General features: G+C 59.6%; 46 protein-coding genes, 1 tRNA gene and 2 pseudogenes (2 of these 49 only partly in view). 12 read left to right on the top strand and 37 right to left on the bottom strand.

Annotation, left to right across the window (positions count from 1 at the left end; translation table 11 throughout):
* Together U873_RS0119505 and U873_RS0119500 are read right to left on the bottom strand one after the other, a co-directional pair.
* Window positions 1-522, bottom strand: the 5' portion of a protein-coding gene (locus U873_RS0119505) for a hypothetical protein (protein ID WP_025129840.1). It extends 507 nt beyond the left edge of the window; the window shows 522 of its 1029 coding nt (coding positions 1-522); it begins with the start codon at window positions 520-522; its stop codon lies off the left edge, out of view.
* Window positions 523-574: 52 nt separating this feature from the next.
* Entirely contained in the window at window positions 575-1636 is a 1062-nt protein-coding gene (locus U873_RS0119500) for a glycosyltransferase family 2 protein (RefSeq protein ID WP_025129839.1), read from the bottom strand.
* A gap of 340 nt (window positions 1637-1976) precedes the next feature.
* Between U873_RS0119500 and U873_RS0119495 the strand changes: the two genes are divergently transcribed.
* The gene (locus tag U873_RS0119495; protein WP_025129838.1) at window positions 1977-2501 is read left to right on the top strand and encodes a DUF4265 domain-containing protein; all 525 of its coding nucleotides are present in this window, start codon (window positions 1977-1979) and stop codon (window positions 2499-2501) included.
* 141 nt (window positions 2502-2642) lie between these two features.
* Window positions 2643-3128, top strand: coding sequence for a hypothetical protein (locus U873_RS0119490; protein WP_025129837.1), 486 nt, complete (start codon window positions 2643-2645; stop codon window positions 3126-3128).
* 334 nt (window positions 3129-3462) lie between these two features.
* Here U873_RS0119490 and U873_RS0119485 read toward each other — a convergent pair whose 3' ends face one another.
* The 23 genes and pseudogenes from U873_RS0119485 to tssA form a co-directional block, all read right to left on the bottom strand.
* Window positions 3463-3723, bottom strand: a complete 261-nt coding sequence (locus tag U873_RS0119485) for a PAAR domain-containing protein (protein WP_025129836.1) — start codon at window positions 3721-3723, stop codon at window positions 3463-3465.
* A gap of 17 nt (window positions 3724-3740) precedes the next feature.
* Complete coding sequence (locus tag U873_RS35320; RefSeq protein WP_371261321.1) at window positions 3741-5330, bottom strand: DUF2875 family protein; 1590 nt, start codon at window positions 5328-5330, stop codon at window positions 3741-3743.
* 35 nt (window positions 5331-5365) lie between these two features.
* The gene (locus U873_RS35315) at window positions 5366-6952 is read right to left on the bottom strand and encodes a DUF2875 family protein (RefSeq protein ID WP_115658628.1); all 1587 of its coding nucleotides are present in this window, start codon (window positions 6950-6952) and stop codon (window positions 5366-5368) included.
* Window positions 6952-9117 (bottom strand): DUF3274 domain-containing protein, encoded by a 2166-nt coding sequence (locus U873_RS0119470; protein ID WP_025129833.1) that lies wholly within the window; start codon window positions 9115-9117, stop codon window positions 6952-6954. The genes U873_RS35315 and U873_RS0119470 overlap by 1 nt, the downstream gene beginning before the upstream one ends.
* 170 nt (window positions 9118-9287) lie before the next feature.
* The gene (locus tag U873_RS35310) at window positions 9288-9773 is read right to left on the bottom strand and encodes a hypothetical protein (RefSeq protein WP_081818684.1); all 486 of its coding nucleotides are present in this window, start codon (window positions 9771-9773) and stop codon (window positions 9288-9290) included.
* A gap of 3 nt (window positions 9774-9776) precedes the next feature.
* Window positions 9777-12824, bottom strand: a complete 3048-nt coding sequence (locus tag U873_RS0119460; RefSeq protein ID WP_025129831.1) for a type VI secretion system Vgr family protein — start codon at window positions 12822-12824, stop codon at window positions 9777-9779.
* Between the two features lie 156 nt (window positions 12825-12980).
* A complete protein-coding gene (locus U873_RS0119455) occupies window positions 12981-13499 on the bottom strand; it encodes an Hcp family type VI secretion system effector (RefSeq protein ID WP_025129830.1) in 519 nt (172 codons plus the stop codon).
* Window positions 13500-13868: 369 nt separating this feature from the next.
* A pseudogene (locus U873_RS34440) lies at window positions 13869-14806 on the bottom strand (serine/threonine-protein kinase).
* Window positions 14803-15531, bottom strand: a complete 729-nt coding sequence (locus tag U873_RS0119445) for a PP2C family serine/threonine-protein phosphatase (RefSeq protein WP_025129827.1) — start codon at window positions 15529-15531, stop codon at window positions 14803-14805. The pseudogene U873_RS34440 and the gene U873_RS0119445 overlap by 4 nt, the downstream one beginning before the upstream one ends.
* A complete protein-coding gene (tssM, locus tag U873_RS0119440) occupies window positions 15531-19058 on the bottom strand; it encodes a type VI secretion system membrane subunit TssM (RefSeq protein WP_025129826.1) in 3528 nt (1175 codons plus the stop codon). The genes U873_RS0119445 and tssM overlap by 1 nt, the downstream gene beginning before the upstream one ends.
* Before the next feature lie 14 nt (window positions 19059-19072).
* Complete coding sequence (gene icmH, locus U873_RS0119435) at window positions 19073-19942, bottom strand: type IVB secretion system protein IcmH/DotU (protein ID WP_025129825.1); 870 nt, start codon at window positions 19940-19942, stop codon at window positions 19073-19075.
* Between the two features lie 5 nt (window positions 19943-19947).
* A complete protein-coding gene (gene tssK, locus U873_RS0119430) occupies window positions 19948-21279 on the bottom strand; it encodes a type VI secretion system baseplate subunit TssK (RefSeq protein WP_025129824.1) in 1332 nt (443 codons plus the stop codon).
* Complete coding sequence (gene tssJ / locus U873_RS0119425) at window positions 21276-21782, bottom strand: type VI secretion system lipoprotein TssJ (RefSeq protein ID WP_025129823.1); 507 nt, start codon at window positions 21780-21782, stop codon at window positions 21276-21278. Before tssJ ends, tssK begins: the two co-directional genes overlap by 4 nt.
* 5 nt (window positions 21783-21787) lie before the next feature.
* Window positions 21788-22984 (bottom strand): type VI secretion system-associated FHA domain protein TagH, encoded by a 1197-nt coding sequence (gene tagH, locus U873_RS0119420; protein ID WP_025129822.1) that lies wholly within the window; start codon window positions 22982-22984, stop codon window positions 21788-21790.
* Between the two features lie 17 nt (window positions 22985-23001).
* A complete protein-coding gene (locus U873_RS0119415; protein WP_025129821.1) occupies window positions 23002-23142 on the bottom strand; it encodes a hypothetical protein in 141 nt (46 codons plus the stop codon).
* A 92-nt stretch (window positions 23143-23234) separates the two neighbouring features.
* Window positions 23235-24752, bottom strand: coding sequence for a sigma-54-dependent Fis family transcriptional regulator (locus tag U873_RS0119410; protein ID WP_025129820.1), 1518 nt, complete (start codon window positions 24750-24752; stop codon window positions 23235-23237).
* A 10-nt stretch (window positions 24753-24762) separates the two neighbouring features.
* Window positions 24763-27411, bottom strand: a complete 2649-nt coding sequence (gene tssH / locus U873_RS0119405) for a type VI secretion system ATPase TssH (RefSeq protein ID WP_177330292.1) — start codon at window positions 27409-27411, stop codon at window positions 24763-24765.
* A gap of 6 nt (window positions 27412-27417) precedes the next feature.
* Window positions 27418-28425 (bottom strand): type VI secretion system baseplate subunit TssG, encoded by a 1008-nt coding sequence (tssG, locus tag U873_RS0119400; RefSeq protein ID WP_025129818.1) that lies wholly within the window; start codon window positions 28423-28425, stop codon window positions 27418-27420.
* A complete protein-coding gene (tssF, locus tag U873_RS0119395) occupies window positions 28389-30176 on the bottom strand; it encodes a type VI secretion system baseplate subunit TssF (RefSeq protein ID WP_025129817.1) in 1788 nt (595 codons plus the stop codon). The genes tssG and tssF overlap by 37 nt, the downstream gene beginning before the upstream one ends.
* A gap of 197 nt (window positions 30177-30373) precedes the next feature.
* The gene (tssE, locus tag U873_RS0119390) at window positions 30374-30781 is read right to left on the bottom strand and encodes a type VI secretion system baseplate subunit TssE (RefSeq protein ID WP_025129816.1); all 408 of its coding nucleotides are present in this window, start codon (window positions 30779-30781) and stop codon (window positions 30374-30376) included.
* 14 nt (window positions 30782-30795) lie between these two features.
* On the bottom strand, window positions 30796-32271 hold the full coding sequence (gene tssC / locus U873_RS0119385) for a type VI secretion system contractile sheath large subunit (protein ID WP_025129815.1): 1476 nt from the start codon (window positions 32269-32271) through the stop codon (window positions 30796-30798).
* Between the two features lie 27 nt (window positions 32272-32298).
* On the bottom strand, window positions 32299-32802 hold the full coding sequence (gene tssB / locus U873_RS0119380; RefSeq protein ID WP_025129814.1) for a type VI secretion system contractile sheath small subunit: 504 nt from the start codon (window positions 32800-32802) through the stop codon (window positions 32299-32301).
* Between the two features lie 32 nt (window positions 32803-32834).
* The gene (gene tssA / locus U873_RS0119375; protein WP_025129813.1) at window positions 32835-34391 is read right to left on the bottom strand and encodes a type VI secretion system protein TssA; all 1557 of its coding nucleotides are present in this window, start codon (window positions 34389-34391) and stop codon (window positions 32835-32837) included.
* A 985-nt stretch (window positions 34392-35376) separates the two neighbouring features.
* Here tssA and U873_RS0119370 point away from each other — a divergent pair.
* The 4 genes from U873_RS0119370 (at window position 35377) to U873_RS0119355 (ending at window position 41500) form a co-directional block, all read left to right on the top strand.
* The gene (locus U873_RS0119370; RefSeq protein ID WP_025129812.1) at window positions 35377-35658 is read left to right on the top strand and encodes a hypothetical protein; all 282 of its coding nucleotides are present in this window, start codon (window positions 35377-35379) and stop codon (window positions 35656-35658) included.
* Window positions 35659-35793: 135 nt separating this feature from the next.
* Window positions 35794-36870: a YafY family protein gene (locus U873_RS0119365; protein WP_025129811.1), complete on the top strand. Its 1077-nt coding sequence runs from the start codon at window positions 35794-35796 to the stop codon at window positions 36868-36870.
* 129 nt (window positions 36871-36999) lie between these two features.
* Complete coding sequence (locus U873_RS0119360) at window positions 37000-38295, top strand: hypothetical protein (protein WP_256244571.1); 1296 nt, start codon at window positions 37000-37002, stop codon at window positions 38293-38295.
* 10 nt (window positions 38296-38305) lie between these two features.
* Window positions 38306-41500, top strand: a complete 3195-nt coding sequence (locus U873_RS0119355; RefSeq protein ID WP_025129809.1) for a hypothetical protein — start codon at window positions 38306-38308, stop codon at window positions 41498-41500.
* 443 nt (window positions 41501-41943) lie between these two features.
* Here the strand turns inward: U873_RS0119355 and U873_RS0119345 are convergent, their stop codons facing one another.
* From U873_RS0119345 to U873_RS0119325, 5 genes are all read right to left on the bottom strand, one after another.
* A complete protein-coding gene (locus U873_RS0119345) occupies window positions 41944-43074 on the bottom strand; it encodes a hypothetical protein (protein ID WP_025129808.1) in 1131 nt (376 codons plus the stop codon).
* A gap of 11 nt (window positions 43075-43085) precedes the next feature.
* On the bottom strand, window positions 43086-44237 hold the full coding sequence (locus tag U873_RS0119340; RefSeq protein WP_025129807.1) for a Xaa-Pro peptidase family protein: 1152 nt from the start codon (window positions 44235-44237) through the stop codon (window positions 43086-43088).
* An 81-nt stretch (window positions 44238-44318) separates the two neighbouring features.
* The gene (locus tag U873_RS0119335; protein WP_081818683.1) at window positions 44319-45158 is read right to left on the bottom strand and encodes an ABC transporter permease; all 840 of its coding nucleotides are present in this window, start codon (window positions 45156-45158) and stop codon (window positions 44319-44321) included.
* The gene (locus U873_RS0119330; RefSeq protein ID WP_025129805.1) at window positions 45155-46006 is read right to left on the bottom strand and encodes an ABC transporter permease; all 852 of its coding nucleotides are present in this window, start codon (window positions 46004-46006) and stop codon (window positions 45155-45157) included. The genes U873_RS0119335 and U873_RS0119330 overlap by 4 nt, the downstream gene beginning before the upstream one ends.
* A 1-nt stretch (window position 46007) precedes the next feature.
* On the bottom strand, window positions 46008-47123 hold the full coding sequence (locus U873_RS0119325) for an ABC transporter substrate-binding protein (protein WP_029978511.1): 1116 nt from the start codon (window positions 47121-47123) through the stop codon (window positions 46008-46010).
* Window positions 47124-47411: 288 nt separating this feature from the next.
* Between U873_RS0119325 and U873_RS0119320 the strand changes: the two genes are divergently transcribed.
* A complete protein-coding gene (locus U873_RS0119320; protein WP_025129803.1) occupies window positions 47412-48296 on the top strand; it encodes a LysR family transcriptional regulator in 885 nt (294 codons plus the stop codon).
* A 351-nt stretch (window positions 48297-48647) separates the two neighbouring features.
* On the top strand, window positions 48648-49289 hold the full coding sequence (locus U873_RS36735) for a hypothetical protein (protein ID WP_157838108.1): 642 nt from the start codon (window positions 48648-48650) through the stop codon (window positions 49287-49289).
* Between the two features lie 321 nt (window positions 49290-49610).
* On the opposite strand, the pseudogene U873_RS34435 reads toward U873_RS36735, so the two are convergent.
* The 5 genes and pseudogenes from U873_RS34435 to uvrY all read right to left on the bottom strand — a co-directional run.
* A pseudogene (locus U873_RS34435) lies at window positions 49611-50138 on the bottom strand (IS66 family transposase); the annotation flags it as partial.
* A 360-nt stretch (window positions 50139-50498) separates the two neighbouring features.
* A tRNA-Gly gene (locus U873_RS0119310) sits at window positions 50499-50574 on the bottom strand.
* A gap of 65 nt (window positions 50575-50639) precedes the next feature.
* Complete coding sequence (gene pgsA, locus U873_RS0119305; protein ID WP_025129801.1) at window positions 50640-51200, bottom strand: CDP-diacylglycerol--glycerol-3-phosphate 3-phosphatidyltransferase; 561 nt, start codon at window positions 51198-51200, stop codon at window positions 50640-50642.
* A 32-nt stretch (window positions 51201-51232) separates the two neighbouring features.
* A complete protein-coding gene (uvrC, locus tag U873_RS0119300; protein WP_025129800.1) occupies window positions 51233-53056 on the bottom strand; it encodes an excinuclease ABC subunit UvrC in 1824 nt (607 codons plus the stop codon).
* A gap of 1 nt (window position 53057) precedes the next feature.
* The gene (gene uvrY / locus U873_RS0119295) at window positions 53058-53699 is read right to left on the bottom strand and encodes a UvrY/SirA/GacA family response regulator transcription factor (protein ID WP_025129799.1); all 642 of its coding nucleotides are present in this window, start codon (window positions 53697-53699) and stop codon (window positions 53058-53060) included.
* A gap of 307 nt (window positions 53700-54006) precedes the next feature.
* On the opposite strand from uvrY, the gene U873_RS0119290 reads away from it, so the two are divergent.
* Window positions 54007-54243: a DNA-binding protein gene (locus U873_RS0119290; protein ID WP_025129798.1), complete on the top strand. Its 237-nt coding sequence runs from the start codon at window positions 54007-54009 to the stop codon at window positions 54241-54243.
* On the opposite strand, the gene U873_RS0119285 is transcribed toward U873_RS0119290, so the two are convergent.
* On the bottom strand, window positions 54240-54716 hold the full coding sequence (locus tag U873_RS0119285) for an N-acetyltransferase (RefSeq protein WP_025129797.1): 477 nt from the start codon (window positions 54714-54716) through the stop codon (window positions 54240-54242). The two genes, U873_RS0119290 and U873_RS0119285, sit on opposite strands and share 4 nt — an antisense overlap.
* A complete protein-coding gene (locus U873_RS0119280; protein ID WP_025129796.1) occupies window positions 54713-55471 on the bottom strand; it encodes a carbon-nitrogen hydrolase family protein in 759 nt (252 codons plus the stop codon). Before U873_RS0119280 ends, U873_RS0119285 begins: the two co-directional genes overlap by 4 nt.
* A gap of 161 nt (window positions 55472-55632) precedes the next feature.
* Between U873_RS0119280 and U873_RS37265 the strand changes: the two genes are divergently transcribed.
* The 3 genes from U873_RS37265 to U873_RS0119260 form a co-directional block, all read left to right on the top strand.
* Complete coding sequence (locus tag U873_RS37265) at window positions 55633-55767, top strand: hypothetical protein (protein WP_256244548.1); 135 nt, start codon at window positions 55633-55635, stop codon at window positions 55765-55767.
* 348 nt (window positions 55768-56115) lie between these two features.
* Window positions 56116-57207, top strand: a complete 1092-nt coding sequence (locus U873_RS0119270) for a 3-deoxy-7-phosphoheptulonate synthase (protein WP_025129795.1) — start codon at window positions 56116-56118, stop codon at window positions 57205-57207.
* Window positions 57208-57421: 214 nt separating this feature from the next.
* A protein-coding gene (locus U873_RS0119260) for a peptidylprolyl isomerase (protein WP_025129793.1) crosses the window boundary here: on the top strand, window positions 57422-57671 show its 5' portion. Its footprint extends 32 nt past the window's final position; the window shows 250 of its 282 coding nt (coding positions 1-250); the start codon lies at window positions 57422-57424; the stop codon falls past the right edge of the window.

The following is a 57671-nucleotide window of genomic DNA, read 5'->3' as shown; positions in this document are numbered from 1 at the left end:
AGCGATGGACGGCTGCGCCAGGACCTTGCGGGCCTGCTCGGCGCTGAACAGCACCCGCTCGCCACTGCCCTCGCGGACGCTGATGCGATACGGGTCGAGGACGATGTCACTGAAACTGCCACGCACCGGCGCGTGCACATAGGTATCGGACTTCCACACCTTGCCCGAGCGCCGCAGCAGCACCAGCAGATTCAGGGGCACGCGCTGGCCATTCTTGGCGACGCCGCTGCCATGCAGCAGCACGTCGCCGATCACCGTCTTGCTGTCATGGCCGGTATCGGCGCCGATCACGATGGAATGGGCTTGCGGGTCGACACTGGCCTGGGCATCCACCACGTCCAGGGCGATGCGGTTGCAGTTGCGATCGTTGCTGGTGGAGGTTGCACAGCCGCTGTCCGAGGCGAAGTGATACACCCCGCGACCGTTGAATTCGGCAGGTGCGGCACTGGCCTGGCCACCCAGGGCCAGCAATGCCAGGCACGCCATGGAGTAACCAAGAGAGGCAAGCGAAGGTATTTTCATCGGAACTTCCTGTAGGCACGCAGCCTGCGTGCAACGGTACGCGCGAGGCGGATCAATCCAGGTGACGGTGATAGGACAGGGCTTCACTGTGCCGGGCGCTGGCGCGACCGACGCTGATTCCCAGGCCACGGACCACGGCGCCGGCCGTGTCGAGCAGCGACATGCCGATGACCACCGCCATCGCCCCCAGGCGCCGGCCCCCGCGTACGGGCGGCAAGTCCTGATGGTTGAGGGCGCGCAGACTGTAGCCCAGGCGACCAGCCATCACGCACAAGGGGCCGATCGGCCCGCTGCGTGCCAGCCATTGCAGCCAGCCCGGCATATAGGCGCGGACCAGATAGGGCGTCAGGTCGACACTGTCGCCGCCCCTGAGCCAGCGCAGCTTGACCACCTCGCCATGGCTGTCGGGCAGGCGATGTTCGGTGTGGGCGCCCGACGCATAGGCAACCGCCACGCCTGCGGCTTGCAGACGCAGCCCCATGACCTGGCAATGGGCGCGGTAGACGCCGTCGAGCGGTTCGTAGCGGTACTGCTCGAAGGTGTCACAGCGAAAGGCCACGTTGTTCGCATAGAAGTTGCGCGTGGCGCCGGGGCACAAGGGGCTGGGGAAATACATGAAGTCGATGGCGGTCAGGGCACTGCCGGTGACGCTTGGCGCATAACTGGTGCGGCCGGCGACAGCGAGCGGCGCATCGGCCTGGGCAAAGGGCTGCAGCAGCTGCTCCAGCCATTGGTCGCAGGGAATGCAATCGGCATCGGCAAAGACCACGTACGCACAGCGTGCCTGATCGACCGCGTCGAAGCCGACATTCTTGGCATCGTAGTAACCGGTCCGGCCATCGATCTCGATAAAGTCCAAGGGCCGTCCGGCCAGTGCGCACAACGCCTGGCGTGCCGGCAGATCGAGGCCGTCGTGGGTGATGATCCACTGGCCAAGCGACTGGGGCGAGACGCTCTGTCGGGCCAATCGGGCAAGCAGCCGTTCGAGGCTGTCCAGGGCTTTGGCCCCATCCTTGCCGCCACGCAGATTGTTGGTCTCCAACACCAGCGCAGTGGCGGCGGCGATATCCTCCAGGCACTGGCCCGCGTCGTCGCGGCAAGGCAACGGCGACATCCGGTTTGTCGTTTCTTGGCTATCCATTTCGCTGTGTCTCTGAATAAAGCGGGGATGCTCAGCCACCTGCAGAACAGGCCTGGCGAACCGCTCGGGGCGCGGCACGGGCGCAATCACAGCATTATTTCCGGGATTATTCAAACGCCAAGTGCCCCCGGAGTGATGCTCCACGCAGCCGGCTCACCCAGCAGCGCTTCCAGGCTCGGGATCATTCACAAGCCCAACGAGACGCACGCCAGGTAGCCGCCGCTATCTGTGCGGAAGAAGCGATTGGATAAGGTATTCTTCGGCGCGAAACGCGCTATCACCATTGTCGGACCAGTTCGAGCGGGCAAACACCATGGACATCAAGCAACATCACCAGGACGTCTTTCACAAGATCACCATCATCCTGCAACAGGATGCAGACGGTTACCCGCCCGTCTGCGCCGAGTCTCTGTGGGGCATAAAGCAAGGCGAAACAACCTATATCGTCGACAACACGCCCTATTACATCTATGGACTCAGCAAAGGCGACCTGATTGATACGCGGCAGGAGAACAGTGAGCTGATCGCTACCGTCGTGGTTCAACAAGGAGGCCACTCTACCCTCCGAGTCTTCGCTGAAAACTCACAAGACAAAGCCAACATCATCAAGAAATTGCGGCATCTGGGTGCCCACTGTTCAGTGACTCATAGCCTGTCACTCTTCTCGGTTGACATACCGCCAGCGTGCAATTTCGAAGCTATAGATTGCTACCTGTCCTCGATAGCTGACGATGACCAGATCGCCTATGAAGACGCCTGCCTGCAACATCACGGGATCGACTTCGCCCGACAGTCGGAATGCTCATCCCTGGCATCGTTACGACGCATGACCCATTGATCATTGAACAGCGCCTGGAGAGAGCCGGCGTTGCCTGCCAGAGTTCTGGACGGCTCCAGAAAGACCCGATGACGGAATGGATCGACTCGATGGCGGAACAGACCGCAACACAAGGGTTCAGCTCAATAAAAGGCGAGCGCCATGGCACTCTATAACTTGCTCTCCGGAGAAGCCGTCACCGGCGCCGAGCATGACCTGATTGAGATCAGCTCAAGCTTGCAAGGTGTCTTTGCAAACCTTGAAAGAAATGTCGATCGCTTTGGAAACAGCAGAGGGAACGTCGTTAAATACGCGGAGAAAAATCTCCATAGAAGCCTTCTGCATCCTGAGAACGCAGGCGTTGAACTCTTCTCACAGCCTGTCCTTGCGAAGGATGAATGCGACGAAGTGTTCAACTGCGAACTGACCGCCCTATTCTCTCTGGATCGTGGCTTATCGATCAGCGCCAGCAGCAACATCTTCTCTAGTGCAGACCTGCTCACTGCATCATCGGCATGCAGTGGATTTCTGGATCGCTTTGACTACCTGTACGGCTACCGCGAAACACAAGCATTCGGAACGGGGTTTGCCCGCGGCTACCACCTGGTGGATCAAGAGCACCCGTTCCTCTGGCCCGGCAAAAAATAGATCGGCAATTGGGCAAGAATGGTCCGGGCCTCTCGACACCTCGATTTCATTCGAGATGTCTTCGATGCAAACCTGTTCTCTCCATCCAGGCTCGGGACCCTGCCCCGGGAAAAAAGAATGGCGTTATCGACCGCCACCGAACACTTTGGAAAATGCGCACCTTTCCATTCCTTCATCAGGTGGGACCTGGACAACGAAGAAAAGCCCCGTGCCAGATCCTTTCTCATCGAACACAAAGTTGGGGCCTATGTGGATGATTGACCCTGTCGCAGAAAAAGCCGGGTTGCCCGCCAACGTGATGGGCTCCAGGGCGATGGAAAATGTCGCTACCTGACTAACACTGCGCCCCTGCTTCGGGGCCGCTAGCGATCAGGTTGGCGCCACAAGCGGTCTTCATGCCGTCAAGGGCCACCGCAATACCACCGACATCCAACAGCGCACTGCCTTCTGAAATGGGAAACACCCCTTTGCACAAAGGGCACACGACCTTGTGCCCGACACCCGCCATAGGTTTACCGTTCAAGTCGGTTTGGCTGAATGCTTCAATGACCGTACCGCCATGGCTGGTACTGTCACCCAGTCGAATAATGTCCATGTCCACTCCTTGGCGACCTACAAGTCGTCCATCCAGTTTTTCTTCGGCTTCAGCTCAGCCAGAAACGCTTCCAGGCTGTAGTCCTCTTCCACAACCGGCCTCCGCGATGCTGCACGCACAGCAGTTGCGGGTTTTGCAGAGGCGCCGTCATCGCTGCTGGCGGTTTGGGGCATGAGGTTGATGCCAAATTTGTTGCCTACGGGCTTTTGCCCAGGTGTCGGTGAGGTGATGGTGATGAAGGTCGCCTGGTCCTTACGGCGCAGAGGCATGACCACGCTGGTGTCGGCATTCTGGTAACTGGCCATGGTCGCCAGCGCGATACCCAAGAACGGCGAGGCAGCGCCGGTATCGCCCAAACGCTGGGTCAAGTCGTAACCCTCGCGGGAGTCAAGCAGGTCCAGGGAACTGTGCACAGCAGTCAGAGCAGGAAGCAACTCGGCCAGCGGCGTGTTCTTCAGGCCACCGTCGTAGAACACCCGGGCCGGTGCTGGTGTAACGGCATCAGTGGCTTTTTTCCAGCCAGCGGCCAGTTGTGCGGTCAAGGCCTCGCGCTTGAGGCGCTCGCCGTTGTCCGGGCGCTGCAGGGAAATGCTGACCGGACGATGGATCTTCGCCAGCACTGGCAAGGCGTCCCATTGTTCAAAGGCCCGCTCGGTCCAGGGTTGCGGGATGAACTCCGATGGTTGGAATTCGACAGCGGGTTTACGCCAGCCCCAACCGGTGAATTCGGGATCGATCTTGTTCTGGTTGACCTTGGTGAAGGGGGCGTAATAGCGCAGCCATTCGACGCGTTCGGGGCGGCCGACGACTAGGGCGACCATGGCGTCAGTTAATTTGTCCGGCTGACGCGGCCCCGCTACAGCCCCAAGCGACTTTAATGAGACATCTCTGCTCGATAGAGCGCCAGCCATGCTTATTCCCTCATTGGCATACACCAATAGTGCAGGAAGATCGGGGTTACTCTCGAATATATGGAACAGCGACTCCATCACCCCCTCAGGCGTGTCATTACAGATAATGCCATCCTGAAAACTACGAATACGGTGCCAGTGCAACCCTGCAGGTGATCGCATGTTATTGACCATGACAGACAAGCTGCGTCGAGTTCTTTCGGGCGTGAAGCGAAGGTTCGGGGTTCTAGGATTCCAACCTTGGACCACAGTGATGGTGGGAATCGGCCACTTCTCCAGAAAATCCCTTAACCCCAGCTCCAATGCATCCGTTTCCCGTTTGTCATAGGCCATATTCTTGTCATCAGCAGTCTGGGGATACTTTTTCGGATCCATCGGCAAGATGCTGCCGACGTGCAGTGCTTCAGACTGTTGGGCGCTTTGCTCTTGCAACGCCCGCCAAACCTGCCCCTGACGAAAAACATCCAGACTCACACCGATGCTGAGCACATCCAGAGTTTCCAGCCGAGGCGACGTAGTGGGTGCACGGTAACGAGGTTCAACAGTCATGGAGGGAGCCTTCCTGGCTGAGGTATAGGCCGTCACAGGCGTAGCCGGACTGGCAAAGCAACGCTCAGAACTCAGGGGCAGCTCTGCAGCTTGGGCCCAGTGACTGAGTAACGACAGACAGCCAATAAACAACCCTATGCGATGCACCAGAACAGCCCTCTCCCTTTCCTTATCAGCAAGCGCTAGAGATCATCCATCCAATTGTCTTTAGGCTTCAGCTCAGCCAGAAACTCTTCCAGCGTGTAGTCCCCTTCCATAACTGGCATCCGCGATGCTGCAGGAGCAACCGTTGCAGGTTTTACTGAAGCACCGTCGTCACTGCTGGCGGTTTGGGGCATGAGGTTGATGCCAAATTTGTTGCCAACGGGCTTTTGCCCGGGTGTCGGTGAGGTGATGGTGATGAAGGTCGTTTGATCCTTGCGGCGCAGAGGCATGACCACGCTGGTGTCGGCATTCTGGTAACTGGCCATGGTCGCCAGCGCGATACCCACGAACGGCGAGGCAGCGCCGGTATCGCCCAAACGCTGGGTCAGGTCGTAGCCCTCGCGCGAATCGAGCAGGTCCAGTGAGCTGTGGGCAGCAGTCAGAGCAGGAAGCAACTCGGCCAGTGGCGTGCTCTTCAGGCCACCGTCGTAGAACACCCGGGTCGGTGCTGGTGTAACGGCATCAGTGGCTTTTTTCCAGCCAGCGGCCAGTTGTGCGGTCAAGGCCTCGCGCTTGAGGCGCTCGCCGTTGTCCGGGCGCTGCAGGGAAATGCTGACCGGACGATGGATCTTCGCCAGCACTGGCAAGGCGTCCCATTGTTCAAAGGCCCGCTCGGTCCAGGGTTGCGGGATGAACTCCGAAGGTTGGAATTCGACAGCGGGTTTACGCCAGCCCCAACCGGTGAATTCGGGATCGATGGGGTTCTTGTTGACCTTGGTGAAGGGGGCGTAATAACGCAGCCATTCGACGCGTTCGGGACGGCCGATGATCAGGGCGACCATTGAGTCGGTGGGTTCACCGGGTTTACGTGGCCCAGGCCCACCAATCAATGGAGCCTTTCTGGCGGAAAGCGCATATGACATGTTGAATCCTTCATTGGCGTAAACCAGTACTGCAGGAAGATCAGGATAAAACTCGAAGAGTTGAAATATATTTTCGACTAAACCTTCGGGCGAGTCATTGCAGATAACACCGTCCTGAAGATTACGAATTCGGTGCCAATGCAAGCCTGCAGGTATCCGCATGTTATTGACCATTACAGACAAACTGCGCCTAGTTCTTTCAGGCGCATAACGCAGATTCGGTGTTTCAGCGCTCCAGCCGCGAACCACCGTGATAGTAGGAATCGGCCACTTTTCCAAAAAAAACTTCAGTCCCAACTCCAATGCATCAGCTTTTCGTTTGGCATAAGCCATGTCTTTGTCATCGGCAATTACCGGATACTTTTTTGGATCCATGGGCAAGATACTGCCGACGTGTAAAGCCTCGAGCTGTTTAGCATTTTGCTCTTGCAAAGCCTGCCAGGCCTGTCCTTGCCGAAATACATCCAGGCTCATGCCAATGCTGAGCACATCCAGAGTTTCCAAACGAGGCGAAGCAGTGGGTGCACGGTAGCGAGTTTCAACTGTCATGGTGGAAGCCTTCTTGGCCGAGGAATAGGCAATCACGGGCGTGGCCGAACTGGCAAAGCAGCGAATAGACGTCAATGAGGATTCGGCGGCCTGAATCAGTTGGCTGGTCAGGAGCAAGCCGGAGAGGGCCCCATACGCAAGCATGCGGCGCATCAGACGGGCCCTCCAGGACGGACGGGATGGCCCGCTTTGCGTTCCGTCAGAGACTGGGTGAATACCAGGGAAGGCATTTGGTCCTTCACGGCATCAGGAAGCTCACCAGTTACGCGATACGTGGCTGTCGAGTTAATCAGGTCAAAATCCCTAGGCTCCTCTTGACGATAAAGTGCCTCCACTGCTTCGTCTGGCTGGTCTTGTTCTACCTCAATATCTTTATTGGCAGACTCATCAATAATTTCCCAATCCAACCGCCAATCCGCCACTCGACACAAATACGCATAGAACGTCACATCATCCACGCTCTCCCCCGCCCCTATCGCCACGTCATACGCCAGCACTCGTCGGCTATGCTCCGGGTTGTTTGGAATGGCCGAGTGAAAAGACAGCGCTTCCTCGTGCTCCTTGTTCTTGCCTCCACTTTGCAGGCGCAGACGTGCCTCGTAGGGGGTCTCTGAACGAGTCACCAGCACCTTGCCGCTGTCTGTCGCTCGAGCGGCAAACACATGGGTGGTTTCAGATATTTCCTTGCCTTCATTGAGGGCCTCCTGAACGCTGCCAATATCACGCCCGTGCTTGAAGGCGACGGTTTCGTCAATAGACTCCAGCCGGGTGTGCTTGGCACTTTCGGGAGACCAGGCCTTGTTGCTTACTGCGATAGCTGCATCGATGGGCGCCAGTTTGTCTTTGACCTGATAAACGCCACTGTTTGAGTCCGCCCCCGGCATGACCACCGTGCCATCGGCGTCAAAGTTGGTTTCAACGGGCACCGGCAACAACGGCGCGGTCAGCATCACCGACTTCCCTTGCTCAAGAGAGGCGCGGGCCACGGACATCCGCTGCTTGTACGGCAGACCGGCGTCTTCCCAAGTGTCCTCCCCCTTGAGCAGCAATGGGTAGACATAGGGTGGCGTGTGCAAACCGATCAGTTCCTTTTCACCGCCGCGCTTGCGCAGGGTAAAGATTCGTTGATGAAAGCTCATCGGCAAGGTTCGGCGCAGTGGCTTGCCATACAGGTGCTCGTCAACGCCCTGCCAGCCGATCCCCTGGACGTTGGCCAGGCCTACGGTCTGGTCCTGAGGGGTGAAATACAGGTAGACGCTGCCTCGGTTGTCACGCTCGTTGAAGGCAATGCTCTTGGCGTCAATCGTGGTTTCGCAGGCTTTGCCACCGGTCCAGCCAGGCCCTCCAATGGCGCCATAACCCTGGCAGTTCTTGAGGGCGATACTCGACAAGGCCGGGTACGGATTGGGCGCTCCGGTCATGAACTTCAGGATGGCATCAAGGGTCGCAAGGCGCGCCTGCGCAGTCTGCTGCCCCCCAAAGGCCTGAAGCTTCTCCATGTTGGGTTCACGCAGGCTATAGGGCGAGTTGATCATCACCACGCCGTCGGCCGGCCGCACCTTGTCCTCATTGAGAAATGCATGGGCCAGTAGCGTGATGAGCGTGCCTTGGCTGTGGCCCACCACATTCACTGTGTCGTTGGGGTAGCGCTTGCGGATGATCCTGATCAGCATCGCCAGGCGCATCGCCGCCAGCACCATGTAGCGCCGTCCAGGCGCGGAGAACAATGGGTGAGTCAGCTCTCCGGCAAACAGATCCAGGGAAATGAAGCCAAACAGCTTGCCGTTGAAGCCCTTGCCCCACATGTCCGGAAGGTTGGTGGTGGCATTGACGAAGTGCCCCCCCTCCAGCGTACCCGCCTTGTCCAGGCGGTTTTTATTGCGATCCATCCACTCGCCGTGGGGCGCATCCTTGATGATGTGCTGCTCCTCCTCGCGAAAGCCCCAATAGAACGGAATGACCACGCTTCGGGTGTCGGCGCCATTGGCCGAGGCACTGAATTTGCGCCGGTAGTACACCGCGTCGGGGTTGCTGGCCTTGCCCTCATCGTCCTCGGGCAGGCTGTAGCCGGCCGGGCGCAACAAGCCTGGATTACTCATGCCATTGGCCAGGGTCGGCGACATGTCCAGGCGTTCGTTGAGCCCCTCGCACAGGCCGCGCTCGATGCGCTCGTAGCAACCGGCAAGGTCGTTGACGCCATGCACCACGATGGTCACGCAGGGTTTGGGCGGTGGCGCGATCAGGTGGACGTCACCACCGCCCGGCAGGGTGATCGCTTCACCTGTGCAAATGGTCCTCATCCGTACGGCGTCATTCATCGTGCATGTCTTCCTTGATGTTGCTCTGCGATCCTTCGAACCCGGCAATCTGCGCGAGCCAGGACTTGCAAGGCGTCAGGTTTATCTTCCAGACAAAACTCGGTAACGGTGTTGTCGACAGTCTGCTGGTGCTGTCGGCTCCGCTCGTTGAAGTTGTGGATTCAGGGCGGTCATTGCCGCTCTTCGGCATTTCTTCGAGCCAGGCAAAGCGCCGGATCCTGGATTTGCCACACGCCGTCGTCTTCTATCACGCAAAACTCCAAGAAGGTGCTAGAGACCGTCTGTTTGTGCCAGCGACTGCGCTCATTGAAGTAAATACCAAGGTTGTAACTGCCTCCTGGCTGCAACGCTTCGGGGTTCATCGTTCTGACAACCGCACCTGGGTAGTCCCCTAACAACACTATTCGGGGTTGAATCCAACCGTCGGGAAGGTCAATGTCCCATAGGGTTTCGTAGCATTGGGCTCCAGTCCGACGACAAAGAAATACTTGATTGATTTCAAGGTTGTTGGTATCGGCCAGCAGAAGTCGAAGATCAGCTACCGGATGACCAGACTCCATCGTCACGGGAACATTCGGAGGGCGCTTGGACACGGCCCATGCTGGAGACTGCACCAACAACACAGCACACAACACAGTACGAATCAGACTTTTCATGATTCAGTACCCCGCCGGAAAATTGCCCAATACAGGCTTGAGCTTCGTCAGTACCTGAGTGTTTCCAGAGTCCAGGCCTTGGTAGTAATCACGCACAATGTCTCCTTGCTGCTCGATGTTGTAGTCCTTGAGCGTCTTCCCAGGCTCCACCTGATACTGGTACTGGTCTCCTATCAGGAACTGCTTTGCCTGCTGGTAGGCGCCCACCAACAGCACATTTACGCCGTGCTGGTGTTGCCATACGTGGGTCATTTCGTGAATGAACAAGCCCCGGTCATTGGCCGGCAGCAGGCTCCAGTCGGCCACACCTCGCAAGTCCTGCCCGAAGTAGATGTGCCCGTTGGGCGCCATTACGTAGTTCTTGCCCTGCCACGGCACATAGTCCTCATCACGCAAGCGCACCTTGTCGTAATCGATAGAGTCGCCAAACACACGTTTCGCCAGAGTGATCTCTCCCTCCGTCAGGGCCCGCCCTTTTTCACTATCAGGTTCGGAGAAAGCCTTGGCCACAAGAGCGGCCACTCCCGCTGCCGCAGCGGCCGCAACCAATGGCGTGCTCGAACGCTTCATGCTCACATTGGCAATACTCATGGCATCTTTCTGCAACAGCTGCGTCGCGCCTTGTGCATCGGTCACGCCTTCGACAATTTCACCATTGGCCAGGGTGATCTTGTAAGGCACGTTGGGCATGGCCGACTGGCCATCGATCTGCTTGAGCATGAAGCGCCGCTGGGTATCGCCCACGTTGAAGTTCGGCAACTGCGCCGCAAGGCTGGCCCCGCCGACGAGGCTGTGTTTAGCCGCCTTGACCGTAAAATTCCCCGGCATGCCCAGCTCGATGTTGCCGCCCTTGAGCGTCAGGTAGGCGCCGCCGCACATCAGGGTGATGTGCTCCTTGGCGGAGACCAGCACGTGCTGCTTGCCCGCACTGACTTCCACGCTCTGATCCGCCTCCAGGCGAATGCTGTTCTGTTGCGCCTGCAGCAACATCAGCCCCTGGTGGGTGATGTGGCGCATCTCGCCGCTCTGGGCGAACAGGCCAAGGTCGGTACCAGCATTGACCACGAATTTCTGCCCCGAGGTGAGCTGCTGGTTCTGCTGGGCGACGCTGTCAATATGCTCGCCCGCCGCCAGGGTGACGCTCCTGGGAGACACCGCGGCGATACCCGCCTGGCCACTCAGGGCAATGGCCGGGTTGCCGCCGTTGCTCTGCTGCGACTCGTCGTTGGCGCCATGCCCCAGGTCGCGTACCGCCTCGCTGAGGGTTTTCTGTGACTCGGTGTCGTGCCCGACACCTTGATGGTCTTGCGCATAGTCACCCAGCCCCTTGGCCAGTTGCAGCGCGGCCTCCAGCACTTGAATCGCCGCGCCACGCTGCAGTTGCCCGGCACTGGCCTGCAGTTGCGCCTCGGTGCTGAGCAGCAGCCCCTTGGCCGCGCGCAGGGCGCCGCGCTCGTCGGTGCGCAGCTCAAAACCCTCGCCACGCGGCGCGCCACCTTCGGGCCGGGGATGGGTCAGGTACCCCAGGTGCAAGGCGCTGCTGCCGTGGTCGCTCATCAAGGCCGCACTGATCTGCTGTGTAGTGTCATCGATGCGCAGTTCGCTGGCCCGGCTGCCCTTGTGTTCCTTGCTCTTGATGGTGCTGAGGATCTTGTGATCCGGCAGGCGGTAGGGCGGCATATGGCTGGCCCGGTAGGTACGGCCCGTGATGATCGGCTGGTCACAGTCGCCATCCAGATAATCGACTATGACTTCCTGGCCAATGCGCGGGATCGCCATATGGCCCCACTCAGCCCCCGCCCAGTTCTGTGAAACCCGAATCCAGCAGGAACTGAAGCCGTTGTTTTGTCCCTCCCGGTCCCAGGGGAACTGAATCTTCACCCGGCCATATTCATCGGTATGGATTTCCTCGCCTTCCGGACCCACCACCGTGGCCACCTGCGGCCCGTCGATGACTGGCTTGGGCAGTGGCATCGGCCGCCATTCGCAGTCCTCGGCAATGATCTGGGCGCTGAAGTCGTAACTCACGCCCATCTCGGCGCCAGCCGCTTCTTCTTGCTGGCTGGCGTGCTGTATCCCTTTGTGGGTAATACGTACCGAGCGCCACCAGCGGTTGAAATCGCTGCGGGGGTGCCCGGTCAGCTGGAAGGAAAAACCCGGAATCAGCCGCGGATCATCCCCTTGCACCGTCGCTACACGGGCATCGCGGCGATGGCCCAGCAGGCGGTTTTCGGTGAAGGCTTTGCCGACTGCGCTGGTCTTGTAGCGGCCTGGGTAATCGTAGCGTTCATAGCGTTGAGCCTGGTGCTCAAGATCGTCGCCGAGCCGTCTCTGCTGCTGGTCGAAGGCCGGGCGCTTGAAGCTGTAGTCGCGCTGCGTCTGCTCGGCGGTGCACACGGTTTCCGTGTAGCTGAACCCGTACAGCACAGGTTGCGTGGCATCCCCGGCCGGCTGCGTGGTGTACAGCACCGGCGCCCCCGGGATGCGCTCCTGAACGTATAACTTGTCACCCTGAACCAGAGTGTGGCTGTTTGCATCGTGTTTGAAAAAATAGAACAGGCCTTCCTCGGTGGACAGGCGGTCAAACAGATAGAGGTCGGTGTCTCCGGCCTGGACGCAGTATTCACGAGGCGCATGTTCGGTGTGGATATAGGGTTGGTAGGCAAGAACGCCGTGCTCGTCCAGCAGCGACTTGAGGATATCGGGCACCGTTTTTTGCTGAAAAATACGCCAGTCGGAACTCAGCGCCAGCCGGGCCAGTTGCGGCTCCACCAGCAGCGAGTACCGGGTGCGACGAAAACCGGTTTTACCCTGGGTGAAGCGGGTGACCAGGCCATGCACATGGCGGACCTGCATGCCGCCTTGCCAGAGGGTCAGCAGGGCCGGCTGGTCGAGGATCTGGCCGAAGTCGATCGCAGCGTTTTCACTCGCCAGTTCGAGGGTCAACCGATAAGGCTCGGACAAGGCCTCTTCGAGGGTGAACTCCACAACCTCGAACGCCACCTGCGCGGTCAGCACGGAAAAAGTGAACTGCAAATCCCTTTGACGCATACCACCCCTCTCCACTCTGTGAAGTGCTCACTGGCACTCTCTTTCCGATCCCTACCCTACTCGACTGAGGACCAGAGCGTCTTCCCCATCCCTCCCCAAAGCGCCAACCCCATCGACCAGCCCTGCTGGCCGAGGGGTTGAATCACTGCGCCGGGCTTAGCCGGCAACCGGGGTACGCCAGTCATCGGACCCCGAAGTGCCGGATACTTCATGGGTCCAGGTGATCTTGCGGTAGGTGAACTCGACGTCCTCCAAGTGGGTGAAATGTGCGTTAGACGGGTCCTGGCAGTTGTGCATGTAGTCTTTGATGTCAACGATGATCGCGTCTTCCAGGGTGGTGGTGAAGTAGTGCTCCTGGGTGCCAGCGGCGGAGGTGCGGAACCACTGAATCTCGATCTTGCTCAGGCGCTCGCCGGAGGTCAGGGCGGCCAGCAGCAACGGTGACGCCTTGTCGAAAACCTTGGTGATCTTCACCGGCTTGTGCACCCGCTGGCCGGTGGGCTGACCGGACTGCGGATCGCGGGGGATGATCACTTCGTGGCTGAAGCCCTGGACCATGACCTGATCTTCGTGACCTTCCTGGTAGGTGTTGCCAACGGAGTCAGCGGTGAAGGCACCGGCAGTGATCAAGCCTTGCTTGGTACCGGTGACGGACATGTACGCTGGGGTTGCCATTGTTGCTCTCCTTGCTTGGACATACGGAAAAACCGGAGGCCTGAATGGCCGGCCGGGCCCTGGGGACATCTCAAGAGTCATGCCAGTTTAAAAATAAATGTTGTTAATCAATCACTTGCTAAAAAACCATGGTTGACAGGATGTTTTCAGCACGAATTTCCACAGAAAGTGCGCAAGAAGTTGCACAGTACTGCGCAACTTCTTGCGCACTCCTCTGTACCGCCCCGCTCATCTCGCTTACAGCCCGGTGCCCACAGGCTTATCCACAATTGAGTGCGCAACTTCTTGCGCATCAAGGCCAAAAGCCATCAAGGGCAATTCGCGCCCTGAACCTGGCAAATAAGACAGCAATACTGCCCCGCTCGCGGACTATCTCGTGCACCGCGACCACCAGCGCGACATCCAGGACGGCGACACCCCCATTGCCTCCCGCAGTGCCTGCAGGCCGCCGCTACGCTCCTGCACATTGAAGGCCAACGCCGACCGCAGGGCGGGCCAGCAATGCCCGGGAAGGTGCTTGGGTGCCTGCAATGTGCGCTGCAGGCGCTCGTCACGCGCCTGGGTCGATGGCAAGCCACGGTAAGGATGCTTGCCACAGGCCAGTTCAAAGATCACGCAAGCGACGGCGTACAGATCGGCAGCGGCCGACAAGGCCCCACCCTCCAGCAATTCGGGGGCAGCGTAGCCAGGCGTCCAGGCATTGAAGCGACTGCGGCTCAAGTGCGGCAGGCCGGGCAAGACACCGGCCACAGCCTGACCCAGGCCGAAATCGAACAGGCGTACGCCTTCTGCACCAAGCATCACGTTGCTCGGTTTCAGGTCCCCGTGCAGCACGCCGCACCCGTGGCTGTAGGCCAGGGCGTCGAGCAGCGGCACGGCCACTTCCTGCAAGGCTTGCCACGGCAGGCCCGTCGGATGCTGGCAAAGCAGCTTGTCCAGCGTCAGCCCCCGCATCAGCTCCATGGGGCAAACTCTTCGCTCAGCACCTTGAGGGCGATGTAGGGATCAGGGTCGCCAAACTGCTCATGCAGCAGGTCACGCGCGCGGTAAACCGTGCCCATGCCTCCAGCCCCGAGCAGCCGCTCAAGACGATAGCGCCCCGCCAGCAATACCGGTAGCGCGCCTACCGATGACGCTTGCACAGGCTTGGGCTTGGAACGCTTTTTCATCCGCCCTCGCCCCTTGCCCCTGTGCCGCGCCACGACGGGCGCAGCGGGTTGGGGTTTGATGAAGGCGAAGTAGGTCAGGTTGCCGGTCTCGGCGGCGCTGGTCGGAACAGGCTGCGGATCGGCTTTCATATCAGTCATTGGCGAATCACCACGGCCGTCAGGTTGTCTCTGGCGGCGCCGCACAGCGCCCCCTCAAACAGGCGTTCCAGGGCCACCCGCGGCGACGCAAGGCTCAAGGCCCTGCCCAGGGCATCCCCGGTAAGCCCCTGGTAAAGACCATCGCTACACAGCAGGAACACATCCCCGGCATAGACCTCGAACTCCAGTACATCCAGGGTCAACCGTTCGCTGGCTCCCACCGCGCGCGTCAGGGCGCTGGCATGCGGATGGGCGCTGGCCTGCTCAGGGCTCATCCGTTGCTCATCCACCAGTTGCTGCATCAGCGAGTGGTCCCTGGACAGTTGATACAGGCACTGCCCGCGCCACAGATAACAGCGGCTGTCACCCGCCCAGATGCAGGCGGCACGATTGCCCTGCAGCAACAACGCCACCACGGTACTGCCAACAATGCTGTCGTGCCGCCCAGCACTGACCGTCAGCTCCTGGCCGAGGCGCCGGTTGAGCCAGTGCAGGCATTGGCGCAAGTCATTGAGCCGCCCATCGAAGCTGTCATGCAGCGCCAACTCCGCCAGACTGGCGACAATCAGTTGGCTGGCAACATCACCGCGCTGATGACCGCCCATGCCATCGGCGACCACCCAGAGCCCGAGTTCCGGGCAATCGAGAAAGGCATCCTCGTTGCGCAGCCGCACCTTGCCCGGATCGGTTCGCGCGGCGCTGCGCCAGATTCCGGCAACCGCCATCAAAGCTGCGCCGGCATGCGAAATGACCGCAGCACACCCATGTCGAACGGATTCGGCGTGCGCTGGCTCAGCAGCAGATAGTTGGCACGCAAGCCACCCAGCTCGGCCTTGAGCACCAGCACATCGCGACCGCTCAGGTACTCGGTCTGCATCAGGTCGAGCAGGCGGAACAATGACCAGGGCCCGGTGTTTTTCTCGATACCGATCGGGCGGCCGGCCATCTTGTCCAATACCAGGCTGGCACGTCCCTCTTCAGCATCGGTGGGCCACTTGAAGGACATCGGCACAATAGGACCGTGGCGGTATTCCAGCTGGCGGTTGCCAAAGCGGAACTCGGCACGACTCACCGCCGGGTCGAGGGTGTAAGGCTCAAGCCGGAACTGCACCTGCGGCTCGGCCGGGTTCTCTGCGAAGAATCCCTGGTGAATCACTTGCGCGGCGACCATCTGCTCAAGGTAGGCCTTGTTGATCGGCAGACTTTGGCCGTCGATGCTGCGCAGGCGGTAGCTGCCAGGATCACCACTGACGAAAGGCCGTATGTAGGTGTCGAAGAAGCGGTCCGCGATGCCCTGAGCCTTGAAGAACTCGCGAAAATCGTTGACCGCCACATCGCTGGCGCTGTGGGCGTTGAAGGGATAGCGCTTGCTGATCGCCTTGGCGTAGAAGCCGTACAGCTCACTCTGGTATCGCTGGTTGAGGTACTGGTAGGAATCGTTGAGCACCAGGTGCCAGGAGTCCTCGGCCAGCGTGTTGAACCACAGACTCACCGGACGCGGCAGGCGCACCGAGGCATTGCGCAGGCTGCTCAGGGCATCGCGCTGGCCGCTCATGCGAGCCTTGGCCATGTCAAACGCGGCCTGATCAGGCTGGCTGGCCCGCGCCAGACTGGACAGTTGCAGCTGCAGGTCGTTGAGTGCCAGCAACGCCGGGGTCAGGTCCGCCGCCGGGCCGTTGTTGTCATCCAGCAAGCGGTGCAAGGGTTCGAAGCGACGTTGCAACGCCTTCTTTGCCGTATCCGGCAGGCTCTTGGCGAGGGCCTGCCGAGCCTTGCCCGCTGCGCCTGCCAGCCCCTCGCCCTGCACATCCCCCTGATCTGCCGCCTTGCCTGACTGCCCTGCCACCTCATCGGCAGCCTCGACAATGCTCTGAAAGCGGGTGTTCTCCCGTATCTCCACCAGCAATTGCAAGAGCGGCGAGTTGGCCGCAGTCAGACCGGCCAGTTGTTCGGCCCCATCACCGGCATCGTTGAACGGCGGCAGGCTGACCCGGCCCAAGGCTTCGCTCCAGTGGTTGGCATAGTCGCGAAAGTACAGTTGCTCCAACTCGACCATCAGCCGACGCAGATCCATGCCGCTGATTCCTGAGCCTTCGCCCAGCACCCAGTTGTCACGCAGGATATCGGTGACCAGCGCCGTGCCCTGGATCGAAAAATACTGCTGATAACCCTGCTGGGTATAAAAACCAGGGATCACATAGTCAGTGCCGGCAAACAGGCTGCCTTGTGGCCCCAAGTGCTGGCTCAGGCGATATTGCGCCAAGCTGCGAGCCTGTTCGCGCAGCACCCGGTAGACCACGTTGGCCAACGACTCACTGCGCAACACCTGACGGGCCTGGCTCACCAGTGCATCGTTGAGCGGATAACTGAACGGCAATTCGAGCAAGCGCTCGAAGTGCCCATTCAGGCCGTTCTGCAAGGCGCTGTTGCCGGCGTAACGGCTCGACCACTCTCGAGCCACCCAGTCCTTGAGCAAGGTCGGATCCCGGCGATCCTGCAGGTTCAGCATCAGGTAGGCGCGCAAGCTATTGAGCAGGCGCTCGCGATCACGCATGTTGGCCCGGACCTGCCCTTCGAGCATCTGCGCCACCCTGGGCAGCAGTTGCTCCTGCAACTCACGCTCATAGGCACGCAAGAGCACCGGGCGGCTGGCATCGCCTTGATACAGTCCGACCCGCTCATGCAACGGCGCCTCGCCCTGGGGCGCAAAGACCTGGGTGGCCGCAAAGCGGGTGTCGAGGGGTTTGAGCAGGGCCTGCGCGTCCTCCCGCGCACTCAGTGCCGCACGTTGTTCACTCCAGCTTTGCGCCAGAGAACGCAATTGCTCCAGGCGCCCCTGATTGGCTGAGAAACTCCCCGCCCACAGCATGCCAAACACCACCAAGGCCGCCAGAGCCCCCGCATACAGAGCGCGCTGGCCCCAGTGAATGCGGCGGCGCTCGCGCTGGTCCAGGCCGGCCAGGTCGGCCTCGGGAAAGATCACCCGGCTCAGCAGGTGATGAACAAAACGCGCGCGCCCGCTGCGCAGGGTCGGCAGGACCGCGGCCGACATGCCCAGGCTCGCGCCGATACCGGCTGTGTCTTGATCCAGCGCTTCGATCAGGTGCGGCGCACTGGTCAGGTAGAAGCCGCGCAACTGGCTGGCACGCTGATAGCGATTGCCGGTGAATGCCATGTCGACGAACAGGCACAGGCGCTCGCCGATCTGCCCCAGCTGGTGCGGGAAGTCGAGAATGCGCCCGCGACGCTGGGTGTCTCGCTCCTGGTGCATGCGCATGATCACCTGGCTGTTCAAGCGTCGCAGCAACTCCTCGAACTCCTGGCGAAGTACGGCCACATCGGTACCGCTTTGCTCCTTGCCAAAGCTGGCGCCGAGCACCTGGTCGCTTTCCTCGCGGCTCATCTGGTCGAAGAACTCGTCAAACCCCGGCAGTTGGTCAGCCTTACTGAGCACCAGGTAGATGGGGACATCGACATGCAATTGCTGATGAATATCCTGCAGGCGCCCCCGTACCTGGTGCGCCAGGGTGTCCAGCTGCTGTTCATCGACGCTCAGCAAGGCCTCCACCGGAATGGTCACCAGCACGCCATTGAGCGGGCGACCACGACGACGCTTGCGCAACAGACCCAGCAGGGTATTCCAGGCACTCGCATCGACTTCGGCGGCGCCTTGGCTCAGGTAGCGGCCGGCCGTGTCGATCAGCACGCCATGTTCGGCGAAGTACCAGTCGCAGTGCCGAGTGCCGCCGGTGTCGCGGGTCAGCTTGCGGCCCATTTTGTTGAGTGGAAACTCCAGGCCCGAAAAGTCCAGCAAACTGGTCTTGCCGCTGCCTTGTGGACCTAGCAGCAGGTACCAGGGCAGATCACTGCGCCAACGTTCGCTGCGACCGCGGTACAGGCTGGAAGTCTTGAGGGTGCGCAGCGCGTCCTTGAAGCGCTCATAGAGCTCTTTGTGCTCTTGGTCGATCAACTCGTCACGCTGCATGCGTGCTTGTCCGGCCTCGCTGTCCTCGATGGCCTTCTTGCGGACACCGGAGCGCCAGCTGACAAACACCATCGCCAGGCCCCACATCAGAAACAACGCGCTGATGGTCAGTAGGCGCGAAGTTGCACTGGCCCAGAACTTATGGTCGTTGACGGCCAGTAGCGGTCCGACGAACCACACCAGCAATGCCACACTCAGCACCAACAGCAGCGTCCAGACCCAGGTCTGGCGCAGCAAGGCGCCGGCTTTCTTGAAGAAGATATTCATCACACATCCCTGTCTTACTGCTGGGGCTGGACCACCACCGGGTCAAGCGGCTGATATGTCTGCAACACGGCGTCGCGCTGCTGGCCAAGCACCCAGGCGAAGCCCGAGTACATCACCACCAGGCACACCAGGGTGAACAGCGCAACCATCCACCCCGGCACGATGCGTACCAGGCTGCGACGCTGATCGCGGAGCCCTTCCCAATGAGGCGACAGTTCACGAGCCACATCACCACGCAGTTGGCGAATCTGCCGGTACAACGCGTCGCGAATACCCTCGAGTTCGAGCATGCCGCGGGGAATGACCCGGTACTTGCCCTCGAAACCCAGCGACAGACACAAGTACATCAGCTCCAGCATCGGCAGGTGCTTGACCGGGTTCTTCGACAGCCGATCCAGTAGCTGGAAGAACTTCTCGCCGCCGAAGGTTTCGTTGTGAAAGCTGCTGAGCAGGCTCATCTGCGACCACTCGCTCTCATTGCCCCAGGGGGTACTCACCACCGCCTCGTCAACAACGGTACACAGCACGTAGCGTGCGGCCATCACCTGGCTGCTGGGCGCACCGTCCTGCAGGGCCTGCACGTCGAACTGCTTGAGGCCGACGCCCAGGCGCGCATTGAGCGCGTGCAAGTCTTCGGCGGTGTCGCTGTGCTTGAGCCGCACCACTTCCGACAGCAGCCCGGACGCAGCCGCCACCAGCGCGTTGAGGCTGACGCTGAAGGACTGCGCGGGCCCCAGGCGGGCGGCATAGATCATCCGTTCCTCAAGCTGCTCGAAACGCGGAGGCTCGGCGAAGTCGGTCAGCGGGTTGTGTGCCGGGCCCTGCCCATGACGGTCGAGCAGCACGGTCTTGTCGTCCTGAGGGTGTTGCAGATCCTTGATCATGGCGGTCAGTTCCTGATGGCCCAGAATTTCAAATCAAGCTCGGCGAACTCACCCGAGACGTGGAAGGCGAACCCTCCGGAGCGCTCCAGTTGCGCCAAGTCCTCGGGACTGAGGTCGAGGATGAAATAGGTTTTATTGGAGTGGAACGGGATCTGTCGCGGAGCCACCGGCAAGGGTCGGACCTTGATCCCCGGCAGATGCAGGTTGACCAGTTGCCGAATGCTCTCCACCGGCCCGACCTTGAGGTGCGCCGGCAAGCGATGCCGCAGCTCTTCGGAGTCGCAGTTGGCGCTGGCCGCGAGCACGAACGAGGCCGACTCCAGCAGTTTGTGGTCATGCAGCGGCGACACCAGCACCCCGTACTGACGCGCTTGCAGCAGCAGCTCGATGGCGTGCTGCTCGAGCACCATCGACAGCACCTGGCGAATGGCGTCCATCAATGTGCGGAAGCTCGCCCCCTGGTCGCTGTGCTGATAGCGGCTGTCCAGCCGCGGGCGCTTGCTGTCACTGGCGAAAGTCGCCAGTTCCCCGAGCATGACCAGCAGCGAGCGATACAGCTCCTCCGGATGGACATGCTCAAGGTCCAGGTAATGGCGCAGCAGCAGTTCGGTACGGTTGATCAACTGCAGCATCATGAAGTCACCTACCTCGGCGCCAGCGACCTTGCCGTTGGAGCGAATCCGCTCGGCGATGGTGTCTCCCCGATGACTGAGCATGCTGATGATTTCCTTCAGGCACGAGAGCAGATAGGCGCTGGCATGGGTGTGCAGGAAGGTCGGCACGAAATCCGCATCGAGGCTGATCACCCCATCGGAGGTGGCATCCAGCACTTCACAGATTTTCAACTTCACATAGGCTTGCCCGCTCTGCTGCTCGCCCAGGAGCAGACGGAAGTCCGGCCGAGCACAGCTGAGCTGGCTGCTGGAATCGTCACCGGCGTTGGAGTCGGCGACTTGCGCCTCGTACACGGTATAGCGCGCCAGCACATCGGACTGTTCCGGGCGTCGTGACTCGATGTGGTTGCCGGTGACCAGCGGCAAGGCCAGGTAGACCGGCGTGCTCCCCGTATTGGGCGGTACATCAAGAGCCAGGGGCTCGGTGTCGTCCCCCAGCTCGAACAGGCTGCCATCGGGCAAGATGCCGGAGGCCCGACTGATCACCAGCTTGCCCATGTTGAGAAACTGCAGATCGATCTCCAGCGCGAGAAATCCCCAACTGTAACTACCCAGCAACCGGGTACGGGTTTTCATCTGGTAGTCGTAATAACGATCGTTGTGCTGGAAATGCTGAGGCCGCAGCAACATGCCTTCCTGCCAAATGATTTTATCCACGTTCATGAGTTGTCATCCGCCCGGGTGAAAGCATCGTTGCTGTTGCGGATGCCAGACTGGTCGAGGATCAAACCGACCTCGGTCACCTCCTCCGGGGTGAGCTGCACCACATAGCGCCACTGGCTTTCCGGCAGATCGCGATAGGCCGCCAGCACGCCGACGAAGCGGCTGCCCTCCTCAACACGCAACTTGAACTCGAGGCTTTCGCCCGGGCGCAACTCCAGCTCTTCACTGGCCACCAGGTCCGGGGCCAGGGATTCTCTGGCGCGCTCGTAGAGGCTGAAAAAATCGGCGTTCTCGAACGCCACCGGGTGCTTGAGCTCCATCAGCCGCACCACGATAGGCGACGGGCGCCCATTGAGATCGGGGTTGAGCCGATCACTGGCGCTCAACTTCAGGTTCAGCTTGGTCAGGGTCGAATACGGCGACATCGATGCGCAGCCAGTCAGCAGCGCCAGGGCCATGAGCACCGTCAGGGCCTGGCGGAATCGGTGGGTACGGCGAGTCATGCAAGTCATCCTTGATCATCGAGGTGGAGGGTACAGATCAGGCGAACCTGCTCTTCATAGGCCTGAGCGAAATCCCGCGCCAGCAGGCGCTCGCTCCAGTCATCGTCCTGGCACAGCGCCTGGTGATAGCGGCGATAAGCACGCCAGCGGCGACCGGAAGTCAGCAGCCAGGGTTGCGGGCCATCGCGTTCGAAACGCAGGGTCAGTTGTTGCGGCGAGAAGTGTTCGAGGGTGCTGCGCACTGCGGCGCGGCTGGCGCCCAGCAGCGCCACCTGATGCGCCTGAAGATCGCGGAATGCACGAGAGATCGCCTGTTCGGCGGACAGTTGCCCAGGCTTTTGCTCCAGCAGCAGGATGCCCAGTACCGCGTCGCAATCCACGGCGAACTTGAGCGGGTTCCGGGTGTTGCCCTGGGTCGTGGTGAGGGCCAGGCGCAGCTCGTTTTTCAGTTCGCTACGGGTGCGCAGGCTCTGCTGCAAACCACCAATGCTTTGCTTGAGCAGCGCCGCGACATTGACCGCCAAGGCCTCGCGCCGGTGGGTATCGAGGGCCTGGAGATCCATCCCCAGGGCCGCGCCGAAACGCGCCCAGAACGCCTCGCCCTGACACGCCGACGCCACGGGCTCCGGCGGCACCAGCGGCTCGGGTGGCGCCACCAGTTCCGGCACTAGCAGGTTTTCCCTGTCGATGCGGGCATAATCGGTTCGCTGCCCGGGCTCCTGCTGTGGCGCGTCGAGCACGCTCAGTTCGTCGAGCTCCGCGCCGCTGTACTCCTGCTGGTCCAATGCATTGAGCGGGTCGAGGTCAAAGAAGGCGTTATCCGGAATGATGCTGCCGGCCGCTTGTGGCCGACCCGCCTCGACGGCGAAGGCCTCCGGGGCTTGCACCAGCCGTGCACGGATCTCGAAATCCCCCAGCACGTAGACACTGCCCTGTTCAATACGCTGGGCCTCACCCTTGCGCAGACGCGCGCCACTGCCGCTGTCCTGGATCCCATTGCTGCTGGTGTCGGTCAGGAAAAACTGGCCATCCCGATAACTGACCAGCGCGTGATGGTTGGACAGATGGCGCTTGCGATCGGGAATCTGCCACGCACAACCCTCTCCCCGGCCGATGACCCCGCCGGCGCGCCTGAAGGTTTTGCTGCTCAAGTCTTCCGGCACGAACTGCTTGGCATTCAGCATTTCAAAAACCAGTTCCATGGTGCTGCTCCTTGCGTTCACTTGCCGCGATTGACCGCCTGCGGATCACCCAGCGGGCGATAGGTGTCGTCGTTGAATTTGTAATTGCCGCTGCAGGCGCCGAGCCCAACCAGAACCACCAGGGTCAATAGGACGGCTTGCCAGTGACGAACAGACATCAGTAGGTCTCCATAGGTAGACAGTGCACAAAACGCCCTTCCTTGCAGGCGCGCCGAGCAGGACGAAAAAGCGGCCAGGGCGCCATGCCTCGCTAGGACTCGAAGGCGCCAAGATTGATATTCAACCGCCCCAGGCGGTACAGCAGGGTGCGACGGGGCAAACCCAGCTCGCGGGCCGCCAGGGTCTGATTGCCGTCGTTCTTGCGCAGGCAATCGATTAGCAGCTGGCGCTCGACCCTCTCCAGTTGCTCGCGCAGGTTCAGGCCCACCTCTTCGGGCATGGTTTCAGTGTTCAGGGAGAAGTGCTCGGCCAGCAGCTCAGTGCCTTCACAGAGCAGCACCGCACGCTCCACCAGCCCCTTGAGCTCACGCACGTTGCCCGGAAAGGCGTAGCCGGACAGATGATTGAGGGCCGTTGCCGACCAGCTCACCGGCTCCCGTTGCAGAAAGGAACAGGCCTTGTCGGCAAAATGCCGAGCCAGGTCGAGAATGTCGCCCTCGCGCAGGCGCAATGCCGGCAACTCGATCGGGAACTGAGCCAGGCGGTAGTACAGGTCCTCGCGGAACAGGCCCTCGCCCACCAGCGCCGCCAGATCGCGGTGGGTGGCAGCGATGATGCGTACATCGATGGTATGGGTGTCATTGGAGCCCAGCGGACGGATCTCGCCGTCCTGCAGCACCCGCAGCAATTTGGCCTGCAGTGACAGCGGCATGTCGCCGATTTCGTCCAGCAACAGGGTGCCGCCATTGGCCGCGTCGAACAGCCCGGGGCGATCGCGATCGGCGCCGGTGAAAGCGCCCCTGCGATAACCGAACAACTCACTCTCCAGCAGGTTTTCCGGGAACGCTGCGCAGTTCTGCACCACAAATGCCTGGGAGCGACGCGGACCGTAATCATGAATGGCGCGCGCCACCACTTCCTTACCGGTGCCGGTTTCGCCACGCAGCAACACGGTGTAAGGGCTGTGCAGTACCTTGCTGATCAATTGGTAGGTCTGGCGCATCACCGCACTGGTACCGATCAGGCCATAACCGCTGGTGATGACCTCGGGATAAAGGGGCGGCGTCTGCTCGCCCGCGGGGAGGCGCAAACGCTGCAGCAGCGCCCATTGCCCAAGGACAAACGACCCCAGCTGAGCCAGCGACTGAGCAAGGGCCTGGAGGTCTTCCTGTTGCGCGCTGGCACACAGCAGCAAGCCTTCGACAGCCTTGCGCGAGTTGACCAGCGGTACGCATAACAGCGACTGCCACGCGGCGCTGCGCACCGGCAGGAAGCTGGTGTCGTGGAGGCTGTGGTTCAAGCCCACCAGGCTCACCACCCGGTTCTGGCACAGGGCAAACTGCAGCAACTGCTCACCGCTGTAATCGCTCGGCAGATTGATCACTTCCCGCGGTTGCAAAAAGCCGTCGAGGCATTCGGCGCGCAGTTGCAGGCAGCTATGGGTGGCATCGAGCAGGTACAGCTGACTGAGTTCGCAACCACTGAGCTGCGCGGCCCCCCGCACAAAGTCTTCAAGCAGCGCAGGGCCTTCCGACGCCCGGGACAGGCCGGAAAATTGCGCCAGCAGTGCCTCTGCATAAGCCAGTGGCTGCGGCACACGGGTGAACATGATGCCCACCTCAGGCGAACTCACAGGCCACGCCACCGCTGCTATCCAGCGTTGCATACACCCGTTTGAGGTTCTCGCCGGTGGCCATGGCCGCCAGCAGGCGGTCAGCCACCAATGGCAGCACGTGCAGATCAAGCAGGTGGTCGATCAGCCGCGCACCGCTGTCGCTCTGGGTGCAGCGTTCGGCCAAATGATCGACCAGCCCCTGGCAGTGGCTGAAATCCAGCTGCCGAGCGTTCAGCCGCTCACCCAGCCGCCCCAGCTTGATTTCGATCAGTTCGCGCAGCACCGGGCCGCTCACCGGGTAGTAAGGCACCACGCGCATGCGTGCCAGCAGCGCCGGTTTGAAATGCTTGTTCAGTACTGGACGGATCGTCTGTTCCAGAGTGTCGACGCCTGGCCGCTCGCCGTGCTCACACAGCGCACTGATCTGCTCGCTGCCCAGGTTCGAGGTCATCAGTATCAGCGTGTTGCGAAAATCGATCTCACGCCCTTCGCCATCGTTGGCCACGCCCTTGTCGAAGATCTGATAGAACAGGTTGAGCACATCCGGATCGGCTTTCTCGACCTCATCGAGCAGCACCACAGAATAGGGTTTTTGCCGCACTGCTTCGGTGAGCATGCCGCCTTCGCCATAACCGACATAACCCGGTGGCGCGCCGATCAAGCGCGATACGGTGTGTTTCTCCTGGAACTCGGACATGTTGATGGTGGTGATAAAGCGCTCACCGCCATACAGCAGGTCTGCCAGGGCCAGGGCGGTTTCGGTCTTGCCCACACCGCTGGGGCCCACCAGGAGAAATACCCCGACCGGCGCATCCGGTTTGTTCAGGCCTGCGGCTACGGCACGCATGGAGCGATCCAGAACCTGCACTGCCTGGTCCTGACCGCGAATACGGGCACTCAAGTCAGTGGCAAAACTCGCCACCTTGGCGTTGTGCTCACGGGCCAGTTGCGCCAGCGGTACACCGGTCCAAGCACTGATGACTTCCGCCACTAGGCGTGGACATACCTCGAAACTGACCAGCCGCTCCCGAATTTGCGCGTTGCTCAGAGCACAAAGAGTATCGTTGAGCGCCGACTCCAACTCCATGATGCCAGGGCCGGCTTGCACATCAATCTCCCCGATTGCATCCGGCGAGCCTTCGCTCTCCTGTGTCGAGCGCCCGGTGCTAGCGTCACGGGCTCTGGCCAATTGCACCCGCAACTGCAGCAGGCGTTCGGCCAATGTGCGTTGCTCGCTCCAGAGTGTTTCCAGGGCCTGCTGTTGCTCAGCGGCCTCGGCCAGCTGCATTTCCAGACGGTCCAGGGCTTCCTGGTCGATCTGCAACCCGGCTTCGGCATCGCGCCGCAGAGCCTGGCACTGACGCCGTCCTTCAGCCCCCTCGCCACGCAGACGCTCCAGACGCTCAGGGGCCGCCGCAAGGCTGATGCGAACCCGGGCACAGGCGGTGTCAAGGACATCGACAGCCTTGTCCGGTAACTGGCGTCCGGCGAGGTAGCGGGCTGATAGCTCGGCGGCGGCCACGACGGCGTCATCACGCAGGTAGATACCGTGGCTCTCTTCATAGACCTGGGCCAGGCCTCGCAGAATGGTCACCGCCTCGGCAACGGTGGGTTCGTGCAATTGCACGGGTTGGAAACGACGGGCCAGGGCCGGATCTTTCTCGAAGTATTTCTTGTATTCGGTCCAGGTGGTGGCAGCAATGGTGCGTAGCTCACCGCGGGCCAGGGCCGGCTTGAGCAGGTTGGCCGCATCGGAACCACCGACATTGCCACCGGCACCGATCAGGGTGTGGGCCTCATCGATGAACAGGATAATCGGCCTGGGCGAGGCCTTGACCTCGTCGATCACCCCTTTCAGGCGGCGCTCGAACTCGCCTTTGACGCTGGCGCCCGCCTGCAACAGCCCCATGTCCAGCGAGAGCAGCTCGATGTCCTTGAGTACCGGCGGTACTTCACCGGTGGCGATGCGCGAGGCCAGGCCTTCGACGATGGCGGTTTTCCCGACGCCGGCCTCACCGACCACGATCGGGTTGTTCTTGCGGCGACGGGCGAGGATGTCGATCATCTGCCGGATCGCAGCATCGCGACACAGCACCGGGTCGAGTTGGCCATCTCGTGCCTGTTGGGTGAGGTTATGGGTGAAACGCTGCAACAGCGACTCCCCCGCTGCCGCCGGATTGCCGCCGGAGCTTGGGTCCTGTTGCGACAGGGCAAAACCCTTCAGGCGTTCGATGTCCAGTTTCGCCAGCAACGGCAGGTAGCGACTGCCGGCATAACGCATAGGGTTGCGCAGCAAGGCCAGAATCAAGGCGGCCTGCTCGACCTGGCTTTGACCCAGTTCAAGATTGGCCACCAGTAATGCGTCTTGCAGCCACTGCACCAACTCCGGTGCGAACACGGGGCTGCGCGAGCCACTGTCGCCGACTCTCGACTGCAGTGCCTCGATCAACTCGCCAGCATCGACCCCGGCGTCCTGCAATGCCCGGGCGAGCAGCCCCTGGGAGCGCTCCAGCAAGCTCAGCAGCAGGTCTTCGACAAGCACCTTGTTGCCACCACGGGCGACACAGCGCTCGGCAGAAAGCTCCAGGTCACGACGGGTTGCAGCGTCCAGTGCCTGGATAAGTTGTTGCAGGTCTAGGTTGATCATGCTCATCCGTCCTTAATGAATTTTGCTGCCCAGGGTCACCACGCCGTCGGCCTTTTCGCAGCCGAGCCAACTGGTCCACCCCAGGCGACAGGTGTTCTGCTCACCAATGCACAGCTCGCGAATTTCCTCCTGGCGCAGCACCAGGCGAATGTCGTAGTCCAGCGGGTCGCGCAGGGTGAATCGGACCAGGGCGCACAGCGGTTGGTAACCGAAACCGATCGGCAGGAACTCGTGGAAACGCTGCCAGTCGAGCTGAGTGATATGAATGCGAAACTTGCCGCTGCGGTCGCGTACCCGCTCGCCCAGCACCAGGTCTTCGCCCAGCAGGCTGTTGGCCCAGCCCAGGCGATTGCGCTGCTCGTCGAGGATCTCCACCCGACGCTCGATGCACTGCTCGATCACCAGGTCTGCGTGTTTGAAGTAGTAGCGCAGCACCGCCTCGATCAAGGCTGCCGAGTGGGCGCGCAAGCTGAGCAATCCGAGATACGGCAGCAAGCGTTTCCAATTCAGTTCCCTGGCCTTGCGGATGTCTTCGCCGCCGAGGCCGATCAAGGCAAACAACTGAGCTGAAAACGGGTCCAGGGCACCGCTCTTGAAGCTGGCGCGGTAGCGATATTTACGCCAGATCGGCAGCATCAGGCGCTGCAGGCGATGATGGAACAGATCGAGGAAGTTGCGCGTAGGGTTGCCCTCTTCGCTATCACCCAAGGCCTGCTCGCCATAGAACGCCGGCAAGGGCGAGCCCGCGCCGAACAACCCGCTCAGGTTGAAACGCAAACGCGCACGCAGCTGACCGCACTCGTCGAAAAACTCCACGCGATCGACATCGCTGCCAGGGAAACCCAGGCTCGGATTGGCCTGGAACTCCAGCTGATCGTAGAGTTCCTCTTCGCTCAGGTGCGGGTGGGCATCGCGCAAGCGATCGACGACCAACAGTACGGCCTGGAACAGCGAGTACTCTCGTATTACCGTGCTCAGTCTGCTTAAAGCAGGGGCTGCAGCCCCATGCGTGGTGCCCATTTGTACACCTCTCCCTGTGTACTTTTTACCCGCAGCTCGTGGTAGGAGTTGAGACTGGCGTAAAGAGCAAAAAACTCGTTAAGAACCGACGCGAAAACGAACAGGTCGCCTTCACCGATATAGCCTTGGGGATCGATACTCAGCTCGGTGCGCAACCCGCGCAGCGGCAAACCTCGGTGCAGGCGATCGACGTGCTCGTGGCGGATCGATTTGAGCCCGCCCAGCAAACGCTTGCTGACCTTCTCCAGATGCTGGTCGTAGTAGCGTGGCAAGTCGTAGGTTTCGAGGATCACCTTCAACGCATCGACGTTGGCCAGCGACAGGTAGTTGAGCGACATGTTGCTGATGAGCTTCCACAAAAAATCGCGGTTCAACGGCGGTGCGTAGCTGGAGGTGACCGGTGTGATATTGCGAAAGCTGAGGAACTCCGGGGTTTGCTCGCACAACTGGTTGATGTCGCCAAGCTTGAGCCGGCGTGGCAGGTTCTGGTTGGTGCACATCAGCTCGATCGACAGGGTTTCCTGGGCATCGGTATGGCGGATACCGAAGCTCAGGTAGGTGTCGAGACCATCGTGCAGCAACGATGAGCGCTGGCGGATGCTGTAGTGCGGACGGCTGTGCGGCACGTCGAAACTCGGATCATGCTCGAACGACTCGAAGGGCACATACGTCTGATAACCCAGGCCGCCCGGCCTCCAGCCGGTGACGCTTTCAATGGAGAACACGCCGCAATGTTCCAGGTCGTACTTGGCTGGTAGCAACAGGTACTCGTCCTGCTTGCCATCGAGACGAATCGGCAGGGCATCGTGCTTGAACAGATTGACGATAGGTGTGCAGTAGAGCTTGACGTTGTCCAGGGTCGGACGCAGGCGCTGTACCCCACTGTTGCGAATATCGAAGCGCAACTCCAGGCCGCGCATGCGCTGGAGAACGTCTCGCGGCAACCGCTGCAGCAGATCCAGGCCGCCCAGATCGACGAACAGGAACTTGTCCTGGAACGCAAAATACTCCTGCAGATAGCGATAACCGCGGAAGGTATTCAGCGGGTACGGGATCAACGCCTCTTCCTCAGCAAAGCCCACAGGCTGCACACGACTGCCCGGTATCTTGAAGGACATCCCGGAGCCGTTGGCCCCGGCGACCGGCTCGCCGCCCTCCCCCAATGGCACCAGCTCAATGCCCTCAAGGTTGCGCAACAGGCTGAGGTAAAGCATCTGACTGATGTAGCGCTCACCGGCCAGGTGCAGGCGCAGACGCTCCAGGTTCAGTTCACCGATATGACCGTCGCAACTCATTTCCAGACGCAGGCTCAACAGCGCACCGTCGCCCTTGACCGAATAACTCAATGCTGTCAGGTCGAGAGGCAGCACCTCAGTCGGATAGCAGGTGCGAAAACGACAGCAGACATCATCGATGGGCTTGCTCTCTACCGGCGTATCTCGCGGTATTTGCTGGGCCGGCCCGGACTGCTGCAAGGGATCGAACTGCAAGATGCTGAACGCCGGCAATGGCCGCATGTAGTTCGGCCACAGCAGATGCATCAACGAGTGGCTCAGCTCAGGCAACTCGTCATCGAGCTTCTGGCGCAGACGCCCCGTCAGGAACGCAAAGCCCTCAAGCAGGCGCTCCACATCCGGATCGCGTCCGGCCTGCCCGAGAAAGGGCGCCAAGGCCGGACTGCGCTCGGCGAAACGCCGGCCCAGCTGGCGCAGCGCAGTGAGCTCGCTTTGGTAATAGTGGTTAAAGGACATGGGCTGATTGCCTGATAGTAGGAGTCATGGGTGATTTCGCTGGAACGCAGCGGCCAGTGCCCAGGCCGCGTCACGCCACTCGCCAGTGACCCCTGCCGTGTTCACGCCGCGAACGGTAGGTCCAACAAAGGTCTTGGGTCGGGCCGCCAAAAGGCCGACCGGCACAGACTGCGGGGTTGCCTGTCATCGTCATTTCCTCAACTGACCCTGACCTGTCCGCTGCCATCCAGGCAGGCGCCGAAGCTGACCTGGCGCTTGATCCCTTCCACCTCAAGCAAGCCTTCAATGCGAAAGGCCAGCTTGAGCGGATCATGATCACGCGGCAGGGAAACGACACACACCTGACTGAGCCGCGGCTCGTAGGCTTCGATGAAATGCTCGATGGCCTGACGGGCCTGGCTCAGGGCATCGTGCAAGCTCAAGCGCATGTCGTTGAGATCGGGTAACCCGTAGTCGGACAGCGTTTGCACGCTCCCCGCACGGGTGCTGAGCATCTTGCCCAGATGGGCCGCCACCGATGCCATCGCGCAGGTCTCGCGGCTCCAGCCAACACGCTGGTCGGTCTCTGCGCTCAGGCGTTCAAAAAGGCTGCCGTATCTGTTCATGACCTGGCTCCCGACTACTCTTTGTCCAGCTTGCCAACCAGGGAAAGGGTGAAGTCGGCCCCCATGTACTTGAAGTGCGGGCGCACGTTCAGACTGACGCGATACCAGCCCGGCTCGCCTTCCACATCGCTGACGATGATCTGCGCGGCACGCAGTGGACGACGGCCACGGACTTCAGCACTCGGGTTTTCCTGGTCCGCCACGTACTGGCGGATCCATTTATTGAGTTCAAGTTCAAGGTCGGTACGTTCCTTCCATGAACCCAGCTGCTCGCGCTGCAGCACTTTCAGGTAATGGGCCAGGCGGTTGACGATCATCATGTAGGGTAACTGGGTGCCGAGCTTGTAGTTCAGCTCGGCGGTCTTGCCTTCGGCACTGATGCCAAAGAACTTCGGTTTCTGTACCGAGTTGGCAGAGAAGAACGCGGCGTTGTCACTGCCCTTGCGCATGGTCAGGGAGATGAAGCCCTCCTCGGCCAGTTCGTACTCGCGGCGATCTGAAACCAGAACCTCGGTCGGGATCTTGGTTTCGATTTCCCCCATGCTTTCGAAGTGGTGCAACGGCAGGTCCTCCACCGCGCCACCGCTCTGTGGACCGATGATGTTCGGGCACCAGCGGAACTTGGCGAAGCTATCGGTGAGCTTGGTGCCGAATGCATAGGCGGTGTTGCCCCACAGATAGTGCTCGTGGTCGTTGGCAACGGTTTCTTTGTAGACGAAGGACTTGACCGGGTTTTCCTGCGGATCATAGGGATTGCGCAGCAGGAAACGCGGCAGGGTCAGAGCAATGTAGCGAGAGTCTTCGGATTGGCGGAAGCTCTGCCACTTGGCAAATTGCGGGCCTTCGAAATGATCCTTCAGATCCTTCAGGTCCGGCAGGCCGGTGAAGCTCTCCAGGCCAAAGAAGTTCGGGCCTGCAGCCGCCACGAACGGCGCATGGGACATGCAGGCAACGCTGGATACGTACTGCATCAACTTGACGTCGGGGGAGCTGGGCGACATGAAGTAGTTGGCGATGATCGCACCTACCGGCTGGCCACCGAACTGACCGTATTCAGCGGTATAGATGTGTTTGTACAGGCCTGCCTGCATCACTTCCGGCGAATCTTCGAAGTCGTCCAGCAGGTCCTGCTTGGAGACGTTGAGGATTTCTATCTTGATGTTTTCACGGAAGTTGGTGCGCTCCACCAGCAGTTGCAGGCCCCGCCAGGCGGACTCCAGCGACTGGAAGGCGGCGTGGTGAAGAATCTCATCCATCTGCTGGCTGAGCTTGGCGTCGATCTCGGCGATCATCCGATCGACCATAGCCTTCTTGACCGGCTCACCGCTGTTCTGCGGCTTGAGCAATTCCTCGATGAAGGCCGACACGCCACGCTTGGCGATGTCGTAGGCTTCGTCGTTCGGCGTCAGGCGGGTTTCGGCGATGATGCCGTCGAGAATGCTGTACTCGCTGCTCTCATTGCTTTGCTGTTGTGCGGCACGGGTAGTCATGTGTATGGGCTTCCTTGTCTGATGGGGTCAGGCGTCTTGGACGGCGGCGTTCAGGCCCAGCTCACCGAGCACACGCACCCGGGATTCATCGTCGGCGAGCACGCCTTCGATGGCTTTGCGAAACGCCGGTGCGTTACCCAGCGGTCCCTTGAGCGCCACCAGGGCATCGCGCAGTTCCATCAGTTTCTTCAGCTCGGGCACCTGCTCTACCAGGCTGGCCGGGTTGAAGTCCTTCATCGAGCTGACCCGCAGACTGACGGCCAGCTCATCGGCGTCAGCGTCCTGCTGAAGGCGGTTGGGCACGCTCAGCGTCAGGCTCAATTCCTGTTTGGCTAACACTTCGTCGAAGGTCATCTTGTCGATACTGATCGGCTTGCGATCTTCTACCTTGCGTTCGTCCGGGCGCTGGGTGTAATCACCGATCGCCAATAGTTTCAGCGGCAGTTCGATCTCCTCCTGAGCGCCGCCGGTTGCGGGTTTGAAGGTGACGTTGATACGTTCCTTTGGGGCTACAGAGCCTTCTTTGGCCATGGGGTCTTTCCTTGCGTTGTCGGCCCTGGGGCCTATTCGAGTACCACCTCGAGGTCGAGATGACACAGCCTGCGATAAATCTCTTCCTTGCGTTCTCGCACTGCGTGGTTCTGCGGCAACAACTCACAGCAGTTATGCAGGAGGTGCAGCACTTCCAACGCAAGATCCGGCTCCCAGGCGTGCAGGCCTGAGTGCTGCAACTCTTGATCAAGGGTCTCGAGCTGGGTCTTGGCCAGCTCGTACTTCTTGGCGATGAAACACAGCCGCGCCAGGCTGAAATGCCAGAAGAACCTCACGCGACCGCCACGTGCGCTCTGCAAGCCCTGCTTGAGCACCTGCACGGCCGCCTTGAGGCCATCCTTGCGCAGGATCGGCAAAACCTCTTCCAGGGCTTCTTCCCAAACCGGCTGACTGGCGCTGGCTTCGACCTGACGAGGCGCACTGCTGGCGGACAGGTGGGGCATCACATGGGCGCTGATCCAGCTGCGGGTGGCCGGATCGGCGAAGGGCGTGCCGTCGTGAAAGCACAACTCGACCACCCCCGGCAGGCGCTGCAGCAAGAGTGCAAAATGAAACTCGACCTCACGCATGGCCTGATCGGCGTTCAACTCCTGCAGGCACTCCCAGACCAGACGCTGCCCGTCGAACCAAAAGGGTGCCCTGGCCAGGCTGGCTTCAAGCTCCAGCAACAGGTCAGCGAACTGACCGCTGGCGTAGCGTTGCTGGTAGCTCTTGAGCTTGTCTCCCGGCAGCCCGCGCAATGCCGTGACCTGTTCGGCGTTACGCTCTGGGACGGTATCGATGGGCAGCCACAGCATGGTGCGGTTCAAGCGCAGGGAACGCACATCGGTGGACTTTTGTCTGAGCCACCAGGCGCATAGCGGTCGAGCATGTTCCTGCAGTGCACGCAGGACCCTCTGCGCGTCCTTTTCGTTATCGATCAACGCCGCCGCCGAGAAAAGCTGGGTCGCGGCCTGCTTGACCTGCGCGACCACCGCACCCACGGCGCCGGCTTCCGGCTGATGCTCGACGGCACGCTGGATCATGCTCGACAGCCGCCGGCAGATGGGCAGCAGCAAGGGGGCATCATCGCCAAGATGCTGAGTCAGTACGGTATCGAGCTTTTCCAAATGCAGCAGCAACCGGCGAAACAGCGATAACTGCTCCTTGATCGCGATATTTTCGCTTAACGCCTGCTCCAGTCGGGGCACCAGCCAACTGATGGCGGCAGCACGGGTACGCAATTTATGGGGATGCACTTGGGCCCAGTGCTGCTCACACATGTACTGCAGAACGCCACAACCGGCCAGCAGCCCCGAGAAAGACTCACGCTGATACAGCGCCCAGGTGAGCCAGGCCGCCACCCGCAGATCCTTGGACTGGACGCGGAGCAGCGCCTCACTGTTTTCAAGCACTTTCAGCCAGTCGATCTGACCGCTTTCATGCATGGACTGGGCTTTGCCCAACTCGAGCTCAAGGGCTTCGTACTCACTTGAAAAACGAACATCCGGGCCCGCAAAACTCTCTTTGGAAATAGAGGCTTTGGCAATCTCAAGATAATGAGCAGAAAGTTTATTTGAGTAGTTCATCCATGACCTGTTTAGAGCTTTGCCACTGAACAAGCGGCCATTGCTTAAAAAATATACCCCCTAAGCCAGAGGTATTAATTTAAGAAAAATCCTAAAGTCACGAGAATAATTCCCAAACTAAATTTGTTGTCCCCAAAAACAGCCCGTCGCAGCAACCGTCCATGCCTTCATCACGATAACGAACTATCCAGAGCGCTATCACAGATATACAGGTTCGACACATCATGTTGCCCAAGGCAAAAAACTCGCAGCACTACAGATTCACTCAGCCACTGGCGCAACGTTTGAGGGCCTCTCCCCCCGCCCTCCAAGCCCGGCCGCAGCGTGAACCGCAGTTCAAAGTTATTTTCCGACCCACAGCCAAGCAGATTGAATTAGCTGACACTTATCAATCACATACATGAGTTACTTAGAAAACAGCCAGAACATTTAACATCCCACTGACAATGGAGCCGGCGCTGCAATTACTCTCCATACTGAACTCAACTCAGAAGTCTTCCATATACATTTTGGACTTTTCCCATATCAAGCAACTGCGAATGGAGTGCACCCTCTTTACGCCTGTGCGCCTTTCTGATTACGGACTCAAACTACATTCAAAGGCACAGGTGTATCTGAACACAGCACACAGGGAGGGAAATCAGGGTCCTCAACGGATTGGTTCCTCGGGGGATGGGCTCCCTGCATCGATTCGGCCGCACCCTGGTCGACAGCAACCCGGACCTGAGCCCTTCCCAGGCTCCAGAACCGCCCCATCTACCACTCAACTGGAACTGGCGGCATGACCCTCGCCCCGTTCCCGGCTCAACCTTGACTCGCTCGACCTGATACCAGGTGCGCTCAAGCAGCGACTCACATCCCCCCCTGTTGCCAGTGGCGAGTCCCTGGCGTCGCTCATCCACCTTGGTGGTCACCCACGTACCGTAGCCTCGCCCGGTTCGTCGACGCTGTGCAACTCGTTAAAAACAAGGATCAGGTCAGGTGCTTGAATGCATCGGACGTGGATACTTTGGACCAACATCTGACCGACGCGCTGGCTGGTATAGAGGACAAGCAGCTGGAGATTCATGCCCAGACAGCTCTGCGCGACGACACGATTTGTCGCCCGCCGATAGCAGAATGCAAAAAACACCAGGAGTCCGCTGTCATGAAGAACCTGTTTGCCGCCATCGGTTGTGTTGTGGTGCTGAAGAAGGCCTGGGAGCTGTACCGCGAGCATCAAGACTTGAGGCATTACAAACAAACCCACGCGCCCCAGAGTCACTGAGATGGCTGCGCCCCCCAACTTTGGTCCTGTGTCACGCTAGATAAGTAGCACTGCGCCATCATTTTTATTAGCATCGTAGCCAATCTGACGTCAGCCACCAGACGTCAGCGACTGATGCACAACAAGGTAGTTTCCATGTCTCAAGCGAAGGATACGCTGCTCAGGCTGTTCGCCCTGCTGCGCCTAATTCCTACCGAGCCGCAGCGTATCGCCAGCACCACACTGCTGGAAAAGCTGCATGACAAGGGTTTTTCCGTCACGCTGCGCTCCATCCAACGCGACCTCAACCGGCTCTCCCTGCCGTTCTCGTTGCAATGTGACGAGAGCGAATCACCTTTCCGCTGGAGCTTCACCCGTGACGCACCACTGAGGCTGGAGGACATGGACGCGCCGACCGCGCTCGCCCTCTGCCTGTCCGAAAGCCATTTGACAGCGTTGCTGCCACAAACGGTGCTCGACCAGCTCAGTCCGCAGTTTCGCCGAGCCCGGAATTTCCTCGGTGATGTGGGCCACAACGGCTTGGCGGACTGGGCGCGTCGCGTCCGCGCGATCCCCAACGGCAAAACCCTCTTGCCGGCTGCGATCGCTCCCGAGGTCTGGCGAGCAGTCTCGGGAAACCTGTTGGAACGTCGACAGATCGAGGTCGCCTACCGCAGCCGCAGCAAAGGTGGTGTGAAGCAACTGGTTCTGCACCCGGTCGGGCTAGTCTCCCGGCATGCCATTAGTTACCTGCTCGCATCGGTGGACGGCTATGACGACTTGCGCCAGTTCGCCCTGCACCGGATCCAGTCGATCCGCATGCTGGAAACCGCGGCCAGGGAGCAACCCGACTTCAACATCGACGACTACATCGCCAGAGGCCGCTTCAGCCAACGCCAGGGCGACGAGCGTGTTGAACTGGTCGCGGACATCCATCCCCAAATCGCCGAGTTGCTGAGCGAGACGCCGCTCAGTGAAGAGCAATCTCTAGACGACCTCCCCGACCAGGCCTGGAAACGCTTGTGCGCCTGGGTCCCTCTGGACCACGAGACCCTCTGGTGGATCTTTGGCCTCAACGAGAACATCCGCGTCCATGCACCTCAGGTCTGGGTCGATGAGATCCGTCAGCGCCTGAAATCAATGCAGCAGTTCTATCTGAACAAGGACGCGCCTGTCGTCACCGCCCCTACCCTCTCCGGCGTCGGCACTGCCGTCGCTCAGCACAACGTCTGAGGCTTTCTCATGGATAAGCAGGACAACAAACTCATCAGCCGTTCAGTCAGCCTGTGCCCGATCTGGCCCACCCAGGCCTCGGAAAAGATCGGCCATATGATCGGCGAGATCAGCCAGGCCAACGACATCATGGTCAAGATCGCCTCCACCGCCCAGAACAACGCAATCAAGGGCGGGTTCGCCGCGGAAACCTGGCATGCCGAGTCGTTCAACCTAGACGCCATCCTCAAAGACAAGGATGTGCGGGCTTTCACCGATAATTTCGCCAAGACACCGCTGGCGAAGAACGACATGACCCACGACATCGTCATCATGAAGGGCGACACTCAGTTGCAAGGCGCACAGCTGAAATACTTCAAGAACGCTGACGCCACACAGAAGGCGTTTCGCTCAAGCAAGGACGGAGTTCAGCGCTACGACAACACCGACGTGTTCCTCGGGCCGTCCGACCAGATTGAAGGCATCAAGCTATCCGCCCACAAGGACATGCTGAAAAATCGCGACACTCGCCCCGAGGTCGCCCGGGCCGCAGAGAAAGTGCATGACAAGGCAGCCGGCCGCCTCGACGCCGAGGGCGTTCAATCCACAGGGTTGAGCAAGCGTGATGCGGAGCACGTCGGCGCGGGATCGACCTCCGGCAAGGAACTGCGCGAGAACATGCAGACGGGCTACCTGAACAAGGCAACGCTCCAGCAAAGCATGCGCGCGGCAGGGTCAGCGGCCATCGTCACCACGGTTATCGCCGGCAGCATCAACACCTTCCAGTACATCCGCCAGGTCAGGGACGGCGAGATCAGCGCCGAACGGGCCACCGTGCTGATCCTTCAGAACACGGCCATCGCCGCCGGCGATAGCGCGCTGAAGGCCGGCGTGGCCTCCGCAAGTGTCAGCATCGCCGCCCGCTCAATGCCCGGCCTGTTTGCCGGCTCGGTGTTCAAACGCACCTTTGCCAATGGCGGCATTGCCGGTGCGGCCGTCTGCGCAGTGGACGTGGTGCAGAACCTCGTGTTGTTCGCCGCCGGCAAGATCACCGGCGAAGAGCTGGAAACCCGCACCGGAAAGGGTTTGCTGCTGACCGGTGCTGGTGTGAGCGGTGCCTCGGTGGGCGCGGCGATTGGCGCATTGGGCGGCCCCGCCGGCGCGCTGGTGGGCAGCATCGTCGGAGGCCTGATTACGACGCTGGCGATGAACATTGCCGTGGACAACCACATCGAGAAGAGCTTCCAGCTGACCCTGGTCGCCACAGAGCGCGTGCTCAGCAACGGCGTCGCCGTTCATGAAGCCCTGGAGTATCTGCAGGTCTCGCAACAGTTCTACGGTGACTTCCACAAGGGCCTGTACCTGTCGGAGAAACACTTCGCCGCTCAGGTCAAGACCCTGGAAGCGCAAAGCAAACGACTCAGTAACAAGATCAACACTCTTTAAGGCCGGAACCATGAGCGAGACAACGACAGAGCTACAAGAGCAGATTTTCCAAGAGCCGCTGCAAGGTCCCGAGCTGGAGGCTGTGACCACACTCGTCAACCGCCACAAAGCCAATGCAGCCTTGACCCAGCAACTGGCCCTGGATGCCTCGCGGCTCATAACCAGTAGCCAGGAGCGGCTGAAGAAACAGTCGGGCGCCGGCTTCCTCAAACGTTTCGCCAGCAGCCTCAGCGGCAAGACCAGCGAAAACCAGCTGCTGAACCAGACCGACACTCTGCAAATGCAGAAATACGCCTGGCACTACCTCAAGCAGCTGCAACAGCAGAACCTGATCAACGCACAGAGCATCGCAGTCATCCGCAACAACCTGGGCACGATGAACGACTACATCATCGAGACCCGGGATTTCCTCGAAACCGCCATCGACCGGATCAACAGCCGCCTGAGGACCGTCGAGAACAGCGCCAGCTTCCACAGCTGGTCACTGAACATCGAGGCCAATAAGCGCCGCTTCAAATCCATTCCGGGCAACCTGCTGATCCTGCACCTGACCTACGACTTCTTGCGCGCCCATCGCGACATCGAGCTGACCGAGCGCGATGTCAACCACTTGGTGGTTACCTTGGAAAAACTCGGGGTCAACTGCGATGACGAAGTCGAGCTGCTGGGATTCATCATCGAACTGATCGACCAGATCGAGGTCTTCGGCATCGATCGCTATCGCAGCATGATCGAGCTGGCGGTCAACGAAAACCACGTGCTGGACTCGCACTTCATCCAAAAAAACATCTCAGGGCTTGGCTTCAACGCGCTGTACTTCCTCTCGGAGGAGTACGAAAAAATTATCGACCTCACCGACGATGAGCTATGCAACAGCGACGCGGCCCGGGAAAAGATCATCTCGCGATTCTTCGGCAACGAATTCGGCGGTCTCTACACCAACTATGGTATTCGTGACCTGATCGGCGAAGTCATTGGCGGCAGCCTGGTAGCGCTAGACATCTACAAGGAGCAAAACGGTTTCAACATCAGCGCTGACGCGTCAATGGATGAGGAGCAACCCGAAACTCTGTCGCTGACCTCCGACCTGCCGGACATCAAGGCCCACAGTTTCCTCGACAAGGCGGACGACGAGGCTCGCCGCACCTACCTGCGCCTGTTCGCGCTGTGCTTCGATAACGCTGCCTCGCTGAGCGGCGCGGGCCAGGAATTTATCGGCCAGTTGGCCGAACACAGTGGCTGCCCAGAGGTGGTCTCGCAAATTCTCGGCATCGCCGACAATCCGCTGAAGGAGCGTGAGCACCTGCCAGCGTTGCAGACTCTCCTCAATGACGATGACAAGGCATACACATGGCTCATCGACGCCTTCTTCCTCCTGACCTTGTGCCAGAAGAGGGTTGAGAACCCGCGCATCCTGCGGATCTTGACCGCCCTCAAGCCTAGCAACTTCAAGGAAAGCCTATCGCTGGTACTGGTGCTGCTCAATGAGAGCGACGAAGCGGCGCTGGTGAAGGCGGCCGTAGGCCTGGCCAAGCTGACCCAGGGCTGGAAGAACATCGTGCGATACCGCCTATTGCGCTTCGAGCAGTCCTGGATCGCCACGGAAAAACAGCTCTATGCCGCCAGCATAGACGCTTCAAACATGACCATGGACCTCATGACCGCCACCAGCAAGGCCAGCGACTGGTCGTCGTTCATGGGCTCGTTCGATGATGGTTTCCTTGGCAAAATGGCGACGGCTGCAGGTAGCGCGGCCTATACCATCGGCCGCAAGTCGGTCCTGTCCAGCCTTAACGACATGCGGCGCAAGGCACAGGACTTCATCGCTACGAATGCCCCGGCACTCAGTTCCGCCAACCAAGTGATCGCCCAATGGGGCCTGCCGCGTATCGACTTCGACAACGAGATCTCCTGGTCCGACTACGACCTGGACAACTCTGCAGAGAACGATGACTGGTACCACCAGTTGTACGACTGCGAGCGTCACATCGACCGTACGCTCACTGCATTCTCCAGTGCCTGCTCCGATGCGGATGATCAGCTCAGCTACTTCCGCAAGGGCGACTTCGACAGCTCGGTGGTGCTGGCCAGGGTGCGCAAGCAGGAAGAGTGGGAACAGCAGAAGTTGCGCGAGGCGTTGGAAAAACAATCCGTCACCTTTGATCACGATGGCAAGCAACACTTGTTTGCCATCGACTGGCACGACATGGAGACCCCTCCCTGCGATCCAGAAGAAATTCGCCATATCAAGACCGATGGCAAGGTGTGGCTGATCGTGGACAATGACGAACAGTTCTACCGCAGCGAAGACGGCGAGAACTGGCAGGCGGTCAAGCCCAATGTCGACGATGAGCGCATCTGGATTCGCCGGCTCGACGTGATTGACGGCACTTGGGTATTGACGGTGGGCTCCGAGGCGTTCTACTACTCCCGTGATGCCCTGACCTGGGAGCGTTCGCAGTACCCAGACGTCAGCGACAACTACGCGTTTTCCGCCACGGAAGACCTGGTCTTGTTCAATGGTCAGTGGCTGTGGCGTTTCACCGAGCGCGCCGAATTCGAATACACCGACAAGGGCTTCCTGTTCGACTCGACCAAGACCTCCAACTACGATAAACCACTGTTCTTCTGCGCCGAAGGACCGGGCGCAGCCTGGGAGCGCTGGGAGGGTCGCCTGAACCTCTCCGAGGGCGAGGAAGTGGAGTATCTGCGTGCAATACCGGGCACGGCCTGCCTGCTGGCGTTCTGCAAGTACCGCAGCTTCTACACCATGGTGAAGAAGAAGACCAACACCAGTTCGTCGGTGATGTACTACGTGCAGGGCAAGGGCTGGCGCAACTGCACCTGGCCTGAAGACGACCTCTCCTTCCATGATCCGGTCGTCATCGCAATGGGCGGCACACTGATGTGCTTCTCCTGGAGCAACCTGCTGACTTCGCAGAAGGGCTACGACTGGAAGCGCCAGTCGGACGCGCTCAATATAGAGACCTGCTACCACCTCAAAGACCTGAGTCTGTTCCCGTCGCGTAACAACCACCAACGCATCCACGTCAGCCACGACGGGCAGGCGTTCAAGGAAATCATGCTGGAGGACGGTAGCTGGAAGTATTTCGCGGCCAACGACCAGGGCGCCCTGTGTGTCTACGCGCCTGACTCCCACGAAACCTACCTGCGCGTCGGTACCTTCGTTCGCCAGATCAAGTGATGAACCCGGCCAGCCCCTGGGGGGAGGCCAGGCGCAAGGCTGCAACAGCCGGTTCGCCAGCGGTAGGGTCGCCTGACCCCATCGCTGGCAGGGCCAGCACCCATAGGTCCGTGTGGGCCTGTGACCGGCATCATCATCCGCGATCGGCCGGTTTCGAGCCGAGGCGAAGGATATGCTGATGCAGCGCTTACTCAGCCCGATGCTTCATCGTTTTGACTGCTCTTTTCAGCGGCACTTTCCATGCAACACCTGCACCGCCCCCAACCCAAGACCTCGGGATGATTCACGCTGCGCCAAACGAGATGATCGTCAGATCTGCTGCCTGAACAGGCAGAAAACAGGTGAACAGCATGCACAGGAGCATTGTGAGTTTTTCAGAAACCGTCATATACGGACTCTCCTGAAACGAATAGAAACAGGGATATCGGATCAAATCACGGCTATCAAACACACCGCTCTGAGGGTTTCCCCCTCAAGCTTTCACTAGACGGCCAGCCTACCCCTTCCAAGCGCTCCTTCAGGTCCAGAAAATCCCGTGCTGTTCGCACCACAGACTCCGGCATATAAGCCAATGGATCCGGCAACGATGATGGCCGATCAAGGAAACCCTCGGTCGCGGCATGCAGGCAAAAAGCGCTGTAGGCCGGGTTGTAGCCTCCTTCCTGCACCACCAGCAGACGCCCACCACACAACTCATCAGCTAGAGCACGCGCATGTCGTGCCAGTCGGTTGAAGCCTTGCATCGTCAGTAACTGGCGGCCATTGGGGTCGAACTGCGAAGCGTCCAGGCCGTTCGCGACAATCAGCACCTGAGGTGAGAAGCGTCGCAATTGCGGCACCACCAATTCCACCAGGACTCGCTCGTACAAGAGGTCGCCCGAACCCATTGGCAGAGGAAGATTCAGGTTGTACCCCAGCCCCGCACCTCGTCCACGCTCATCCACAGCACCTGTCTGCGGGTGACTTTCGCCCCAAGCGCCGTGATCCATGTGCAACGAAACGGTAAAGACCGTCGGATCCTCGTAGAAGCCTTCCTGAGTACCATTGCCGTGGTGCACATCCCAATCGAGAATCGCTACCCGCTCGACTCCACTGGCCTGTAGCGCTCGTGCGGCGATGGCGGCGTTATTAAGAAAACAGTAACCATCAGCCATGGCTGGCGCCGCATGGTGACCGGGAGGGCGAACCAGGGCCATTGCAGGTTTGCCGCTGTTCAGTACGCTCTGTCCCGCCGCAACGCTAGTACCCGCAGCTGCCAACAGGCCAAACAAGCTACCAGCATTCATCAGCGTTGTAGGACTGAAACGCCGTCCCTCCTGATTCGCCTCAATCAGTTCATCGAGGTAACCGGCTTCATGAAATCGCAACACCTCTACCGCACTAGCGTGCCGCCCACGGTGCCAGCGCAGATCGCCAGAAACTGGCCCTTTTTGCAGAACGGCGCGCATGCTGAGCAACCTCGGATTGCTCTCCGGATGTTGCATCTGCTCCCACAACAGACCACTAGGCGGTGCCTCGAACACTCCAGCGCCAGCATCATGAAGCAGTACATCGTCATGCCAGAAAATATCCATACGCGCGCACCTCAATCAATGATCATCAACTCGGGCGGCAACGCGGACAGGCTACTTGAACCTTCCGGACCACAGAGCACGGTATCGCCGAGCTTGATGCCGAAGCCTTCGCTGTACAGCGACAGATTCGGCTCGATAGAGAACGACATGTTGGGCTCGAACACATGCTCGTCAGTCTCGTCGAGCATCATCGCCTCCAGCCAAGTTGGCGGGTATGCCAAGCCCAGGCTGTAGCCAATGCGATGTACACGTGTACGTGAGAGATCAATTCGATCGAGAATCTCGTTACATACCCGGTTGACCTCACCCACCGGAGTACCCGGTCTGGCCGTTTCGACAGCAGCATTGAACGCTTCCGTGAGCAAGGTTGAGACCTCCCGTACACGGGGATTGGGCTGCCCCATTACCGCCGTGCGCATCAGTATCGCGTGATAGCGATTGCACACCCCCGCATGTTCGAGGATCACTACATCGCCATGACTGATGATTTGCCGATGGGGCATGGCGTGAGTCATGGTGCTGCGGCGCCCCGTTGCGCACATCGGACTGATGGCCGCGTATTCACTTCCGGCTTCGCCCAGGGTATGAGCGACAATACCTGCCATTTCCACTTCTGATATACCTGGGCGCAAGGCCTCGAACGCTGCCTGCATACCCAGGTCTGCCATACGCGCGGCACTGCGCTGATAAGCAATTTCCTGAGGACTTTTAATCAAGCGCTCTTCTGCAACCACCAGCGACGCGTCCTCGAAATGCGCCTCCCGGAGGTAACCGCACAGGGCCTGGAACTGCAATGGAGAAAAGGTCGAGGCGGACATCTCCAGACCGATCCGTGCATGACTCAAGCCCGCCTGGGCCAACATTTCTGCAACGATTCGTAGCGGATCTTCCTTGGCAATGTCATAGAAGATCGCATCTTTTATACATGACAGCTCCCAGGTGCAAGGCTCTTCGCTGGTGCGGGTAATGAAGATCGGCTCAGCCAGTTTTGGCGAGATGATCAGGGCCTGATACCAGAGGAAGCCCAGGCTGTCGAAGCCGGTCAGGTAGTTGATGTTATCTGGATAGTTCACCACCAGAGCCTCCAGATCACGCTCGGCGAGACGACGTTTGACGGCGTCAATACGGCTGCGATACGTGTGTGCGGGAAAAGCAGTCAGCATGAGAACTCCCTCCTTAGGGAAAAGGTGCACTTCAATCGTCAGGTTGATAAAGGACCGCCCGAACGGGCGGCCCGGAAGGAATCAGCGCGTTCGGCTTCGCTGCCCGATATAGATCCGAGCGAACATCACCACCAGCGTGATCAGGATCATCAAAGTGGATACCGCCGCAATCGCCGGGTCGAGGTTGTAGCGCAGGCCATCCCAGATTCGCTTGGGCAGGGTCATGACATTCAGCCCACTGGTGAACAAGCTCACCACCACCTCCTCCCAGGACATGACAAAACCCATGAAGAAGCTTGTGAACATGCCGGCCCGCAGGTTAGGCATCAGCACTTTGCGCAAGGTTGTCCAAAGGCCCGCACCGAGTGATCGTGCGGCGTTGTACAGCGAGATATCGAGTCGGCTGTAGGCCACCAGCATCGCGATCACCGAGTAAGGCATGGCCATCAATAGATGACCCAGCCCCACTCCCAGCAAGCTGTCGAGTATTCCCAGGCGGGCATCGAGGTAGTAGATGGACATGGCCGAAACCACCTGCGGCACGATCATCGGCAGTAGCACGATGGTCGTCAGCAAGACCCGATAACGGCGCTGCAACCAGATGCCAGTGGTGAAGAGCACAGCCAGTGCACAACTCAGCGCGCCCACCACCAGGGCCAGCCCCAGGCTTTGCATAATCGACAGTAACCAGGCGCTATCAAGCAGGGTTGCATAGTGACGTAACGACCACTCGGCACCTGGGAATGCCAGATAACGCTGGTTACCGAACGACAGAGGGACAATCACCAGAATCGGCAGCAGTAGAAACAATGCCGACAGGATCAAGGCGACCCGTGAAAGGTTTGCCCCCAGATTCGGATAACCACCGCGCTGACGTACCGATCTGGACATAGGTACGTGGATATTCTCTGCCTGACTCATGACTCAGCCCTCCCCAGCAACCGGCGAAAGCCGACCAACCGACCAAAGAGCAAAGTACAGCCGACCACCATCAGCATCAGCACGATACTCAGTGCTGCCCCCAACCCCCAATTGGAAAGCTGGAACATCTGCACATAAATATACTCCGCCAGCATCGCCGCTTTGCCCCCCCCTAACAGCGCCGGTGTCACGAAGCATCCCAGACTGAAGACAAAGACAATCATCGAGGCGGCAGCCAAGCCCGGCAGTGTCAAAGGCAGAAACACAGCACGCATACTCTGCCAATGATCAGCCCCCAGACTGCTGGCAGCACGCAACAGGCTGTCATCCACCTGGCGCATCGATGACATCAGCGGAAAAACCGCGTAAGGCACCATGAAATGCACCATGCCAATCAACGCCCCAAGCTCATTGCGCACCAAGGGGAGTGGCGCGTCGAGCCAGCCCAGCCCTAACAACCCCTCATTGATCGGGCCAGTGTTGCGTAGCAATACCAGCCAGGCAAAAGCACGGATCAACATCGACAGCCAGAATGGCAACAACACGAACAGCTCGATGAACTGTCGGCCGCGGGCTGTAGCGAAGCGCCAGCGATAGGCAATCAGATAGGCGACAGCCACACTGATCAGAGTGGTTAGTAGGCAGATACGCAACGTCCGCCAGATCACCGCTTGCAGGTTTGCACTGTCCAGAATGGCGGTGTAGTTCTGAACCCCAACTTCAGGCATGCTCAGGCTCCAGCTCAGCACGCCAAAAGTCGGTAACAGATATCCCGCCAACACCAGAAGTGGCAACGGCAAAATCAACAAGCCATAGATCGGCACAGCCTCCCTTGAGAGCATCCCCATTTCAGCCTCCGATCAATGCCAGATAGCGTTCGAGTGTTTCGCCATAATGTTCAGCATGCCAACGGTTGTTGAGCATCACCTGCTTCTTGCGATTCTCTGGTGCTGTTGGATTGATGGCCTGCAACTCTAGACTGAGCAACCCGTTGGCCTCCGAGTTGACCGGCCCCATGTTGTAGATCTGCATCAGCAGTGCCTGCACCTCCGGACGCAACGCATAGGCGATAAAGTCCATGGCTGCCTTGGCTCCGGCCGGATTTTTTTTCGGAACCATCCACACCGAAGGCGAGAGGATGCCGCCGTCAAAGCTCCACTCGATGCGTCCGCCACTGTCCTGCTTCACTAACTCGGCGCGGGTATGCCAGATTTGCGCCATGCTCACCTCGCCATCCAGCAGCAGTTGCTGTGACTCGGCACCGGTAGACCAGTGAGTGACGATATGCGGCATCAACGACTCGATCTTACGCAGTGCTCGATCAACATCCAGCGGGTAGAGTTGTTCGGGGGGAACCCCATCAGCCAATAGAGCGCATTCGAGGTTGGCGCTCATCCATTTGTACAGGGTGCGTTTGCCGGGGTACTTCTTCACATCCCAGAAGTCGGCCCAGCTACGGGGAGGGTTGGCGCCAAAGCGCTTGTGGTCATAACCAATCACATAGCTGTAGCTGTAATTGGCAATGCCGAAGTCATGTACGTCACCGAAGTTCACCAGCGATTTATCAACCACGGTGTAGTCGATGGGACTAAGGACGTCGCCGCGCCCCAAGCGATAAGAGGAATACATCTCTCCGTCGCAGACGTCCCAACGCACGGCGCCACTATTCACCTGAGTTTTCAGGGCGCCTTCGGAGGGCCCGCTGCCGTCGATCTGCAGCTTATGTCCGGAAGCCTGATTGAAACCGGCATAACTCTTCTCGAAGGCCGATACCGCATCGCCTCCCCAATTCGACACCACAACATTGCCACCAGCAGAAAGCGCTCTCTGCCAAGGCCCTGCCGCCGCAAGCGCCCCCAGCAGCAAGAGACTCTGATTGAAACTCCGCCGGCTGATACCAGCTCCCTGTCCACGCTCCCGGGCTATTTCAAGAACATCCTCAACGATCCTTTGCCGATCAATCATTCCTTGATTCTCCTTTGGTACCACTCCATTGATCTGGCCATTCTCAACTTGGCTATCAAGCGACCCCAGATGGGTGTCCTGTGATAAAACCATTGTTCCTACTCACCCACATCAAGACCGCATGCCAGCGATAAGGAGAAGTGCATCAGGCCTCCATTGCCTTTTCTCATGGCTATGGGGCTAACATTGACAGGAATAGAAATAACGGCAAGCCAATAGTTTTCGAGCAAAACAACGAATAAAAATCACAATAAGGGGGTCCTCATGGATCGGAGAAATTCCCCGCGCATGCCCTCATTGATCGCCCTTAAGGCTTTTGATGCATTGGTCCGACAGGGAAATGTCGGACGGGCCGCGCAAGAACTACACGTTACCCACGGCGCTATCAGCCACCAGGTAAAAAAGCTGGAGAATGAACTGGGAGCGGCCTTGATTGAGCGAGGTATCAAGGGGGTACGCCTAACGCCCGCAGGCCATCAGCTAAGCCAGCAGTTGAGCAGTGCGTTTGAGCAATTGCGCCACATTCACCTCATGCTTCCATCGTCACAACCGGCGAGCGAACTGCACATCGCCTGTGCCCCGGCATTACTGGCTCGAATAACTCCACTGTTGAGGCGCTTTCAGCGTAACTATCAGGAAATGACCCTGCACTTACTGCCGATAAGCGGTGATCTGAGACTGGCGGATCTGGTCATTTCCTTCGGTGATATACACCTGGAGGGGCAGCGTTTTGCCGCACTGAGCGACATCCATTACTTTCCGGTATGCAGCCCTCGCTTACTCAACGCCAAGGAACAACTACGCAAACCACGAGATCTGATGTATCAGGTTCTGCTGCATGAGGATGATGGCTCCGACTGGAACCGCTACTTCCTTGCGGCTGGCGTTCAGGGGCTACAGGTTCGCCAGAACGTCTTTCTACCTGACGCCTATCAGACCATCCGCGCCGCCGTAGCAGGTGGCGGCGTCACTATCAGTGACCATATTCTGGCCGGGGAAGAACTGGCCCAGGGGCACCTTGTGCGCTTGTTCGATGTGGAATTTCCTGCACCACATCCCTACTTCCTGATCATTCCCTTCCATGGTCAACAAAGTCTGGCTCGTGAATTCGCTGACTGGGTGCTCCATGAACTGGAGTCTATGCCGAACCTAAAAACCAGTTTGAAGATTTAGCCAGGAAGTAATCAGATTTTACGCAATCTGACAGGAGCAATATCTTCAGCTCCCGGTCGTACTTCAACACAGTGTCAAACAGAAGCACACATCCATCGGCCGCAAAAAATGGTGGTGACGTCCAGCTGCGAGCAGCTCAGTAAAGGTGGCGAAGTCCATTTCAGGATTGCGTTGGGAACCTGTAGGTGAAGTCGACGGCATGGGACATGCCTCAGTTAGAGTAAACTATAGCTCTAGGCAAGCTGTAAGCTTAACGCAGCGCCCAACCACCCTCTGGACTCGGTATACTTTAGTATGCTTTAAGTCAAAAGCATAACTCACCCACATTCAAATCTTTCAAGGAAATGATTCATGGCGAAAGCAAACAAAAAACCAAAAAACAATCTACCATTCTTTGAAAGACCAGATTTATCGCCATTCCTTGTACATTTGACAAGACGCTCAAAAAAACCACAGAAGAACTCCGCTTTCGAGAACTTAATATCCATACTCAAAGACGGACATATAAAATCAAGCGGGCCAGATGGATTCATAAAAGGGTATAAACGCGCCACCTGCTTTATGGACACTCCTCTCAGCTCGCTAAAATATGTCTTAAATGAGCGGGACACAAAAAAAGATAACCCGAGATATGAGCCATACGGAATCGTGATCACAAAGAAAAATGCATTTAAAAAAGGATGTCGTCCCGTGATGTATTTATCTAAAAAGGAGGAGAAAAAAGTCGGCATCTCCCAACATGAGCTTTGGCGGGTAGTTCAATTAAACGACGTAAATGGATTTGGTGTCAATTGGATCCATGAGCGCGAGTGGCGATGTGAGGGTAGCTATAAACTACCTAAGGCCCCCATTGCAGTATTGGTAAAAACCGCACGCGAAGCTAAGAAATTGCGCAATATAATAGAGAAAAAACCATCTGAATTCCGCATAAAACCCCAGTCAATCATACCGCTCTCTATTCTCTGTCAAGGCCTGCCATACATGGCCAAATGACCCAAGACAGCCTGCCGCACAACTCAATTTTTACGGCAGTAACCTACATCGAACTAGACTATGATATTTCAGCCTCAATCACATGAACAGGCACCCTCTTAGTTTTTGTTAGAAAATGCCACACCACCATATACAACCCCATCACAAATATAAGTATCTCTAATGAGTTTTAATGTGGCACCAAAGGCAAATACGACCTCTCTTTCATGTCCATGCTGACTATCAGGTGTATCTGATCGTTAACCTCTCGGCATGCTTCCACGTTCGAATGCGTAGCTTGTCGGTTGAAGATCAGCGGGGGTCTCCAAGCTTCCAGCGTGCGGAATACGGATCATGCCTGTTGAGCCGTGCAGACTGGATTAAACTCATGATCGCTGCCGCCCGTTTGCCGCTGCGTAGCGATCCTGCAAATAGCCAGTTCTTGCGTCGAAGAGCCCACGGTCGGATTTGGTTCTCAGCTCAATTGTTGTCAATGGGTACGGCCCCGTCATCAAGGTAGCGCGATAGCGCTGCCCATCGTTTCAAGCTGTAATCCAGGACTCTGCTGATGGCCGAACCTTCAGGCACGAGATCGCGCCGGCCGGTCATCCAGGCATGCAAACTTTCCATCACAGGTACGGTTTTTTCCTGCCGTATTCGGTGCCGTAAATCTGGCTCCAGATCGCGGACTTCACTCTCGATTTCGTAAAGCAATTGGATATAGCGAAGAGCTTGTTCGGCGAGCGTGCTTTTGTTTGTGGCGTGCAGTTCGAAGAACTTGCGCCACGCATGGGCCATGCAGCCGATCTCCGTCACCCCGAGTTCGAAGCTGGCCTTGCAGCCACCAAAATCATCGCAGACCAGATTAACTGGATACCCCCAACAGAGCTGAACATCCTGCCTTGCCTCATCCACCCTTCGAATCCAGACAGGGCCTGGAGCTATCAGGTTGCTTGTCCGAGGCGGAGAGGTATTTTGCTGGAGCATCGCAGGGCAGCGAAACGGAGCACTGTCCATCCATTTGGGAAAAAGTGGACAATGGACAGTGAACTATAAGCTACTGATCTGTATGGTTTTTATCTGTCCATTCATAGTCTGAGTTCACACGTAAACGACTTGAACCTAGCGGATACGTGCTGAACTTCAGCGGTTCCCGCGCAACAAAAAAAGGACCCGAAGGTCCTTTTTTTGATCGCTGCAGACCTCAATGGAAGTCTGCAGCGCTATGTTTGGAGCGGGAAACGAGACTCGAACTCGCGACCCCGACCTTGGCAAGGTCGTGCTCTACCAACTGAGCTATTCCCGCAACGTCTTGGTGTTGCGCATTCTATAGAAATCAGAATGCGCGTCAAGCCTTTGATTCAAAAAAACTTATTTTTTCTCGTTGTCGGTTTTCAGGTGAGGCCAGGCCGCACGCAGATACTGCAGCATCGACCACAAGGTCAGGCCGGCTGCCGCCAACAGCAAGGCGTAACCCACCAGCACCCAGAAGCTGAAATCCGACGGGTTGGCCAGCAGGATCACCAGCGCCAGCATCTGCGCCGCGGTTTTCCATTTGCCCATGTTCGATACCGCCACCTGGGCACGGGCGCCGAGCTCGGCCATCCACTCGCGCAAGGCCGAGATGACGATTTCACGGCCGATGATCACTGCGGCCGGCAAGGTCAGCCACAGGTTGTGGTGTTCTTGCACCAGCAGCACCAGGGCCACGGCCACCATCAGCTTATCGGCCACCGGGTCGAGGAAGGCACCAAAGGGCGTGCTCTGCTCCAGGCGTCGCGCCAGGTAGCCGTCCAGCCAATCGGTGGCGGCCGCGAAGGCAAATACTGAACTGGCCGCCATGTAGCTCCAGCTATAGGGCAAATAGAACAGCAATATGAAAATCGGGATGAGCAGAACGCGTAGAACGGTGATCAGATTAGGGATATTCATCGGCACAACTGGCTACGAGGTGATTGGGCATTCTACTCGCTGTGCAGGCTTGCATAAATCAACTCAGCGAGCTTTTTACTGATTCCCGGTGCTTTGGCGATTTCGTCGATGCTGGCACGGGACAGTTCCTGCAATCCACCAAAATGTTTAAGAAGGTCACGCCGACGCTTGGGCCCCACGCCCGCGACCCCTTCCAGGGTCGAGGTGCGCCGGGTCTTGCCGCGTCGGGCACGGTGACCGGTGATCGCGAAGCGGTGAGCCTCATCGCGGATTTGCTGGATCAGGTGCAGCGCTGGCGAATCGCCCTTAAGGGTGAATTCATGGGCTGCATCGTTCAGGTACAGGGTTTCGAAACCGGCCTTGCGGGTCGCCCCCTTGGCCACGCCGAGCAGGATCAGGTCCGGCACCGCCAGCTCGTTGAGCACATCCCGGGCCATGGACAGCTGCCCCTTGCCGCCGTCCACCAGGAGAATGTCCGGCAGCTTGCCCTCGCCGTCCTTGAGCTTGCTGAAGCGCCGGGTCAGGGCCTGGTGCATGGCGGCATAGTCATCTCCGGCAGTCACGCCCTCGATGTTGTAGCGGCGGTAATCGGACTTCAACGGCCCTTCCGGACCAAACACCACGCAGGACGCCACGGTGGCCTCGCCGCTGGAATGGCTGATGTCGTAGCACTCCAGGCGCTGCGGCGGCTCATCCAGGTTCAGCACTTCGGCCAGGGCGTCGAACCGCGCGGCCACATGCTGCCGGTTGGCCAGGCGCGCGCCCAGGGCCTGCTCGGCATTGGTTACCGCCAGCTGCTGCCAGCGGGCACGGGTACCGCGCACCCGATGGCTGATGGTCAGTTCACGGCCACGCAACTCTTCGATGGCGGCGATCAGGGTCGGAAAATCCTCGTGCACCACATTGACGATCAACTCCGCTGGCAAGTCGCGCTCGGGGCTGCTGAGGAAATACTGACTGAGGAAGGCCGACATGACCTCTGCCACCTCCTCCTCGATGCCGACCTGGGGAAAGAAGTTCTTGCTGCCCAGCACCCGCCCACCGCGCACGCTGATCAGGTGCACGCAGGCGCCTCCCGGGTTGACGAACGCCGCCACCACATCCACATCGCCGGTACCGCCTTCCATGCTCTGCTGGTCCTGGACCCGGCGCAGCAGGGAGATCTGGTCCCGCAGTTCGGCGGCCTTCTCAAAATCCAGGGTGCCGGCAGCCGCTTCCATGGCCGTGGACAGCTCATCGCTCAGGGCATTGCTGCGGCCTTCGAGGAACATCACCGAGTGACGCACGTCTTCGGCGTAGACCTCGGGCTCCACCAGGCCGACACAGGGCGCCTTGCAACGCTTGATCTGATACTGCAGGCAGGGCCGGGTGCGGTTCTTGTAATAACTGTCCTCGCATTGGCGGACCATGAAGGTCTTCTGCAGCAGGCTCAGGCTTTCACGAATGGCCCCGGCGCTGGGGTAAGGGCCGAAGTACTTGCCCTTCTGCTTCTTGGCCCCACGATGGATGCTGAAACGCGGGAAGTCGCCGTCTGACAGAAACACATAGGGATAGGACTTATCGTCGCGCAACAGGATGTTGTACGGCGGCCGCCATTCCTTGATCAGCGTCTGCTCCAGCAGCAGCGCCTCGGTTTCGTTGGCGGTGATGGTGGTTTCGATCTGCGCGATGCGCGCCACCAGGGCAGCCGTCTTGGGCGCCTGCCCAGTCTTGCGGAAATAGCTCGACAGGCGGTTCTTCAGATTCTTGGCTTTGCCGACGTAGAGCAGGCGCGCATCGCTGTCGAACATGCGATACACACCGGGACGGCCACTGCAGGTAGAAAGAAAGGCGCTGGGATCAAACAGGTCGGTCATTTCAGAGGCTGGCATCAACCATGCCATGGCGAACCGCCAACAGCGTCAACTCGACATCGCTGCTGATCGAGAGCTTCTCGAAGATACGGTAGCGGTAGGTGTTCACGGTTTTCGGCGACAGGCACAGTTTGTCGGAGATGATCTGTACCTTCTGGCAACCGACGATCATCAGGGCAATCTGGATCTCCCGTTCGGACAAGGCGTCGAACGGAGAATCACTGGACGGCTGGAATGATTTGAACACCAGTTGCTGAGCGATCTGCGGGCTGATGTAGCGTTGGCCGGCAAATACCAGGCGAATAGCCTGAACCATTTCATTGAGGCCGGCACCCTTGGTCAGGTAGCCCGCCGCTCCGGCCTGCAGCAACCGGGTCGGAAACGGATCTTCCTCGCAGACGGTCACCGCGACGACTTTGATATCCGGATGACTGCGCAGCAGTTTGCGCGTGGCTTCAAGGCCGCCGATGCCAGGCATCTTGACGTCCATCAGCACCACATCCGGCTTCAGCTCCCGAGCCTTGATCAGGGACTCTTCCCCGGACTCCGCCTGCCCGACTACTTGCAGGCCATCGATGTCAGCCAACATTCGTGTAATGCCCGTACGAACGAGATCATGGTCATCGACTACTAGCACCCTAATCAAGCAGACACCTCGCGATTTGGTCTTTATAGATTGCCGGACACCTTAGCAAAAAAGCGCCGTACAAACCTAATCACAAGCGCTATATAAAAAACATCTGCATGCAATAAGGGTCTAATCGCCCCTCGCACAAGAATGGCTGACGTTCGCACGCTGTCCAGCGGACCTTTCTTCCCTTCCCCGAACCCGGGTGTTTTCCCTGCATTCGGCCACGAACCTGATCCACCCATTTGGATGTATGATCCTGTTCGATACCCCCCTAGGGGTGTTACATCCTGCAGCCTTGAACAAATCTGAACGGTTTCGAACTATGCCCGGTATCCGCACCGCCGCACAAGCCAAGGCCTGGCTGGAATATCAAGGTAAATCGGTTCAACAGTTCGCACGCGAACACGGGGTTGATCCAGCCACTACCTATCAGGTGCTGGCTGGCCGCAAGAAAGGCAAGCGCGGCGAAGCCCACAAGGTCGCGGTGCTGCTGGGAATGAAGGACGGCGTGATCGCCGAGGAAGGCCAAGCCCTGGATCCAGCGCAGCAGGATGCCTAGGACAGGACCGGGCCGGGATCGCAGGCTTCGTCGACACGCAAGGCAGATGCGCGCTCCATGCGCCAGAAACAGTCGTCCTCCCCCACCACCTGCAATCCCATCCGTTCATACAGGCGTTGCGCCGGATTACCCTTGAACACCGTCAGGCGCAACAATCCTCGCCGTTCCTGGGCCGCCATTTGCAGCACCCGGCCCAGCGTCCAGGCCCCCGCTCCCTTTCCCCGCCAGGCTTCCAGCACATGCAGCTCGCGGATATACAGGGCCCGCTGATCCCGGCTCAGGCTGACAAAGCCCAGCACCTCGCGCCCCAGGCCAATCAGCAGATTTTCCCGGCCGGCCCAGGCCACGTCGAAGGCTTCGTCAAGCCACAGCAGGTCATTGCGAATGTAATACCCCAGCATGGTGGAACGGGTCAGGTCCCGGGCGAATGCCAAGTCGCGATCGAGCGCCGGACGCAGTTCGAAAGCGCTCATCGATTCGCGCTCGCCATTCCATCGACCCGCCATTGGCCAGCGCTGCGCCGGGCGATCAGCAGCGCCTCCCCCGTGCCCTCCACCGCCCCCAGCAACTCGCCGCAAACGCCCCAGATGGCACTGCGCCCGGCGCAAGCCCAGCCACCGCTGGGGCCACCATGGTTGGCCATCAGCACCAAAATGCCGTGCTCACGGGCATAAGCCTGTAACAGCGCACTGTCCTGGGCATAGCCTCCCTCGCTGACCAGCACCCCGGCTGCGTAGATTCCAGCCCCCGCTGTCACCGCGGCCTGTACGTGGCTGGCATGGCAAAAATCCGCGCACACCGCCAGGGCCACGATTGCCTCGCCGAACACCACGGGCTCACCGCCGCTGCCTGCGACAAAAGCGCGCTCCTCTCCCGCATGCAGATGCTGCTTGCTGTAGAGCGCCAGGGAACCGTCAGCCCCCAGCACCAGCGCTCCGATCAACACCGGCGCCTGAGGCTGGAGGCGAACCGGCATCCCCACCACCGCTGTCAGCCCCAGTTCCCGAGCCAGGTCACGCAACGGCTGCAGCGTCGGCGAATCCGGCGCCAGGGCCAACTCGGCCGCCAGTTGCGGCTCATAGCCCGTCAACGACAGCTCGGGAAACACCAGCAATTGCACGCCCTTCGCCGCCGCTTCACGCATCATTTGCTGATGACGGGCCATATTGGCCGGCAAGTCGCCGGCAACGGACACCGACTGGGCGACAGCGAGGGTCAAATCAGACATGCGCATTCCTTGATAAGGGCAATCTGGCGGGAAGTGCGAGTGTGGCATAAATCCCCTGCAGGCTTAATCCATAGCCTCCCACGCCAAACCGCCATAGAAATTACTGATTGAATCCCGGCCCCGGCCTCTAGTAAGCTCGCCCCACTTCACGGAGAAACCCCATGTTGTCCCAGACCCTTTCCCTGCATCGCCACACCGCCAGCGCCCTGCGCTCGGTTGCGGCTGCCTGGGTCAACGGCGACAAGGCTCCGGTGAGCTTTTATTTTGGGTATTGGTTTAGCCACTGGCGCGCCTGATACCCAACCGGCGCCCAACTTCACGGGTCGCCTACCAGAGAAATCTCAACCCCCGGTCGGCCTCCCGACCGGGGGTTTTGTTTTTTCAGGCTTGACGTTTTTCACCACGACTTTCAGCAACACACCGAACTTATTTGAGGATTGCCCCATGAACTACTCCACCTATTACCGTTACGACATGTTTAGCGCCTGGCGATTTAGCAGCCTCCGTTCGGGACAGCCTGCCGCCTCCGATCGGTCACCTACCGGTGGCAATTGCACACTTATGGCCAGTACGGCCAATTGTCGAACACCCCAGTAGGGCCGCGTGCGGGGAAACCACCCGCCGCCCGCCCAGGAAGACCGCACATGAACTCGTCCGTATCCGCCCTGCCCCTGTCCGCCCACGTCAGCGCCAATGAAACCCTGACCCGGCGCCTGCCCAGCTCCCTGGAGCTCAAGCAGCAATTGCCGCTATCCCTGGCCCTGAGCCAGCAAGTCGCCACCCACCGCCAGGCGGTACGCGCCATTCTCGAAGGCCGCGACCAGCGCCTGCTGGTAGTGGTCGGTCCCTGCTCCATCCATGACCCACAATCGGCCCTGGAATACGCCGCCAACCTGGCCCACCTGGCCGAAGAGGTGAGCGACCAGATGCTCTTGGTGATGCGCGCCTACGTCGAAAAGCCCCGCACCACCGTGGGTTGGAAAGGCCTGGCCTACGACCCGGACCTGGACGGCAGCGACGACATGGCCGGCGGCCTGACCCTGTCCCGGGAACTGATGCGCCACATGCTGCGCCTGGGCCTGCCGATTGCCACCGAACTGCTGCAGCCCATGGCCGCCGGCTACTTCGACGACCTGCTGAGCTGGGTCGCGATTGGTGCGCGCACCACCGAATCGCAGATCCACCGCGAGATGGCCAGTGGCCTGGAAATGCCCGTGGGCTTCAAGAACGGTACCGACGGCGGCGTCGCCATCGCCTGTGACGCCATGCGCTCGGCGGCTCATCCGCACCGCCACTTCGGCGTCGACAGCCAGGGCCACCCGGCAATCATCCAGACCCCGGGCAACCCCGACACCCACCTGGTACTGCGCGGTGGCCATCGCGGGCCGAACTACGACCGCCAGAGCGTGGCCCAGGTGCGCCAGGAGCTGCAGAAACTGAAGATCCCGGCGCGGATCATGGTCGATTGCAGCCACGCCAACAGCGGCAAAGACCCGTTGCGCCAGCCGGCGGTATTCAACGAGGTGCTGGAACAGCGCCTGCAGGGCAATACATCACTGATGGGCGTGATGCTGGAAAGCCACCTGTTCGAAGGCTGCCAGCCCCTGAGCGACAACCTGCGCTACGGCGTCTCGGTGACCGACGGCTGCCTGGGCTGGAACGCCACCGAGCAACTGTTGCGCAATGCCGCCCAGCAACTGCAGCGCGCGCACAAGGCCGCAGCCGTCCCCGCCTGAGCATTAGCGCCCCCGCAGGAGCTGGCTTGCCAGCGAAGGCGTCCTCAAGAGCACCGTCTCCTCCAAGGACCTCTTCGCCGGCAAGCCGGCTCCTACGGGACTATCCCCCCCATCCCCGCGCAACCGCCCGGCGGCAATGGCTTGAAGGAACTTTGAGAAGAAAACGGCTACATATTCCGGTAGGCTCTCAACTTTCTTGAAAGGAGCAACATCCATGGCCAAAGCCTCTGCCCGTCACATCCTGGTTGCCAGCGAAGCCAAGTGCAACGAACTCAAAGCCGAGATCGAAGCCGGCGCCGACTTCGCCGAAGTGGCGAAAAAGAACTCCACCTGCCCGTCCAGCCGTGACGGCGGCAACCTGGGCTCCTTCGGCCCGGGCCAGATGGTCAAGGAGTTCGATACCGTGGTGTTCAGCGCGCCGATCAATGTCGTGCAAGGTCCAGTGAAGACCCAGTTCGGTTATC

Source organism: Pseudomonas sp. PH1b, assembly GCF_000633395.1.
Lineage (GTDB): Bacteria > Pseudomonadota > Gammaproteobacteria > Pseudomonadales > Pseudomonadaceae > Aquipseudomonas.
This window is presented reverse-complemented; position numbering and strand designations above follow the sequence as displayed.

Coding starts and splice junctions, on each gene's coding strand:
- U873_RS0119500 (WP_025129839.1), bottom strand. CDS start 1,636: ATGTCGCCGTTGCCTTGCCGCGACGACGCGGGCCAGTGCCTGGAGGAT.
- U873_RS0119495 (WP_025129838.1), top strand. CDS start 1,977: ATGGACATCAAGCAACATCACCAGGACGTCTTTCACAAGATCACCATC.
- U873_RS0119490 (WP_025129837.1), top strand. CDS start 2,643: ATGGCACTCTATAACTTGCTCTCCGGAGAAGCCGTCACCGGCGCCGAG.
- U873_RS0119485 (WP_025129836.1), bottom strand. CDS start 3,723: ATGGACATTATTCGACTGGGTGACAGTACCAGCCATGGCGGTACGGTC.
- U873_RS35315 (WP_115658628.1), bottom strand. CDS start 6,952: ATGCGCCGCATGCTTGCGTATGGGGCCCTCTCCGGCTTGCTCCTGACC.
- U873_RS0119470 (WP_025129833.1), bottom strand. CDS start 9,117: ATGAATGACGCCGTACGGATGAGGACCATTTGCACAGGTGAAGCGATC.
- U873_RS35310 (WP_081818684.1), bottom strand. CDS start 9,773: ATGAAAAGTCTGATTCGTACTGTGTTGTGTGCTGTGTTGTTGGTGCAG.
- U873_RS0119460 (WP_025129831.1), bottom strand. CDS start 12,824: ATGCGTCAAAGGGATTTGCAGTTCACTTTTTCCGTGCTGACCGCGCAG.
- U873_RS0119455 (WP_025129830.1), bottom strand. CDS start 13,499: ATGGCAACCCCAGCGTACATGTCCGTCACCGGTACCAAGCAAGGCTTG.
- U873_RS0119445 (WP_025129827.1), bottom strand. CDS start 15,531: ATGGCGGTTGCCGGAATCTGGCGCAGCGCCGCGCGAACCGATCCGGGC.
- tssM (WP_025129826.1), bottom strand. CDS start 19,058: ATGAATATCTTCTTCAAGAAAGCCGGCGCCTTGCTGCGCCAGACCTGG.
- icmH (WP_025129825.1), bottom strand. CDS start 19,942: ATGATCAAGGATCTGCAACACCCTCAGGACGACAAGACCGTGCTGCTC.
- tssK (WP_025129824.1), bottom strand. CDS start 21,279: ATGAACGTGGATAAAATCATTTGGCAGGAAGGCATGTTGCTGCGGCCT.
- tssJ (WP_025129823.1), bottom strand. CDS start 21,782: ATGACTCGCCGTACCCACCGATTCCGCCAGGCCCTGACGGTGCTCATG.
- tagH (WP_025129822.1), bottom strand. CDS start 22,984: ATGGAACTGGTTTTTGAAATGCTGAATGCCAAGCAGTTCGTGCCGGAA.
- U873_RS0119415 (WP_025129821.1), bottom strand. CDS start 23,142: ATGTCTGTTCGTCACTGGCAAGCCGTCCTATTGACCCTGGTGGTTCTG.
- U873_RS0119410 (WP_025129820.1), bottom strand. CDS start 24,752: ATGTTCACCCGTGTGCCGCAGCCACTGGCTTATGCAGAGGCACTGCTG.
- tssH (WP_177330292.1), bottom strand. CDS start 27,411: ATGAGCATGATCAACCTAGACCTGCAACAACTTATCCAGGCACTGGAC.
- tssG (WP_025129818.1), bottom strand. CDS start 28,425: ATGGGCACCACGCATGGGGCTGCAGCCCCTGCTTTAAGCAGACTGAGC.
- tssF (WP_025129817.1), bottom strand. CDS start 30,176: ATGTCCTTTAACCACTATTACCAAAGCGAGCTCACTGCGCTGCGCCAG.
- tssE (WP_025129816.1), bottom strand. CDS start 30,781: ATGAACAGATACGGCAGCCTTTTTGAACGCCTGAGCGCAGAGACCGAC.
- tssC (WP_025129815.1), bottom strand. CDS start 32,271: ATGACTACCCGTGCCGCACAACAGCAAAGCAATGAGAGCAGCGAGTAC.
- tssB (WP_025129814.1), bottom strand. CDS start 32,802: ATGGCCAAAGAAGGCTCTGTAGCCCCAAAGGAACGTATCAACGTCACC.
- tssA (WP_025129813.1), bottom strand. CDS start 34,391: ATGAACTACTCAAATAAACTTTCTGCTCATTATCTTGAGATTGCCAAA.
- U873_RS0119365 (WP_025129811.1), top strand. CDS start 35,794: ATGTCTCAAGCGAAGGATACGCTGCTCAGGCTGTTCGCCCTGCTGCGC.
- U873_RS0119360 (WP_256244571.1), top strand. CDS start 37,000: ATGGTCAAGATCGCCTCCACCGCCCAGAACAACGCAATCAAGGGCGGG.
- U873_RS0119355 (WP_025129809.1), top strand. CDS start 38,306: ATGAGCGAGACAACGACAGAGCTACAAGAGCAGATTTTCCAAGAGCCG.
- U873_RS0119345 (WP_025129808.1), bottom strand. CDS start 43,074: ATGGATATTTTCTGGCATGACGATGTACTGCTTCATGATGCTGGCGCT.
- U873_RS0119340 (WP_025129807.1), bottom strand. CDS start 44,237: ATGCTGACTGCTTTTCCCGCACACACGTATCGCAGCCGTATTGACGCC.
- U873_RS0119335 (WP_081818683.1), bottom strand. CDS start 45,158: ATGAGTCAGGCAGAGAATATCCACGTACCTATGTCCAGATCGGTACGT.
- U873_RS0119330 (WP_025129805.1), bottom strand. CDS start 46,006: ATGGGGATGCTCTCAAGGGAGGCTGTGCCGATCTATGGCTTGTTGATT.
- U873_RS0119325 (WP_029978511.1), bottom strand. CDS start 47,123: ATGATTGATCGGCAAAGGATCGTTGAGGATGTTCTTGAAATAGCCCGG.
- U873_RS0119320 (WP_025129803.1), top strand. CDS start 47,412: ATGCCCTCATTGATCGCCCTTAAGGCTTTTGATGCATTGGTCCGACAG.
- U873_RS36735 (WP_157838108.1), top strand. CDS start 48,648: ATGGCGAAAGCAAACAAAAAACCAAAAAACAATCTACCATTCTTTGAA.
- pgsA (WP_025129801.1), bottom strand. CDS start 51,200: ATGAATATCCCTAATCTGATCACCGTTCTACGCGTTCTGCTCATCCCG.
- uvrC (WP_025129800.1), bottom strand. CDS start 53,056: ATGACCGACCTGTTTGATCCCAGCGCCTTTCTTTCTACCTGCAGTGGC.
- U873_RS0119290 (WP_025129798.1), top strand. CDS start 54,007: ATGCCCGGTATCCGCACCGCCGCACAAGCCAAGGCCTGGCTGGAATAT.
- U873_RS0119285 (WP_025129797.1), bottom strand. CDS start 54,716: ATGAGCGCTTTCGAACTGCGTCCGGCGCTCGATCGCGACTTGGCATTC.
- U873_RS0119280 (WP_025129796.1), bottom strand. CDS start 55,471: ATGTCTGATTTGACCCTCGCTGTCGCCCAGTCGGTGTCCGTTGCCGGC.
- U873_RS37265 (WP_256244548.1), top strand. CDS start 55,633: ATGTTGTCCCAGACCCTTTCCCTGCATCGCCACACCGCCAGCGCCCTG.
- U873_RS0119270 (WP_025129795.1), top strand. CDS start 56,116: ATGAACTCGTCCGTATCCGCCCTGCCCCTGTCCGCCCACGTCAGCGCC.